The organism is Kineosphaera limosa NBRC 100340 (assembly GCF_000298215.1).
GTDB classification, from domain to species: domain Bacteria; phylum Actinomycetota; class Actinomycetes; order Actinomycetales; family Dermatophilaceae; genus Kineosphaera; species Kineosphaera limosa.
Genome location: NZ_BAHD01000005.1, coordinates 1 through 57,671 on the forward strand (window position 1 = coordinate 1; position 57,671 = coordinate 57,671).

42 protein-coding genes, 1 tRNA gene, 4 pseudogenes and 1 riboswitch (1 of these 48 running past the window's edge) are annotated in these 57,671 nt (G+C 69.6%); of the genes and pseudogenes, 35 read left to right on the forward strand and 12 right to left on the reverse strand.

The window, feature by feature from the left end; genetic code table 11:
• Together KILIM_RS01890 and KILIM_RS01895 are read left to right on the forward strand one after the other, a co-directional pair.
• The coding region (locus KILIM_RS01890) for a cobalamin biosynthesis protein (RefSeq protein ID WP_006590916.1) at window positions 1-222 on the forward strand (222 nt) is incomplete at its 5' end.
• Window positions 223-229: 7 nt separating this feature from the next.
• Window positions 230-1,765 carry a cobyric acid synthase gene (locus KILIM_RS01895; protein WP_040561919.1) on the forward strand — a complete coding sequence of 512 codons (1,536 nt, stop codon included), beginning with the start codon at window positions 230-232 and terminating at the stop codon, window positions 1,763-1,765.
• A 37-nt stretch (window positions 1,766-1,802) separates the two neighbouring features.
• Here KILIM_RS01895 and KILIM_RS01900 read toward each other — a convergent pair whose 3' ends face one another.
• A complete protein-coding gene (locus tag KILIM_RS01900) occupies window positions 1,803-2,450 on the reverse strand; it encodes a TIGR03085 family metal-binding protein (RefSeq protein ID WP_006590918.1) in 648 nt (215 codons plus the stop codon).
• 97 nt (window positions 2,451-2,547) lie between these two features.
• Here KILIM_RS01900 and hisI point away from each other — a divergent pair, with 97 nt between their 5' ends.
• The 4 genes from hisI (at window position 2,548) to KILIM_RS01920 (ending at window position 5,659) form a co-directional block, all read left to right on the forward strand.
• The gene (hisI, locus tag KILIM_RS01905) at window positions 2,548-2,949 is read left to right on the forward strand and encodes a phosphoribosyl-AMP cyclohydrolase (RefSeq protein ID WP_006590919.1); all 402 of its coding nucleotides are present in this window, start codon (window positions 2,548-2,550) and stop codon (window positions 2,947-2,949) included.
• Entirely contained in the window at window positions 2,946-4,478 is a 1,533-nt protein-coding gene (locus KILIM_RS01910; RefSeq protein WP_006590920.1) for an anthranilate synthase component I, read from the forward strand. Before hisI ends, KILIM_RS01910 begins: the two co-directional genes overlap by 4 nt.
• A 71-nt stretch (window positions 4,479-4,549) precedes the next feature.
• Window positions 4,550-5,221, forward strand: a complete 672-nt coding sequence (locus KILIM_RS21950; RefSeq protein WP_006590921.1) for a Trp biosynthesis-associated membrane protein — start codon at window positions 4,550-4,552, stop codon at window positions 5,219-5,221.
• A gap of 168 nt (window positions 5,222-5,389) precedes the next feature.
• The gene (locus tag KILIM_RS01920) at window positions 5,390-5,659 is read left to right on the forward strand and encodes an HGxxPAAW family protein (RefSeq protein WP_006590922.1); all 270 of its coding nucleotides are present in this window, start codon (window positions 5,390-5,392) and stop codon (window positions 5,657-5,659) included.
• A gap of 105 nt (window positions 5,660-5,764) precedes the next feature.
• On the opposite strand, the gene KILIM_RS21955 is transcribed toward KILIM_RS01920, so the two are convergent.
• Window positions 5,765-6,763 (reverse strand): DUF4190 domain-containing protein, encoded by a 999-nt coding sequence (locus tag KILIM_RS21955; protein ID WP_006590923.1) that lies wholly within the window; start codon window positions 6,761-6,763, stop codon window positions 5,765-5,767.
• Window positions 6,764-6,964: 201 nt separating this feature from the next.
• Between KILIM_RS21955 and trpC the strand changes: the two genes are divergently transcribed.
• The 11 genes from trpC to KILIM_RS01980 all read left to right on the forward strand — a co-directional run bounded on the left by trpC (window position 6,965) and on the right by KILIM_RS01980 (window position 21,975).
• Entirely contained in the window at window positions 6,965-7,789 is an 825-nt protein-coding gene (trpC, locus tag KILIM_RS01930) for an indole-3-glycerol phosphate synthase TrpC (protein WP_006590924.1), read from the forward strand.
• Window positions 7,790-7,842: 53 nt separating this feature from the next.
• Window positions 7,843-9,153, forward strand: a complete 1,311-nt coding sequence (trpB, locus tag KILIM_RS01935; RefSeq protein WP_006590925.1) for a tryptophan synthase subunit beta — start codon at window positions 7,843-7,845, stop codon at window positions 9,151-9,153.
• Window positions 9,150-10,022, forward strand: coding sequence for a tryptophan synthase subunit alpha (gene trpA, locus KILIM_RS01940; RefSeq protein WP_006590926.1), 873 nt, complete (start codon window positions 9,150-9,152; stop codon window positions 10,020-10,022). The genes trpB and trpA overlap by 4 nt, the downstream gene beginning before the upstream one ends.
• Before the next feature lie 52 nt (window positions 10,023-10,074).
• Entirely contained in the window at window positions 10,075-10,854 is a 780-nt protein-coding gene (locus KILIM_RS01945; protein WP_006590927.1) for a DsbA family protein, read from the forward strand.
• A 2-nt stretch (window positions 10,855-10,856) separates the two neighbouring features.
• Window positions 10,857-11,861: a prolipoprotein diacylglyceryl transferase gene (gene lgt / locus KILIM_RS01950; RefSeq protein WP_006590928.1), complete on the forward strand. Its 1,005-nt coding sequence runs from the start codon at window positions 10,857-10,859 to the stop codon at window positions 11,859-11,861.
• 290 nt (window positions 11,862-12,151) lie between these two features.
• Window positions 12,152-16,705 (forward strand): glutamate synthase large subunit, encoded by a 4,554-nt coding sequence (gltB, locus tag KILIM_RS01955; RefSeq protein ID WP_006590929.1) that lies wholly within the window; start codon window positions 12,152-12,154, stop codon window positions 16,703-16,705.
• The gene (locus tag KILIM_RS01960) at window positions 16,698-18,155 is read left to right on the forward strand and encodes a glutamate synthase subunit beta (protein ID WP_006590930.1); all 1,458 of its coding nucleotides are present in this window, start codon (window positions 16,698-16,700) and stop codon (window positions 18,153-18,155) included. The genes gltB and KILIM_RS01960 overlap by 8 nt, the downstream gene beginning before the upstream one ends.
• A 290-nt stretch (window positions 18,156-18,445) precedes the next feature.
• Complete coding sequence (gene pyk, locus KILIM_RS01965) at window positions 18,446-19,861, forward strand: pyruvate kinase (protein ID WP_040561932.1); 1,416 nt, start codon at window positions 18,446-18,448, stop codon at window positions 19,859-19,861.
• 93 nt (window positions 19,862-19,954) lie between these two features.
• Window positions 19,955-20,040: transfer RNA gene (locus KILIM_RS01970), tRNA-Leu, on the forward strand.
• Between the two features lie 451 nt (window positions 20,041-20,491).
• Window positions 20,492-21,064 carry an ANTAR domain-containing response regulator gene (locus KILIM_RS01975; RefSeq protein ID WP_040561933.1) on the forward strand — a complete coding sequence of 191 codons (573 nt, stop codon included), beginning with the start codon at window positions 20,492-20,494 and terminating at the stop codon, window positions 21,062-21,064.
• Window positions 21,065-21,390: 326 nt separating this feature from the next.
• Complete coding sequence (locus KILIM_RS01980) at window positions 21,391-21,975, forward strand: GNAT family N-acetyltransferase (protein ID WP_006590933.1); 585 nt, start codon at window positions 21,391-21,393, stop codon at window positions 21,973-21,975.
• Window positions 21,976-22,005: 30 nt separating this feature from the next.
• Here the strand turns inward: KILIM_RS01980 and KILIM_RS01985 are convergent, their stop codons facing one another.
• Window positions 22,006-22,413 carry a PaaI family thioesterase gene (locus tag KILIM_RS01985; RefSeq protein WP_006590934.1) on the reverse strand — a complete coding sequence of 136 codons (408 nt, stop codon included), beginning with the start codon at window positions 22,411-22,413 and terminating at the stop codon, window positions 22,006-22,008.
• A gap of 104 nt (window positions 22,414-22,517) precedes the next feature.
• Between KILIM_RS01985 and polA the strand changes: the two genes are divergently transcribed.
• On the forward strand, window positions 22,518-25,196 hold the full coding sequence (gene polA / locus KILIM_RS01990; RefSeq protein ID WP_040561890.1) for a DNA polymerase I: 2,679 nt from the start codon (window positions 22,518-22,520) through the stop codon (window positions 25,194-25,196).
• Window positions 25,197-25,241: 45 nt separating this feature from the next.
• Here the strand turns inward: polA and KILIM_RS01995 are convergent, their stop codons facing one another.
• A complete protein-coding gene (locus KILIM_RS01995; RefSeq protein WP_006590936.1) occupies window positions 25,242-26,120 on the reverse strand; it encodes a class I SAM-dependent methyltransferase in 879 nt (292 codons plus the stop codon).
• A 313-nt stretch (window positions 26,121-26,433) separates the two neighbouring features.
• Between KILIM_RS01995 and rpsA the strand changes: the two genes are divergently transcribed.
• The 10 genes and pseudogenes from rpsA to KILIM_RS02040 all read left to right on the forward strand — a co-directional run bounded on the left by rpsA (window position 26,434) and on the right by KILIM_RS02040 (window position 39,034).
• Window positions 26,434-27,903, forward strand: a complete 1,470-nt coding sequence (gene rpsA, locus KILIM_RS02000) for a 30S ribosomal protein S1 (protein WP_006590937.1) — start codon at window positions 26,434-26,436, stop codon at window positions 27,901-27,903.
• A gap of 117 nt (window positions 27,904-28,020) precedes the next feature.
• Complete coding sequence (locus tag KILIM_RS02005; RefSeq protein WP_040561892.1) at window positions 28,021-28,923, forward strand: glycerophosphodiester phosphodiesterase; 903 nt, start codon at window positions 28,021-28,023, stop codon at window positions 28,921-28,923.
• A gap of 60 nt (window positions 28,924-28,983) precedes the next feature.
• Window positions 28,984-30,177, forward strand: a complete 1,194-nt coding sequence (gene coaE / locus KILIM_RS02010) for a dephospho-CoA kinase (protein ID WP_006590939.1) — start codon at window positions 28,984-28,986, stop codon at window positions 30,175-30,177.
• Between the two features lie 15 nt (window positions 30,178-30,192).
• Window positions 30,193-32,697: a glycoside hydrolase family 31 protein gene (locus KILIM_RS02015; RefSeq protein WP_006590940.1), complete on the forward strand. Its 2,505-nt coding sequence runs from the start codon at window positions 30,193-30,195 to the stop codon at window positions 32,695-32,697.
• Between the two features lie 179 nt (window positions 32,698-32,876).
• Window positions 32,877-33,515: pseudogene (dctP, locus tag KILIM_RS24820) on the forward strand (TRAP transporter substrate-binding protein DctP); the annotation flags it as partial.
• 34 nt (window positions 33,516-33,549) lie between these two features.
• Window positions 33,550-33,789 carry a type 2 periplasmic-binding domain-containing protein gene (locus KILIM_RS24825; protein WP_255247596.1) on the forward strand — a complete coding sequence of 80 codons (240 nt, stop codon included), beginning with the start codon at window positions 33,550-33,552 and terminating at the stop codon, window positions 33,787-33,789.
• A 9-nt stretch (window positions 33,790-33,798) separates the two neighbouring features.
• On the forward strand, window positions 33,799-34,326 hold the full coding sequence (locus tag KILIM_RS02025; RefSeq protein ID WP_085955975.1) for a TRAP transporter small permease: 528 nt from the start codon (window positions 33,799-33,801) through the stop codon (window positions 34,324-34,326).
• The gene (locus tag KILIM_RS02030; protein ID WP_006590943.1) at window positions 34,323-35,624 is read left to right on the forward strand and encodes a TRAP transporter large permease; all 1,302 of its coding nucleotides are present in this window, start codon (window positions 34,323-34,325) and stop codon (window positions 35,622-35,624) included. The genes KILIM_RS02025 and KILIM_RS02030 overlap by 4 nt, the downstream gene beginning before the upstream one ends.
• Before the next feature lie 70 nt (window positions 35,625-35,694).
• Complete coding sequence (uvrB, locus tag KILIM_RS02035; RefSeq protein WP_040561894.1) at window positions 35,695-37,791, forward strand: excinuclease ABC subunit UvrB; 2,097 nt, start codon at window positions 35,695-35,697, stop codon at window positions 37,789-37,791.
• Between the two features lie 244 nt (window positions 37,792-38,035).
• The gene (locus KILIM_RS02040) at window positions 38,036-39,034 is read left to right on the forward strand and encodes a TerC family protein (protein ID WP_006590945.1); all 999 of its coding nucleotides are present in this window, start codon (window positions 38,036-38,038) and stop codon (window positions 39,032-39,034) included.
• An 81-nt stretch (window positions 39,035-39,115) separates the two neighbouring features.
• Here KILIM_RS02040 and KILIM_RS02045 read toward each other — a convergent pair whose 3' ends face one another.
• Both KILIM_RS02045 and KILIM_RS02050 read right to left on the reverse strand, forming a co-directional pair.
• Window positions 39,116-40,033, reverse strand: a complete 918-nt coding sequence (locus KILIM_RS02045) for an EamA family transporter (protein ID WP_051988594.1) — start codon at window positions 40,031-40,033, stop codon at window positions 39,116-39,118.
• Complete coding sequence (locus tag KILIM_RS02050; protein ID WP_006590947.1) at window positions 40,012-40,671, reverse strand: MBL fold metallo-hydrolase; 660 nt, start codon at window positions 40,669-40,671, stop codon at window positions 40,012-40,014. The genes KILIM_RS02045 and KILIM_RS02050 overlap by 22 nt, the downstream gene beginning before the upstream one ends.
• A gap of 164 nt (window positions 40,672-40,835) precedes the next feature.
• Between KILIM_RS02050 and uvrA the strand changes: the two genes are divergently transcribed.
• Both uvrA and KILIM_RS02060 read left to right on the forward strand, forming a co-directional pair.
• Complete coding sequence (gene uvrA / locus KILIM_RS02055) at window positions 40,836-43,910, forward strand: excinuclease ABC subunit UvrA (RefSeq protein ID WP_006590948.1); 3,075 nt, start codon at window positions 40,836-40,838, stop codon at window positions 43,908-43,910.
• Between the two features lie 448 nt (window positions 43,911-44,358).
• On the forward strand, window positions 44,359-45,600 hold the full coding sequence (locus KILIM_RS02060; RefSeq protein WP_006590949.1) for an IS256 family transposase: 1,242 nt from the start codon (window positions 44,359-44,361) through the stop codon (window positions 45,598-45,600).
• 160 nt (window positions 45,601-45,760) lie between these two features.
• Here the strand turns inward: KILIM_RS02060 and KILIM_RS02065 are convergent, their stop codons facing one another.
• From KILIM_RS02065 to KILIM_RS02080, 4 genes and pseudogenes are all read right to left on the reverse strand, one after another.
• On the reverse strand, window positions 45,761-46,330 hold the full coding sequence (locus KILIM_RS02065) for a recombinase family protein (RefSeq protein ID WP_006590950.1): 570 nt from the start codon (window positions 46,328-46,330) through the stop codon (window positions 45,761-45,763).
• A gap of 185 nt (window positions 46,331-46,515) precedes the next feature.
• Window positions 46,516-47,320 (reverse strand): annotated as a pseudogene (locus KILIM_RS02070) (AAA family ATPase).
• A 60-nt stretch (window positions 47,321-47,380) separates the two neighbouring features.
• The gene (locus KILIM_RS02075) at window positions 47,381-48,727 is read right to left on the reverse strand and encodes a TnsB C-terminal domain-containing protein (RefSeq protein WP_006590952.1); all 1,347 of its coding nucleotides are present in this window, start codon (window positions 48,725-48,727) and stop codon (window positions 47,381-47,383) included.
• Between the two features lie 58 nt (window positions 48,728-48,785).
• Window positions 48,786-49,382, reverse strand: coding sequence for a recombinase family protein (locus KILIM_RS02080; RefSeq protein ID WP_006590953.1), 597 nt, complete (start codon window positions 49,380-49,382; stop codon window positions 48,786-48,788).
• A gap of 315 nt (window positions 49,383-49,697) precedes the next feature.
• Window positions 49,698-49,794, forward strand: a riboswitch (TPP riboswitch).
• Between KILIM_RS02080 and thiM the strand changes: the two are divergent.
• The 4 genes and pseudogenes from thiM to KILIM_RS24830 all read left to right on the forward strand — a co-directional run.
• Window positions 49,786-50,633: pseudogene (gene thiM, locus KILIM_RS02085) on the forward strand (hydroxyethylthiazole kinase). Its footprint overlaps the riboswitch before it by 9 nt.
• The gene (gene thiE / locus KILIM_RS02090; RefSeq protein WP_006590956.1) at window positions 50,630-51,277 is read left to right on the forward strand and encodes a thiamine phosphate synthase; all 648 of its coding nucleotides are present in this window, start codon (window positions 50,630-50,632) and stop codon (window positions 51,275-51,277) included. Before thiM ends, thiE begins: the two are co-directional and overlap by 4 nt.
• On the forward strand, window positions 51,274-52,119 hold the full coding sequence (gene thiD, locus KILIM_RS02095) for a bifunctional hydroxymethylpyrimidine kinase/phosphomethylpyrimidine kinase (protein WP_006590957.1): 846 nt from the start codon (window positions 51,274-51,276) through the stop codon (window positions 52,117-52,119). The genes thiE and thiD overlap by 4 nt, the downstream gene beginning before the upstream one ends.
• A gap of 250 nt (window positions 52,120-52,369) precedes the next feature.
• A pseudogene (locus tag KILIM_RS24830) lies at window positions 52,370-52,657 on the forward strand (thiaminase II/PqqC family protein); the annotation flags it as partial.
• A 371-nt stretch (window positions 52,658-53,028) separates the two neighbouring features.
• Here KILIM_RS24830 and KILIM_RS02105 read toward each other — a convergent pair.
• Together KILIM_RS02105 and KILIM_RS02110 are read right to left on the reverse strand one after the other, a co-directional pair.
• A complete protein-coding gene (locus tag KILIM_RS02105) occupies window positions 53,029-54,303 on the reverse strand; it encodes an HAD-IIA family hydrolase (RefSeq protein ID WP_218880179.1) in 1,275 nt (424 codons plus the stop codon).
• Window positions 54,304-54,384: 81 nt separating this feature from the next.
• A complete protein-coding gene (locus KILIM_RS02110) occupies window positions 54,385-56,310 on the reverse strand; it encodes a TnsB C-terminal domain-containing protein (protein WP_006590960.1) in 1,926 nt (641 codons plus the stop codon).
• Between the two features lie 319 nt (window positions 56,311-56,629).
• On the opposite strand from KILIM_RS02110, the gene KILIM_RS02115 reads away from it, so the two are divergent.
• Window positions 56,630-57,671 carry the 5' portion of a hypothetical protein gene (locus KILIM_RS02115; RefSeq protein ID WP_051988601.1) on the forward strand. 311 nt of this gene lie beyond the right edge of the window, so 1,042 of the gene's 1,353 nt are visible here — the first part of the coding sequence; its start codon is at window positions 56,630-56,632; its stop codon lies off the right edge, out of view.

The window sequence follows — 57,671 nt, forward strand, 5'->3', positions numbered from 1 at the left end:
CCCAACGCCGGGCCGGTCGAGGCAAGCGCCGCCGGCGCCCTCGGCATCCGACTGGGCGGCGTCAACCGCTACGAGGGCCACGTCGAGGATCGTGGCGAACTCGGCGACGGACGCCCCGCCACCGTCTCCGACCTGCCCCGGGTCGCCCGGCTGTCCCGCATCGTCGGGGCCGCCGCGCTGGCCGCGAGCGTCGTGGTGGCCCTGGGCGGCCGGCGTGGCTGACCCCACCGTGCCTGTCAGGGAGGGGGCGCGCGGGCTGCTGATCGGCGGCACGACCTCCGACGCGGGCAAGTCGCTGCTGACCGCGGGCGTCTGCCGGTGGCTGCGGCGGATGGGCATCGACGTCGCGCCGTTCAAGGCGCAGAACATGTCGAACAACTCGATGGTGTGCCCCGACGGCACCGAGATCGGGCGGGCCCAGTGGGTGCAGGCCCTCGCCTGCGGGCTGGTCCCCAGCGCCGAACTCAATCCGGTGCTGCTCAAGCCGGGCACGGACCGGCGCAGCCACGTCATCCTCTCCGGGCGCCCCGCAGGGGAGCTGCGCGCCCGCGAATGGGCCACCGGCCGTAAAGAACTCGCCCGCGAGGCGTTCGCCGCGTTCGAGCGCCTGGCGGCCAAGCACGAGGTTGTCGTCGCCGAGGGAGCCGGCAGCATCGCCGAGGTCAACCTGCGCGAGGGCGACTACACGAACCTCGGGCTGGCGCGTGCCGTCGGCCTACCGGTCGTTGTCGTCGGTGACATCGACCGCGGGGGAGTGCTCGCCGCGATGTACGGCTCGTGGGCGCTCCTTGACGACGCCGACCGCGGGCACCTGAAGGGCTGGATCGTCAATAAGTTCCGCGGTGACGTCGATCTGCTGCGGCCTGGGCTGGAGGTCGTCGAATCCCGCACAGGTCTCCCGGTGTTCGGCGTCATGCCGTACCTGCGCGACGTGTGGCTCGACGGCGAGGACGCCCTGACCCTCGGCGCGTGGCAGGCCCGCGGAGCCGGCGCTGCGAGCGCGACCGAGGGAGAGGCGAGCGGTCCCGGAGAGGGAGCGAGCGCCCTCCGGGTCGCGGTCGTCGCGTTCCCCCGGCTCAGTAATGCGACGGACATCGACGCCCTGGCCGCCGAGCCGGGCGTACCCGTCGACCTCGTGGACCGACCCGAACACCTCGCCGGAGCCGACCTCATCGTGCTCCCCGGCAGCCGCGCCACCCTCTCCGACCTGGGCTGGCTGCGCGAGCGCGGACTGGCCGAGGCCGTGACCGCGGCCGCCGGGAGGGGAGTGCCGGTATTGGGGGTGTGCGGCGGATACCAGATGCTCGCCGAACGCATCGTCGACAAGGCCGCTGTCGAATCCCGAACCCCCACACAGGCACCCGGGCTCGGCCTTCTCCCGATCGAGGTTGTCTTCGAAGCCGACAAGCACACCCGAGTCGTCACCGGCGAGTGGCGCGGGCACCCGGTGGAGTCATACGAGATCCACCACGGCGTCGTCCATCGATCGCACACTGAAGTGGGCAATAGCGGGTCGGAGATCGTGCCGTTCCTCGACGGCTGGCAACGCGACACCGTCTTCGGCACCACCTGGCACGGCGCCTTCGAGAACGACGCCTTCCGCCGCGCCTACCTCACCGAGATCGCGAACCGCACCGGCCGTTCGTGGACCGCCACGAGCGCCCCCGGCTTCCGCGCCCAACGAGAGCAGATGCTCGAGCGTCTAGCCGACGCGGTCGCCGAACACCTCGACACCGACGCTCTGCTCCGCCTCCTGCGCCTCTGAGGTCCGGCCGACCCTGTGCCCTCGCCGACAGGCAGATTCAGACGCCGAAGGTGGCGTTGCGCAGGGCCTCGACCGCCTCGGCCTCGCCTTCAACGTCGACCTGGGCGACGGCTGCGCGGCCGAAGCCGTAGAGGATCAACTCGCTGGGCTCGCCGCGCAGGACGACGGTGCCGAGCTTCGTCGGGCCCTTGACTGCGCGCCGGCCGTGCTCGGGCGTGACCAGAACGATGCCGACGGGGGAGCGGCGGAAGAGCAGCTGACCCATCTGGCCCAACCGCGACCACAGGGCCTCCTGCTCGCTGTGGTCGAGGGCGCGGCGCTGCTCCGGCGTCCAGTCGGGGGCGGCGCGCAGCAGGTCCTCGTGGTGCACGTAGAACTCCAGCAGGTTCACCGCGTCGTCGACGCCCGGCAACCGGGAGGGGGACCAGCCGGGCGGGCCCTCGCGCACCATCTCCACGAGCCCCTCCCACGCGCCCTCGGCGTAGCCATCCTGCACGCGCTGAGTGTGCGCCGCCAGCGGCGGCACGAAGGCGCCGGCCACCGCATCGGGGCGGCGCTCGCGCAGCACGATGTGCGCTGCGAGGTCGCGGCTGCGCCAGCCCTCGCACAGCGTCGGCGCATCCGGCCCTAGGCGCGTCAGGGTCGAGCTGAGGGCTTGTCGTTCGAGCTGGGCAAGTCCGGTCATGGGGCCCATCCTGTCAGCCGCCGCTCGACCTCGCCCGCAGCGGCAACGCCACCCCGGCCTGCTGGGGCAGGCGGGTCGGTGTTGGCAGAATGGCCCGGTGACTACCTCATCCCCTCTGGAGCCGGACGTCGCGGCGCGCCTCAAGCGCGACGGCGACGGGCTGGTGGCCGCCGTCGTGCAAGACGAGGCGACGCGCGATGTGCTGATGGTCGGCTGGATGGATGACGAGGCCCTGCACCGCACGCTGACCAGCGGTCGGGTCACGTTCTGGTCGCGCAGCCGGGGGGAGTACTGGCGCAAGGGCGACACCAGCGGCCACGCGCAGTACGTGCGCTCCGTGCGCCTGGACTGCGACGGCGACGCCCTGCTCGTGCGCGTCGACCAGATCGGCGCCGCCTGCCACACCGGGGCCTGGTCCTGCTTCGCCACCGAGCTGCCGGCGGTGCAGCTACCCGCCGACCAGCGTTCCGCCCGCCAGGCCCCCGAGGCGAGGTCATGACCGGCCCCGACAGCCTGCGCTACGGCCAGACGTGGCCCGACCTCGACGGCTTCCGCGAGCTGGCGCAGGGGCGTCGCGTCATCCCGGTCATGCGCCGCCTGCTGGCCGACGCCGAGACCCCCGTCGGCGTCTACCGAAAGCTCGCCCGCAACCTGCCCGGCACCTTCCTGCTGGAGTCGGCCGAGCACGGCGGGGTGTGGTCGCGCTACTCGATCATCGGCGCCGCCAGCCGCGCCGTGCTCACCGAACGCGACGGTGAGGCGGTCTGGTTCGGCGACCCGCCGGCCGGCATCCCCACGCGGGGCAACCCGGTCGAGGTGCTGCGCGATGCCATCGCGACCCTGGCCACCGAGCCGATCCCCGGGCTGCCGCCGCTGACCGGCGGCATGGTCGGCTTCATCGGCTACGACGCCGTGCGGCGCTGGGAGAAGGTACCGACGACCGCCCCCGACGAGCTGCGGCTGCCGGAGCTGGCGATGATGCTGGCCACCGACGTCGCCGTGCTCGACCACGCCGACGGGTCGCTGCTGCTCGTGGCCAACGCCGTGAACTTCGACGACACGGACGAGCGCGTAGACGACGCCTGGGCCGACGCCGTGGCCCGCCTCGACCGCATGACCGCCCAGCTCGCCGAGCCCGCCGACAGCACCGTCGCCGTGCTCGATCCCGTCGACATCCAGCCGCGCAGCAACGAGACCCGCGAGCACTACGAGCAGCTGGTCGAAGAGGGTAAGGAGGCGATCCGCGCCGGCGAGGTCTTCCAGGTCGTGCTGTCGCAGCGCTTCTCGATGCCGTGCACCGCCGACGCGCTCGATGTCTACCGGGCGTTGCGGACCGCCAACCCCAGCCCCTACATGTACCTGGTGCGGTTGACGACCCCGGACGGGCGGCCGTTCGAGATCGTCGGCTCCAGCCCGGAGGCGCTCGTCAAGGTCGAGGGCAGCAAGGTCATCACCCACCCGATCGCCGGCTCGCGGCCGCGCGGGGCCACCCCCGAAGACGACGTGCTCTACGCCAAAGATCTCTTCGAGGACCCCAAGGAGCGCTCCGAGCACGTGATGCTCGTCGACCTGTCCCGCAACGACCTGCAGCGAGTCTGCGAGCCCGGGTCGGTGGAGGTCGTCGACCTCATGAGCGTGCACCGGTACAGCCATGTCATGCACCTGGAATCGACGGTCGTCGGGCGCCTCGCCCCCGGCCGCACCGCCTACGACGTGCTGGCCGCGACGTTCCCCGCCGGCACCCTCTCCGGGGCGCCCAAGCCGCGCGCCCTGCAGCTGATCGAGGAGATGGAGGCGAGTCGTCGCGGCGTCTACGGCGGAGTCATCGGCTATCTCGACGTGCACGGCGACCTCGACATGGCCATCGCGATCCGCACGGCCGTGCTGCTCGACGGTGTCGCGCACGTGCAGGCCGGAGCCGGAATCGTCGCCGACTCGGTGCCCGCCACTGAGTACGAGGAGACGGTGAACAAGGCCGCCGCGGTCGTCCGCGCCGTCGCCGCGGCCTCGGGTCTGCGGGCGCCGTGACGCAGCCCCAGCCCTCCTCGCAGCCTGCCGCGCGACGGCGGACCGCACCCGGAACCGCCCGGAGCCGGGGTGTGGCGCTGGCCGCCGGCTTCGGCGGCGGGGCGCTGCTGGCCGTCGCCGCGTTGCCGACGTGGGTCGCCGGTGCCGTCGACGATCCGGTGCTCGGTCACCACGTCGCCTCGGGGACCGGCAGCACCCTCGCGCCGGCGGCGGTCGGACTCGGGCTGGTGTGTCTGGCGGCAGTGGTTGTCGCGGCGATTTCCGGGAGGATCGTGCGGCTCGTCGCGGGAGCGCTGATCGTCGCCGGAGCCGGGGCCGCCGCGATCGCGACCGCGCGGGTCCTTGCCGATCCCGCTTCCGCCCTGGCCGGCACCGTCGGCGGCACGCTGGGACGGTCCGGCGCCGCGCCCGTCACCGACGCCGCCCTCACGCCCTGGCCGGTGCTCGCCTTCGGGGGGGCGTTCGTGGCCGTGCTGGGCGGCCTGCTCATCCTCGTGCGGGGCGGCTCCTGGAACAACGGGGCCGGCTCCCGGTACGAGAATCCCGCGAGCGCCACCGGCGCGAGCTCGGGTGCGGCCCCCACCGCGGCGTCGAACACCGCACCCGATGGCCAGGGCGACCCTGGTAGCCAAGGCGACTCCGACGGCCGAGACACGCCGGCCGCGCCTGAGCGCCCGGTGTGCCCGGTGCCGCAACCCCGCCGCGCGCCCGCAGCAAGGCCGTCGACGACTGGGACCGCTTGAGCCGCGGCGACGACCCCACCGCCTGAGCGGCTACCGAAACGGCTCGCCGCCCGCTCGGGTGCAGCGGAGCTGCGGGTCGGGACCCTAAGCGGACACCCAACCTGGCAGAATGGGCGGCGATCACCGCCGCATTTCGCGCTCCGCCGCGCCGACGAGGAGTCCTCAGACATGGCCGAATCCGCCGAGAACACCCGTACGCCCGCCCACGCCGCGCCGGTCGACCCACACGCCGACTCGCACGGGCACAGCACCGCCGCCTGGACCGGCGTGCTCATCATGATCGTCGCGTCCGCGCTGATCAGCCTGGGCATGGTCCTAGGCATCCACGTGCTGTGGATCGTCGGCACCCTGGCCTTCATCGGCGGCGTCGTGGCCTGGATCGTCATGAACAAGGCCGGCTACGGCGACGGCGGCCCCAAGAACACGATGGGTCACTGACCCGCAAAGGCAGAGGCCGCAAAGGCAGACAGGTAAGGCCGGGGCGTCAGCCGCCCCGGCCTTACCTGTGCCTGGGTGTCTCGAGGAGAGCGCACCCGGGGGCGCTCAGACGGTCCGCGGCAAGTCCGTAGGTGATGCGAGGCCGGCCGGCAGGCGGTGGCTGACGGTGCCGATGCCACTGCCGTCGCCGATCTGCACGGGCACGCCCTGCTCCTGCGCGATGCGGTCGAGAATCACGTTGATGCACGCGTTCGTCAAGCGCTGGTCGGGCAGGTTGTAGCAGCGGGCGAACTCGTCGAGGTGTGGGCGCACGGCCTGGAACGCGATGAGGTAGCCGATGCCCAGGATCGTGCCGAGCACGACAGCCAGCCCGCCGCAGACGAGCCCGCCGACCGCGATCCCGCGCCCCGCCCGCTTGCCCCGGTTGCGCGCCGAGGCCGACATCCGCTTCATCGCGATGATCGCCAACACGCAGGCGAACAGGCCGACGACCACGGGGATCAACGGCATCCAGAACGCGAACAGCGCGAGCATCCCGAAAACGAGCGCTGTGATCGCGGTGCCTTTACCCGGGGTGCGAGGCGGCTCGGCGTAGGGGTCGTGACCGTAGCCGTAACCCGCCGGCGCGGGCGGCGGATACCCCTGCCCGTACCCGCCCTGACCGTACCCGCCCTGGCCGTACCCGCCCTGGCCGTAGGCCTCCTGTTGGTAGCCGCCCTGCCCCGGCGGATAGCCGTGACCTTGCTGGCCCTGACTTTGTTGCCCGTAGCCCTGCTGCTCGTAGCCCTGTTGCCCGTAGCCGGCCTGGCCGTAGGACTGCTGCGGATAGGCCTGCGTCTGTTGCCCGCGGCCCGAGTCGGAGTCGGAGCCCGAACTCGGTGGCCGCTGCTGCAGCCGGCGCCCGCCGCCCGAGCCGGGGTCGTCATCGACCCGCATGGGCTGGGTGGCGTCCCAGGGCACCTGCTGCGCACGGGTGGGGTCGGAGTCGTAGTCGCGCCCGTCGTAGGAGGGGTGCGACGTCGAGGCCCCACCGATCGCCTCGGTGGCGGCGGGGTCCGACTCCGCGCCGCGGGGTTTGTGCGAATCCTGCGAGCGCTCGCTCATGGCGCTGCGTCCCTCCGATGGCTGGGCTGCCCGGCCATCGCCCTGCGGTCCGCGCGAAGGGCTGGCTGCTGCTCGTGTCGCCTGCCGCACGGGTCCGCCGGGCGTCGACCGCCGGTCACCGATCAGCCTAACCTCCGCGCGCGGGGTCGCTCGTGGACGAGCGGATTCGGCGCGGCGAGAGCAGCGGGCTAGCCTGAGGCGGTGGCAACCGTTCTCGACGACATCATCGCCGGGGTCCGAGAGGACCTGCAGGAGCGAGCGCGTCAGGTGAGCCTGGACGCCCTCAAGGAGCGCGCCGGCCGGCTGGACCCCGCCAAGGAGGTCCTTGCTGCCCTGCGCGGCCGGTCGGCCGGGGTGCGGGTCATCGCCGAGGTCAAGCGCTCGAGCCCCAGCAAGGGGGCGTTGGCGGCGATCGCCGATCCTGCGGCGCTGGCGGCCGACTACGAGGCCGGTGGTGCCACCGTCGTCTCGGTGCTCACCGAGCAGCGGCGCTTCGGCGGCAGCTTGCAGGATCTCGTCGCGGTGCGCGCCGCGGTCGACATCCCGATCCTGCGCAAGGACTTCGTCGTCACCCCCTATCAGATCTGGGAGGCCCGCGCCCACGGCGCCGACCTCGTGCTGCTCATCGTCGCGGCCCTCAACCAGGACGAGCTCGTCTCCTACATCGAGCGCACGCGTTCGTTGGGTATGACGCCGCTGGTCGAGGTGCACGACGAAGCGGAGGCGGAGCGCGCCCTGGCCGCCGGCGCCGACCTCATCGGGGTCAACAACCGCAACCTCAAGACCCTGGAGGTCGACCGGTCGACGTTCGCGCGGGTGGCCCAAGTGCTGCCCGAGCACGTCGTGCGGATCGCCGAGTCGGGGGTGCGGGGGCCGCACGACGTGTTGGAGTTCGCGCGCGCCCAGGCCGACGCCGTGCTGGTGGGCGAGTGTCTGGTGACCGGGGGAGACCCGCGCAGCGCCGTCGCCGACCTCATTGCGGCCGGGGCCCACCCGTCCTCCCGCGCGCAGAGTGCAAAATACTGACCCAACACCCGCAGTACCGCGGTTCGCACGATGCAGGAGGCGATGACGCCCGCATGACGTCACAAGCACACCCGCCCGAGACCGGCGTCGAACCCGCAGCGGACATCGGCGCAGACCACAGCGACCTGAGTCGCAGACTCGGCGAGGGGGCCAGCCCCGGCATCGGCCGGTTCGGCGCATATGGCGGCCGATACGTGCCGGAGGCGCTGGTCGCGGCCCTCGAGGAGCTCGACGAGGCCCGCCTCAAGGCGGAGGTCGACCCCGACTTCATCGCCGAGCTGACCCGCCTGCAACTGACCTACACCGGGCGCCCGAGCCTGCTGACCGAGGTGCCGCGGTTCGCCGAACACGCCGGCGGCGCCCGCATCTTCCTCAAACGCGAAGACCTCAACCACACCGGCTCGCACAAGATCAACAACGTGCTCGGCCAGGCGCTGCTCACCAAGCGGATGGGCAAGACTAGGGTCATCGCCGAGACCGGCGCCGGTCAGCACGGCGTCGCGACCGCCACCGCCGCGGCCCTCATGGGCCTGGAGTGCGTGGTCTACATGGGGGAGCGCGACACCCAGCGCCAGGCCCTCAACGTCGCGCGGATGCGGCTGTTGGGCGCGCAGGTCGTACCGGTCACGCACGGCTCGCGCACCCTCAAGGACGCGGTCAACGAGGCGATGCGCGACTGGGTCACCAACGTCTCCACCACGCACTACGTGCTGGGCACGGTGACCGGGCCGCATCCCTTCCCCGAGATGGTCCGCAACTTCCACAAGATCATCGGCGAGGAGGCCCGCGCGCAGCTGCTCGCCGAGGTCGGCCGGCTGCCCGACGCGGTGTGCGCGTGCGTCGGCGGCGGCTCCAACGCCATGGGCATCTTCCACGCGTTCGTGCCGGACGAGAGCGTGCGCCTGTTCGGTTTCGAGGCCGGCGGCGAGGGCATCGACTCGGGTAAGCACGCCGCGCGTTTCTCAACCGGCACCCCCGGCGTGCTGCACGGCGCGGCGACCTACCTGCTGCAGGACGACGACGGCCAGACGATCGAGTCGCACTCGATCTCCGCGGGGCTGGACTACCCCAGCGTGGGGCCCGAGCACGCCTACCTGCACGACACCGGCCGCGCGCAGTACCGGCCGATCGTCGATGACGAGGCGATGGAGGCCTTCGGGCTGCTGTGTCGCTCCGAGGGCATCATCCCGGCCATCGAGTCCAGCCACGCCCTAGCGGGCGCGCTGCAGGTCGGCCGCGAGCTGGGCGAGGGCGCAGTCGTTCTCGTCAGCCTCTCGGGGCGCGGCGACAAGGATGTCGACACGGCCGCCCGCTGGTTCGGGCTGCTGGACGAGGCGGACGCGCAGGCGGGGGACGGATCGTGAGTGACGTGACAGTGCAGGCGACGCAGCGGTCGGCGGACCGGTCGACGCGGCTGGAGGACGTGCTGGCGGCGACACGCGGGGCGGATCGGGCGGCGCTCATCGCCTACCTGCCAGTCGGTTTTCCGACCGTCGAGCAGTCGCTGGAGGCGATGGCCGCGGTGGTCGAGGCCGGTGCGGATGTCGTCGAGATCGGCTTTCCCTACAGCGACCCGGTGATGGACGGCCCGGTCATCCAGGCCGCGGCGCAGCGGGCGCTGACCGAGGGCGTGCGGATCACCGACATCTTCGCCGCGGTGCGCACCGTCACGCAGGCCGGCGGCGCCGCGGTCGTCATGAGCTACTGGAATCCGATCCTGCGCTACGGGGTCGACCGCTTCGCCGCCGACCTGGCGGCCGCGGGCGGCAGCGGGGTCATCACCCCCGACCTCATCCCCGACGAGGCCGGCGAATGGCTGGCGGCGGCCGACAAGCACGACCTGTGCCCGATCTTCCTCGTCGCCCCGAGCAGCACAACCGACCGCATCGCGATGACGACCGGCGCCTGCCGCGGGTTCGTCTACACGACGGCCCTCATGGGCGTCACGGGCGAGCGCACGAGCGTCGGTGACGAGGCCGCGACGCTCGTCGCGCGCGTCCGCGCGGCGACCACGGAGTCGGACCTGCCCGTGTGCGTCGGCCTCGGGGTCTCCACCCGAGCGCAGGCCGCGCAGGTCGCCGCCTTCGCCGACGGCGTCATCGTCGGATCGGCGCTGGTGCGCGAGTTGGATCCGTCCAGGCCCTTCCCAGAGGCGCTGGCTAGCCTGCGCACGGCGGCGCAGGAACTGCGCGCCGGGGTGGGGCAAGGACGAGGCGCGGCGTCGCGCAGCTAAGGTCGTCTGCGACCCCCAACGATCGAAATCCCTTGACAGTCAAGGAGTCCCCATGAGTACCGGCCCCCACGACCGGTCCGCACGCCAGGCCAAGATCGACGCGGCCGGCCCCAAGCCCAGCAAGGCCAAGCCGATCCTCGTGGCGGCCGTCGTGCTCGTCACCGTCGCGGCGCTGGCCGTGGCCGTGTGGCTCGGCAACCGCCCGGGCGACGAGCCCACTGCCCGACCGACCGGCACCGCCGCTGCGGGCGACTACCCCCAGGGGGCGACCGGCCCGTCCGGCGGCATCGTCGTCGAGGCTGCCAATGCCGGCGCGGACCTGCCGACGCTCGACATCTACGAGGATTTCCAGTGCCCCGGCTGCCAGAGCATGGAGCGCAGCCTGGGCCCGACGATCAAGGAGATGGCCGAGAGCGGGCAGATCCGGGTCGTTTACCACATGAAGACGTTCCTTGACCGAAACCTCAAGAACGACGCGTCGATGCGCGCGGGCAATGGTGCGGCCTGCGCGGCCGACGCCGGGCATTTCCAGGCCTTCCACGACCAGGTCTACGCCAACGCGCCGACCAGTGAGGGGCAGGGCTGGACCAACGAGCAACTCGCGCAGTTCGCGTCGTCCGCCGGTATGACCGGTGACACCTTGGCGACGTGGCAACAGTGCTTCGACAACGGCACCTACAACGGCTACCTGCAGCAGGTTGAAGAGACCACGGCTCAGGACGGTGTCGAGAGCACCCCCACGCTGCGCCTCAACGGTGAGAACCTCGACCTGCGGCAGATCGCCTCGATCGAGGACTTCCGCGCCAAGCTGCTGGCCGCCGGCGGCCAGTGAGCATGATCGTGTCTTTCGGTGCGGCGGCTGGGGCGACCCTGGCCGCCGCACCGCTGACTGCCGGGGCCGCCCTCTCCGCGGCGCTGCCGATGGAGATCCCTAGCCCAACTCAGGGTGTCTGGTTCATCGGGCCACTGCCGCTGCGCGCGTACGCGCTGTGCATCCTGGCCGGCATCGTCGTGGCCGTTTGGTGGACCCAGAAGCGGCTCGAGGCCCGCGGCGGGCAGCCCGGCCAGGTGCTCGACGTCGCGATGTGGGCGGTGCCCTTCGGCATCGTCGGCGCGCGGCTCTACCACGTGATCAGTTCGTACCAGCCGTACTTCGGCCCCGAAGGCCGCCCGCTGGACGCCCTGAAGATCTGGGAGGGGGGCCTGGGCATCTGGGGCGGAGTGGCCCTCGGCGCCGTCGGCATGTGGATCGGCTGCCGCCGCCACGCCGTGCGCTTCGCCGACCTGGCCGACGCCATCGCACCGCCCCTGCTCGTCGCCCAGGCCATCGGCCGGTTCGGCAACTACTTCAACAACGAGCTCTACGGCGCCCCCACCGACCTGCCGTGGGGCCTGCAGATCCACGCCTGGAACCACGCCCTCGGGCGGGCCGTCGTCGACGCCGACGGCAACCCGGTGGTGCTCGGCACGTTCCACCCGACGTTCCTCTACGAGGCACTGTGGTGCGTGCTCGCCGCCGCCTTCCTCGTGTGGCTGGAGCGGCGCGTAAAGCTGCCCCGCGGCGGGCTTGCGGCCTGCTACCTCATGGCCTACACCCTCGGCCGCGTCGTCATCGAGAACGTGCGCATCGACGAGGCCAACCACATCCTCGGCCTGCGGGTCAACGTGTGGACCTCGATAGCCGTCTTCGCCCTCGGGGCGCTGCTCCTGCTGCGGCTGCGGCGGACCCAGCGCAACGAGCAACGCAGTGAGGATCAGCGCGAGGATCAGCGCGGCGACCAGCGCAGTGACGACCAGCGCGACGACCAGCGCGACGACGAGCCGCATTCGTTGGGTTGACGCCTTCGCGGGGCTGACTCGAATCTTGTCGGTGGGCACTGGCAGTATGGCGCCCGCTGATCCTCCGCCTTCGCACCGACCGTCGCAAGGGCACGTAGGTCGGTGCCCGACGCTGGAGAGCGACCCTCTCCAGAAAACGGTCGTATCACGATATGAAATCGTCCGTGTCGGATGACGGGACGCCACGGGTATCCTGAGCGGGACCTCGTGCGCAGGCCACCGTCGCCCTTCGCGCATTCGCCGGTTCATCCGGCACCTGGCCAGTAACTATCCAAGGACGGTGGTCGCCGATGTCCGGTCCCCTCTTCTCGTCCCAGCCGCCGGCGCAGGGGCTCTACGACCCCGCGTTCGAGCACGACGCATGCGGTGTCGCCATGGTGGCGACCCTGCGTGGCACCGCCGGGCACGACATTGTCGAGCATGCCCTGACGGCACTGCGCAATCTCGACCACCGCGGCGCCACCGGGGCCGACCCGCGGGTCGGTGACGGCGCCGGCATCCTCATCCAGACTCCCGACGCGTTCTTCCGCGACGTCGTGGGCGATCTGGGCATCGAGTTGCCCGCCGCCGGGGGGTACGCCGCTGGCATGGCCTTCCTGCCGCGCGAAGACGACCATCGCGCACAGGTCGTGCAGGCCATCGAGCAGATCGCGCAGGAAGAGGGACTGCGGGTGCTCGGGTGGCGCGACGTGCCCGTCGATCGCGACCTCGTCGGCGACATGGCCCGCGACGTCATGCCCCACTTCGCGCAGCTCTTCGTCGCCCCGCAGGACGCCGCCGTGCGCGGCCTGCCGCTGGAGCGCCTCGCGTTCTGCGCCCGCAAGCGCGCGGAGAAGGAGGCCGACGTCTACTTCCCGTCGCTGTCCTCCCGCACCCACGTCTACAAGGGCATGCTCACCACGGGCCAGCTCTCGGAGTTCTTCCCCGACCTGCTGGACGAGCGGATGGCCACCGAGCTCGCGCTGGTCCACTCGCGGTTCTCGACCAACACGTTCCCGAGCTGGCCGCTGGCCCACCCCTACCGACTCATCGCCCACAACGGCGAGATCAACACGGTGCGCGGCAACCGCAACTGGATGCACGCCCGCGAGAGCCTGCTGGCCACCGACCTCATCCCCGGCGACCTGAGCCGACTGTTCCCCATCTGCACCCCCGGCGCCTCCGACTCCGCGACCTTCGACGAGGTGCTGGAGTTGCTGCACCTGGGTGGCCGGTCGCTGCCGCACGCGGTGCTCATGATGATCCCGGAGGCGTGGGAGAACCACACCGAGATGAGCCCGTCGCGGCGCGCCTTCTACGAGTTCCACGGGTCGTTCATGGAGCCTTGGGACGGCCCGGCCTGCGTCGCCTTCACCGACGGTTCCCTCGTCGGGGCGGTGCTCGACCGCAACGGCCTGCGCCCCGGGCGCTGGTGGGTCACCGACGACGGCCTCGTCGTGCTCGCCTCCGAGGCGGGCGTGCTCGAGATCGAGGACGAGCACATCGTGCGTCGCGGGCGCCTGAAGCCCGGCCGCATGTTCCTCGTCGACACGGCGGCCGGCCGGCTCATCGAAGACGACGAGATCAAGAGCCAGTTGGCCGCTGAGCACCCCTACGAAGAGTGGGTGCAGACCAAGGTGCAGCTCGAGCAGCTGCCCGAGCGCGAGCACATCTTGCACACCGCTTCGTCGGTGGCCCGGCGCCAACAGACCTTCGGGTACACCCAGGAGGAGCTGCGGATCATCCTGTCGCCGATGGCCCGCACGGGCGTCGAGGCGCTCGGCTCCATGGGCACCGACACCCCGATCGCCGTGCTCTCCTCGCGGCCGCGGCTGCTGTTCGACTACTTCAGCCAGCTGTTCGCGCAGGTCACCAACCCGCCGCTGGACGCCATCCGCGAGGAGCTCGTGACGAGCCTGGGCACCTCGCTGGGCCCGGAATACAACCTGCTCGACGCCACCCCCGAGCACTGCGGCCAGATCGTGCTGCCGTTCCCCGTCATCGACAACGACGAGCTCGCCAAGATCGTGCACCTCGACGAGGACGACTTCGCCGACATCGACGGCCCGAACCGCACGGCCGTCATCTCCGGGCTGTACGAGGTCGCCGGCGGCGCCACCGCGATGAAGTCGCGCCTGGAGATGATCTTCAAGGAGGTCAGTTCGGCCGTGGCCCGCGGCGCGGCCTACATCGTGTGCTCCGACCGTGACTCCACGGCCGAGCTCGCGCCGATCCCCTCGCTGCTGCTGACCGCCGCCGTGCAACACCACCTGATCCGCACCAAGGACCGCACCCGCGTCGGCCTGGTCGTCGAGGCCGGCGACGTGCGCGAGGTGCACCACGTCGCGCTGCTGATCGGCTACGGCGCAGGCGCCGTCAACCCCTACCTGGCGATGGAGACGGTCGAAGACCTCGTCCGTCGCCGCGGCATCACCGACGTCACCGCCGAGAAGGCCGTGGCCAACCTCATCAAGGCGCTCGGCAAGGGCGTGCTGAAGGTGATGTCGAAGATGGGCATCAGCACATCGGCCTCCTACCGCAGCGCGCAGGTCTTCGAGTGCGTCGGCCTGAGCCAGGACGTCGTCGACGCCTACTTCACGGGCACCACGAGCCGGCTCGGTGGGGTGGGTCTCGACGCGATCGCCGCCGACGTCGCCGCCCGGCACGCCCAGGCGTTTCCCAAGGACGGCATCAGCCCGAGCCACCGCGTGCTCAACATCGGCGGCGAGTACCAGTGGCGCCGCGAGGGCGAGCCGCACCTGTTCGACCCGGAGACGGTGTTCCGCCTGCAGCACAGCACGCGCAACCGCCGCTTCGACATCTTCCAGCAGTACACGCAACGGGTGAACGACCAGTCCAAGCGACTGATGACGTTGCGCGGCCTGTTCGAATTCGACTCCGACCGGCCCAGCATCCCGGTCGAGGAGGTCGAGCCGATCGCGCAGATCGTCAAGCGGTTCAACACCGGCGCGATGAGCTACGGGTCGATCTCGCGGGAGGCGCACGAGACGCTCGCGATCGCGATGAACCGCCTCGGCGGCCGTTCCAACACCGGCGAGGGCGGCGAGGACCCCGATCGGCTCGTCGATCCGGAGCGGCGCTCGGCGATCAAGCAGGTCGCCTCCGGCCGGTTCGGCGTCACCTCGCTGTACCTGACGCACAGCGACGACATCCAGATCAAGATGGCCCAGGGCGCCAAGCCCGGCGAGGGCGGCCAGTTGCCCGGCCCCAAGGTCTACCCGTGGGTCGCCAAGACGCGGCACTCCACTCCGGGCGTCGGGCTCATCAGCCCGCCGCCGCACCACGACATCTACTCGATCGAGGATCTGGCGCAACTCATCCACGACCTCAAGAACGCCAACCCCAGCGCCCGCATCCACGTCAAGCTCGTCTCCGAGGTCGGCGTCGGCACGGTCGCCGCCGGCGTGTCGAAGGCGCACTCGGATGTCGTGCTGATCTCCGGCCACGACGGCGGCACCGGCGCCTCGCCGCTGACCTCCCTCAAACACGCTGGCGGGCCCTGGGAGCTCGGCCTGGCCGAAACCCAACAGACGCTCATCCTCAACGGTCTGCGCGACCGGATCGTCGTGCAGACCGACGGGCAGCTCAAGACCGGCCGCGATGTCGTCATCGCCGCCCTCCTGGGCGCCGAGGAGTTCGGCTTCGCGACCGCACCGCTGGTGGTCTCCGGCTGCATCATGATGCGCGTCTGCCACCTCGACACCTGCCCGGTGGGCGTCGCGACGCAGAACCCCGAGCTGCGGGCCCGGTTCACCGGCAAACCCGAGTTCGTCGAGACGTTCTTCGAGTACATCGCCACCGAGGTCCGCGAGCTGCTCGCGCAGCTGGGCTTCCGGTCCATCGAGGAGGCCGTCGGGCAGTCCTCGGTCCTGGCCAAGTCCGCGGCGATCGACCACTGGAAGACCGCCGGGCTGAACCTCGAGCCGATCTTCGCCGAGGCCGTGCCCACCGACGCCCAGACCCGCTACTGCTCCCAGACGCAGGACCACTCGCTGGACAAGGCGCTGGACAACGAGCTCATCGCGGCGGCGGCCCCGGCCATCGAGCGCGGCGAGCGGGTGCAGATCGAGACGACGATCCGCAACGTCAACCGCACGGTCGGGACGATGCTGGGCCACCACGTGACCAAGGCGCACGCCGATGGGCTGCCCGACGACACCATCGAGGTGACGCTGACCGGCCGCGCCGGGCAGAGCTTCGGGGCGTTCGTGCCCCGCGGCATCACCCTGAAGCTGATCGGCGAGGCCAACGACTACGTCGGCAAGGGCCTGTCCGGCGGCCGGGTCATCGTGCGTCCGCCGGCCGCCTCACCGGCGCTCGCCGAGGCCAATGTCATTGCCGGTAACGTCGTGGCCTACGGCGCGACCAGCGGCGAGATCCATCTGCGCGGGCAGGCCGGTGAGCGGTTCTGCGTGCGCAACTCCGGGGCCACCGCCGTCGTCGAGGGCGTCGGCGACCACGGCTGCGAGTACATGACCGGCGGCACCGCCCTGATTCTCGGGCGCACCGGGCGCAACTTCGCGGCGGGCATGTCCGGCGGGGTCGCCTACGTGCTCGACCTCATCGCCGAGCGAGTCAACCCCGAACTGGTCGACGTGCTGCCACTGCGCCCGACCGATCTCGACGTCGTCGCCACGCTGCTGCGCCGGCACGTCGATGCGACCGACTCCAGCGTGGCGGCCGACCTGCTGGCCGACTGGCCGGCCCAATCCCAGCGCATTTCGCTGGTGCTGCCGCGCGACTACCAACGAGTCCTCGACGTGCGGGCGGCCGCGCAACAGGAGGGCCTGGACCTGGACGGCACCCAGGTGTGGAACCGGATCATGGAGGCATCCCGTGGCTGACCCCCGAGGCTTTCTGAAGCACCGCGAGCGGGAGCTGCCGGCGCGCCGGCCCGTACCCGTGCGCATCCAGGACTGGCGCGAGGTCTACCAGGCCCAGCCCGTCGACGAGCTGCGCCAGCAGGCGGGGCGCTGCATGGACTGCGGCATCCCCTTCTGTCACTCCGGCTGCCCGCTGGGCAATCTCATCCCGGAGTGGAACAACTTCGCGTGGCAGGGCCGCTGGCCCGAGGCCATCGAGCGGCTGCACGCGACGAACAACTTTCCCGAGTTCACCGGCCGGCTCTGTCCGGCGCCGTGCGAGACCGCCTGCGTGCTCGGCATCAACCAGCCGGCGGTGACGATCAAGCAGGTCGAGGTCACCACGATCGACCGGGCCTTCGACGACGGCCGGGTCGTGCCGGTGCCCCCGGAGCGGCTCTCGGGGCGCACCGTCGCGGTCATCGGCTCCGGCCCCGCCGGCCTGGCCGTCGCCCAGCAACTCACGCGGGTCGGGCACACCGTCGCGGTCTTCGAGCGGGCGGACAAGCCGGGCGGCCTGCTGCGCTACGGCATCCCCGAGTTCAAGATGGAAAAGCACGTGCTCGACCGGCGGCTCGCGCAGATGCGCGCCGAGGGCACTCGCTTCCGCAACGGCGTCGACGTGGGCGGCGACGTCACCGGCGCCCAGCTGCGCCGGCGCTACGACGCCGTGGTGCTCGCGGTCGGCTCGACCCTCCCGCGCGGGCTGCCGGTACCCGGGGCCGACCTCGAGGGCGTCGTGCAGGCCATGACCTACCTGCCGCAGGCCAATCGAGTGGCGCTCGGCCAGGAGGTTCCCGACCAGATTCTGGCCACCGGTAAAGACGTCGTGGTCATCGGCGGCGGCGACACCGGTGCCGACTGCATCGGCACGGCGCACCGCCAGGGCGCCCGATCGGTCACCTCGCTGGAGATCATGCCCCGGCCGGGGGAGGACCGGGCCGACGCGCACCCGTGGCCGACCTACCCCATGCTGTTCCGCGTGGCCAGCGCCCACGAGGAGGGCGGCGAGCGGGTGTACGCCGCGAGCACCAAGGAGATCATCGGCGACGACAAGGGCCGGGTCGGGGGCCTGCGGCTCGTCGAGGTGCGGATGGAGGACGGCCGTTTCGTCGAGGTCGAGGGCTCCGAGCGGGTCATCCCGGCCCAGTTGGTGCTGCTCGCGATGGGCTTCCTCGGGCCCGAGCGCGCGGGCATCGTCGAACAGCTGGCGGTCGAGTTGGACGACCGCGGCAACATCCGCCGCGACGACAGCTACATGACCAGCGTGCCCGGCGTGTTCGTCGCCGGCGACGCGGGCCGCGGTCAGTCGCTCATCGTGTGGGCGATCGCTGAGGGACGCAGCGCCGCCCACGGCGTCGACGCCTGGCTCACCGGCGGCTCCACGCTCCCGCGGCCGATCGCACCGACCGAGCGGCCGCTGACGGTCTAGCCCGACGCGGCACCCAGACGCGGCACCCAGGCGCACCACCTAGACGCACCACCTAGACGCACGAGACCCGGCGGCTCACCATCCGAGCCGCCGGGTCTCGCGTGTCGGTGATCGCGCCCCGCGTGTCGCTGGTCGAGTGTGGCGGCCGGGTTCGCGCAACCGCTAGTTCACTTAGGCGCCGCCCAGCGTCCATCTGGCAGGCCTGAATCGAGACAGCCAGAAGGTGAACGTCTTGCGCTAACCGCCTCTCCTGTGCGGTGCAGGTCGAAAAGGGCCATACGATGGAGGTCATGCGTCGCGCCAAGATCGTCAGCACCCTAGGTCCAGCAGTTTCCAGCCCCGACAAGATCCGTGCCCTCGTCGACGCCGGCATGGACGTCGCCCGAATCAACCGCTCGCACGGTAGTCACGAAGAGCACGCCCAGCAGATCCAGTGGGTCCGGGACGCCAGCGAGGCCTCCGGCCGCGCGGTAGCCGTTCTCGTCGACCTGCAGGGCCCCAAGATCCGCACCACTCGTTTCTCCGGCGGCCCCGTCAACCTGGCCGTCGGTGACCCCTTCACCATCACGACCGTCGAATGCGACGGCACCAAAGACCGCGTCGGCACCACCTTCAAGGGCCTGTGCGGCGACGTCCGCCCGGGCGACCTGCTGCTCATCGACGACGGCAAGATCACGCTCCGCGCGGTCGAGGTGACCGACACCGAAGTGCGCACCGAGGTCGTCGAGGGCGGCATCGTCTCCAACAACAAGGGCATCAACCTGCCCGGCGTCGCCGTCAGCGTGCCCGCCCTCTCCGAGAAGGACGAGGACGACCTGCGCTGGGGTCTGCAGCAGGGCGCCGACTTCATCGCCCTCTCGTTCGTGCGGGACGCCCGCGACATCGAGCGCTGCCACGAGATCATGGAGGAGGAGGGCATCCGCCGGCCGGTCATCGCCAAGATCGAGAAGCCGCAGGCGGTGGCCAACCTCGTCGAGATCGTGCGTGCCTTCGACGGCATCATGGTCGCCCGCGGTGACCTGGGCGTCGAGATGCCGCTGGAAGAGGTGCCGCTCGTGCAGAAGCGGGCTGTGGAGCTGGCTCGTCGACACGCCAAGCCCGTCATCGTCGCCACCCAGGTGCTGGAGTCGATGATCGAGAACTCCCGACCCACCCGCGCCGAGGCCTCCGACTGCGCCAATGCCGTGCTCGACGGTGCCGACGCCATCATGCTCTCGGGCGAGACCTCGGTCGGTGCCTGGCCGATCGTGGCCGTCAAGACGATGGCTCGCATCATCGAGAACACCGAGGACCACGGCCTCTCCCGCATCCCCCCGCTGGGCACCCTGCCCTCGACGACCGGTGGCGCGGTCACCCGGGCCGCGGCGGAGATCGGCGAGTTCTTGCACGCCAAGTACCTCGTGGTGTTCACCACCTCGGGCGACTCAGCCCGCCGCATGTCCCGGGTGCGCCCCGAGTTGCCGATGCTCGCTTTCTCGCAGGACCCCCAGACTCGGCGTCGCCTGGCGCTGACGTGGGGCATCACGACGTACGACGTGCCCGATGTCGACGAGATCCAAGAGCTCGTGCACGACGTGGACCGCATCCTCATCGATGAGGCCCGCTGCGAGGAGGGCGACGTGCTCGTCGTCGTCGGTGGCACCGCTGCGGGTGTCACCGGATCTACGAACATGCTGCAGGTGCACCGCGTCGGCGCCGGCCGCTGACCGCCGAACGCGCTAACGGCGACGCGCCGGTCTGAGCCGCCCCCGCTGTCGGGGTTGTTCAGACCGGCGCGTTATGCTCTGCGTGGTTCGCCCGCCGGGGTGGTGGAATGGCAGACACGGGGCACTCAAAATGCTCTGACCTCACGGTCGTGCGGGTTCAAGTCCCGCTCCCGGCACCACAACAACGTTGCTGTACGCAGTGAATAAGTTGTCTTGCGAAAACTTGGACGTCCTAGTTTCGCTGCCCCCGCGGGATTCGGGTCGTCGGCGCAGCTTAGGCTAGCTGTCGTGACTTCAGCGCAGACCCCCGCAGCGGGCGACTCCGACACGCCCAAGGCAGCACCGACGCCCGAGTTCTCCGGCGGGCGGGAGGCAGCCGATGCGGCGAAGCCCGGCAAGGGCGCGGCGGCCAAGAAGGCGAGCACCAAGAGCGCGGTGGCCAAGAAGACCACGAAGGCCACTAAGGCCACGAAGGCCAAGGCCGCCGACTCCGATGCCCCCGCCAGCACCGACGAGACGCGGGCCGCGCCGAACGTCGAGACCGCCGAGACCGCCGCGTCCAGCGACACCGGCAGCAACGAGCCGACGGACGCCGTAGACGCCCGAGCAGCAGGCCGCGACGGAGGCGGGCTGCGGGTCGTGGTGGCCGAGGACGAGGCGCTCATCCGGCTCGACCTGGCGGAGATGCTGGAGGAGGCCGGGTACGAGGTCGTCGGCCAGGCCCCGGATGGGCAGCAGGCCGTTGAACTGGTGCGCGAACACAAGCCCGATCTGGTCGTCATGGACGTCAAGATGCCCGTGTTGGACGGCATCAGCGCCGCCGAGATCGTCGGCAGCGAGCACCTGGCGCCGGTCGTCATGCTCACCGCCTTCAGCGACAAGACGCTCGTCGAGCGGGCCCGCGACGCCGGCGTGATGGCGTATGTCGTCAAGCCGTTCACCATCGACGATCTGCGCCCGGCGATCGACATCGCCCGCTCGCGCTGGGACGAGATCCGGGCCCTGGAGTCCGAGATCGCCGACCTCGGGGAGCGTCTGGAGACTCGCAAGGCCGTCGACCGCGCCAAGGGCGTGCTCATGACTCAGCTCAAGCTCAGCGAACCCGACGCTTTCCGGTGGATCCAGAAGACGGCCATGGACCGGCGCCTGGGTATGCGTGAGGTCGCCGAAGCGGTCATCAACGGTCTGCCGGGCAAGCGCTGACCTGGCCCGACACTCACATCGCCGACGACCGGCCCGCGCACCCAGCCGCGCGGGCCGGTCGTCGACATTGCGGGCCGGGTTTGCGCAGGCGATCGTATGCGGTTACCTCACGACCTTCCACGGGGCGCTCGCCGGGCCCTATGCTCGGGTCCGTCGACCCCGGCCCAGCACCTGCCGACGGTCCGATCGGAGGGGTCCTCGTCCCCAGTTACGGCCCCCGACTCGGTATCCCGACCGCCGGCGCAGAGCCCCGCTCCACAGACCCGATGTGGTGTCGTACAGTCGGCGTCGCGGTGAACCCCTGCACCGTCGGATCGGAGCTAGTGATGAACGCCCCTGCAGCGCAGGTCACGGTCGCGCCCCTGTCGGACGATCTCTTCGAGGTCTTCGGCCAGTTGTGGGTCGAGCGTCGGCACGACGCGGGACTGTCGCGAGAAGCGGCGCAGCGCGCCGTCGGCGAGGGTCGGCTGGCGCGGGCCGCCCAGCGCGAGGGCGTCGTGGTCTTCGTGGCGTTGTCGCAGGGCGAGGCCGTCGGCTACGCCTGGGTCTATGACCACCCCACGTCGATCCTGCTCGACACGCCGTCGCTGGCGATCGAGGAGTTGTACGTGCTGCCGAGTCACCGCCGTCGTGGCGTGGCGCGCAGTCTGCTGCTGGCGGTGGGCGCCAAGGCGCAGAAGACCGGCGCCGAGCACATCATGACGTCGGTGCCCACGCACGCCAAAGACGCGAATCGCACGTTCGCGCGCCTCGGCTTCGCCCCCGCGGTGACCCGCCGCATCGCCCCGACCAGCCTGGTCATGCGGCGGCTGCGCGGCGGTGAGGTGTCACCGATGGAGAACCTCATGCTCAACCGGCGCCGTTCCCTGCGCGCGCGAGTCCGACGCAGCGACCAGGCCTACACGGCCTGAAAGACTGGTCGCCGCCCGGCCCGAGCTCCATCAGGAGGCCGGTGGACGCTCCCGCAGCAGGCAGGTGAGTCGGCAGGTGCACACGAGTGCGCCGGAGTCGTCGGTGATGGTGATGGCGTAGGTGGCCAACGTGCCGCCCAGGTGCACCGGCGTGGCGACGGCGTGCACGAGTCCCTCGCGCGCCGCGCGGTGATGCGTGCAGTTCAACTCGATGCCGACGGCGATGCGGTCCTTGCCGGCGTGCAGGGCGGAGGCGACCGAACCGACGGTCTCGGCCAGCACGGCAGACGCGCCGCCGTGCAAGAGGCCGTAGGGCTGGGTGTTGCCCGCGACGGGCATGTGCGCGGTGACGCGCCCCGGCGACATCTCCTCCAACACGATGCCCATGCGTTCGAGCAGCGTGCCCGTGGTGTCCAGGATCGGGTTGGCGTCGGTCATGGGGGCTCCCCTCGTCGGGCGATGGCTGCGGGCGGTCCGCTGCGTCTGGATCGTCCGTTCGGCCGTCGCGGCGCTTGTCGGTGCTGCCCCCTAGGCTGCCACCTGTGAGTCGACTGCTGCTGTTGGACGGACATTCGATGGCCTACCGGGCCTTCTTCGCCTTGCCCGCGGAGAACTTCTCGACGAGTTCGGGGCAGACCACGAACGCCGTCTACGGGTTCACCTCGATGCTCATCAACATGCTGCGCGACGAGGAGCCGACCCACGTCGGAGTCGCGTTCGACCTGTCCCGCAAGACGTTCCGCACCGAGGCCTATGCCGACTACAAGGCGACCCGATCGGCCACGCCCGACGCCTTCTCCGGGCAGGTGCCCCTCGTGCAGGAGGTGCTCGACGCGCTGCGCATCCCCCACGTGGCCGTCCCTGGCTTCGAGGCCGACGACATCATCGCGACGCTGACCACGCAGGCCGTCGAGGCGGGCATGGAGGTGCTCATCGTCTCGGGTGACCGCGACGCCTTCCAACTCGTCAGCCCGCAGACCACGCTGCTGTACCCGGTCCGGGGTGTCTCGGAGGTGGCGCGGATGACGCCGGAGGCGGTCGAGGCCAAATACGGGGTGCCGCCGCAGCGGTACAGCGACCTCGCGGCGCTCGTGGGGGAGACCTCGGACAACCTGCCCGGGGTCCCCGGTGTCGGCCCTAAGACGGCCGCCAAGTGGATCACCCAGTTCGGCGATCTCACCGGCATCATCGCCGGCGCCGACACGATCAAGGGCAAGGCGGGGGAGTCGCTGCGTACCCACCTCGGGCAGGTGATGACCAACCGGCAGCTCAACGAGTTGGTCCGCGACGTGCAGGTGCCCCTGAGCGTCGACGATCTCGCCCGCCGCACGTGGGACCGCGACGAGGTGCACACGGTTTTCGACGGCCTGCAGTTCGGCGTGCAGATGCGGGATCGGCTGTTCGCGCTGCAGACCGCGGAGCCAGAGGCTCAAGAGGGCTTCGACGTCGACTCCCAGGTGCTGGCCCCCGGCGAGCTGGGCGGGTGGCTGGCCGATCAGGCCGGGCCGGGCCGGCGGGCCGGGCTGGAGGTCACCGGGCAGTGGGCGCGGGGCACCGGTGACGCGCAGGCCATCGCGTTCGCCGGGGCCGGAGGTCCGGCGGCCTATGCGACCCTCGCCGACCTTACGCCGGCCGACGAGGCGGCCTTGGCGGCCTGGCTGGCCGATCCGTCGCGCCCGAAGGTGCTGCACGAGGCCAAGCCACAGGTGCACATGTTGGGAGAGCGCGGACTGCCGATCGCCGGAGTGGTCGCCGACACCGCACTTGCGGCCTACATCGTGCGACCCGACCAGCGCAGCTACGACCTGGCCGACCTGAGCTTGCGGCACCTGCACCGAGAGCTGCGCACCGAGTCCGGTGCCGACACAGGTGCCCAGCCGACCTTGGGCTTCGACCTCGAAGACGACGAGACAGCGACCACGTCGATGGTGCGGGCTCGGGCGGTGCTCGAGCTGTCCGAGGCCCTCGACGAGGTGCTGGCACAGACGGGCCAGTCCGAGCTGCTCGCCGACGTCGAGTTGCCGTTGGTCGGGGTGCTGGCGCAGATGGAGCGCCTGGGCATCGCCGTCGACGCCGATCATCTGCGCGGGCTCGAGGCAGACTTCGCGATGAAGGTGGCGACCGCGCAGAGCGACGCGTGGGAGGCGATCGGTGGCGAGCAGGTCAATCTCGGGTCGCCCAAGCAGCTGCAGACCGTGCTGTTCGACACCCTCCAGCTGCCCAAGACCCGCCGCACCAAGACTGGCTACACGACCGACGCCGAGGCGCTGGCCGACCTGTACGCCAAGACCGAGCACCCCTTCCTCGAGGCGCTGCTGCGGCACCGCGACTCCACCCGGCTGCGGGTCACCGTCGAGGGCCTGTTGAAGTCCATCGCCGACGACGGCCGCATCCACACCACCTACGGGCAGACGGTGGCGGCCACCGGCCGGCTCTCATCGGTCGACCCCAACCTGCAGAACATCCCGATCCGCACGGAGGAGGGGCGCCGCATCCGTGACGTCTTCGTCGTCGGAGAGGGCTACGAGAGCCTCATGTCGGCGGACTACAGCCAGATCGAGATGCGGATCATGGCTCACCTGTCCGGCGACCCGGGACTCATCGAGGCGTTCCGCTCCGGCGAGGACCTGCACCGCTTCGTCGGCTCCCGCGTGTTCGGCGTCGAGCCGGCGGAGGTCGACAACGAGCAGCGGGCCAAGATCAAGGCCATGTCTTACGGCCTGGCCTACGGGCTGTCGGCCTTCGGGCTCTCCCGGCAGCTCGGCATCCCCACCGGCGAGGCCTCGGCGCTCATGGAGGGCTATTTCGAACGCTTCGGCGGGGTGCGCGATTACCTGCGCGAGATCGTGGCGATCGCCCGTCAGACCGGCTACACCGAGACGATGCTCGGCCGGCGGCGCTACCTGCCCGACCTGACGGCCGACAACCGGCAACGCCGCGAGATGGCCGAGCGGATGGCGCTCAACGCACCGATCCAGGGCTCGGCCGCCGACATCATGAAGGTCGCCATGCTGCGGGTCGACGCCGCCCTGCTGGAGGCGCAGGCCTCGTCGCGGGTGCTGCTGCAGGTGCACGACGAGTTGGTGCTCGAAGTGGCCCCGGGCGAGGCCGACGACGTCGAGGCCCTCGTGCGCGAGCAGATGGGCGACGCCGTGACGATGGACGTGCCGCTGGAGGTGCACGTCGGGCGCGGCCGCAGCTGGCACGACGCCGAGCACTAGGGTCGTCGAGCACTAGGGGCCGTCGAACACCAGGCGCCTCGACCCCTAGGCCGAGCGGGCCACCCAGATGACGGTGCCGGGCAGGTACTCGCCGCGCAGGGGGCTCCAGCCGCCCCACGTGTGCGGATTGTGCTCGGGCCACTGCGGCTCGTGCGCGGCCTCCAGGCTCAGCCCGGCCGCGACGATCTCGGCGATCCGCGAAGCCATCGTGGGGTGCGTCTCGGCGTACTCCAGCCGGCCGGAGGCCGCCCGCTCGGTGTAGGCCCGCCGGTCCCAGTAGGGGGTGCTCACCGTGAGCCCCGTGTGCCCGGGGACGTCGGGAAAGCACCAGCGGATGGGGTGCGGCTCGGCGGCCACCAGCAGCCCGCCCGGCCGTAGCACCCGCGCCGCCTCGGCGAACACCGCCGATCCGTCGGCCACGAAGGGCAGCACCCCGTAGGCGGTGAACACGATGTCGAAGCTCGCGTCGGCGAACGGCAGCCGGCGTCCGTCGCACTGGACGAGCGGGACCGCCCCGAACTCGGGCGCACCGCCCTGCGGCCGGGAGCCCAGCTGCTGGTCGATGGTGGCGGCGGTGGCGAGCATCCCGCCCGACAGGTCGGAGGCGACCGCGCGCGCCCCGCGGCGCCGCAGCGAGCGCGCGCCCTGGGCGGCCCCCGCGCCGATCTCCAACACGTCGCGCCCGGCGACCTCGCCCAACAGGCCCAGCTCCTCCTCGCTCCACCCCTCTGGCCCCCAGATGAGCCGCGCGTCGCCGAGAAAGTCACCGTGCTCGGCGTAGTAGCCGGCCGCGTTCGCGTCCCACCAACCGCGATTGGCGGCCACCGCCTCCGCGGGGTCGACGGTCGCCCGCGCCACCTGCGGCTCGGGTGTGTCGGATAGATCAGGCACGTCGGGCAGGTCCGGCAGCTCCGGGGTCTCCATGCCCCCAGTGTGGCCTCGCGCGCGCTGCGACCGGCCCGCATGCCGGGCACCCCTTTGTACCTGCGGCCACCGGAGCGGTAGTGTTAGCAAGAGCACTCGTCTGTCCGCCGCCGACGGCGTCACCCGCACCGAAACAGTCCGGTGATCGAGCGTCCGGCGGTTTCGTGTGTCCACCGTCGGTTCCGGATCGGTTGTGTCGGCCCAGCCAGCTCCGCCGAACCAGGCCCGACGACATCCTGTCCACCAGGGTGCCGTACGCCCGGCCGGGCCGCGGCGCCCCTCGAACACAACCGTCCATCGGAGCCCCCACTACATGACTGCCACCACGGCTACAGCTCAGATCGCGATCAACGACATCGGGTCGGAAGAAGACCTGCTTGCGGCGATCGACTCGACGATCAAGCACTTCAACGACGGCGACATCGTCGAAGGTGTCATCGTCAAGGTCGACCGGGACGAGGTTCTCCTCGACATCGGTTACAAGACCGAGGGTGTCATTCCCTCTCGCGAACTCTCCATCAAGCACGACGTCGACCCCGGTGAGGTTGTCACCGTCGGCGACGAGGTCGAGGCCCTGGTTCTCCAGAAGGAGGACAAGGAGGGTCGGCTGATCCTGTCCAAGAAGCGCGCCCAGTACGAGCGCGCCTGGGGCACGATCGAGAAGGTCAAGGAGGAGGACGGCGTCGTCACCGGCACCGTCATCGAGGTCGTCAAGGGTGGCCTCATCCTCGACATCGGCCTGCGTGGCTTCCTGCCCGCCTCCCTCGTCGAGATGCGTCGCGTCCGCGACCTCCAGCCGTATGTCGGCAAGGAGATCGAGGCCAAGATCATCGAGCTCGACAAGAACCGCAACAACGTGGTGCTCTCGCGTCGCGCGTGGCTCGAGCAGACCCAGTCCGAGGTGCGCACCACCTTCCTGCGGGAACTGCAGAAGGGTCAGGTCCGCTCCGGCGTCGTCTCCTCGATCGTCAACTTCGGCGCGTTCGTCGACCTCGGTGGGGTCGACGGCCTGGTGCACGTCTCCGAGCTCTCTTGGAAGCACATCGACCACCCCTCCGAGGTCGTCGAGGTCGGCCAGGAGGTCACGGTCGAGGTGCTCGACGTCGACATGGACCGCGAGCGCGTCTCCCTGTCGCTCAAGGCGACGCAGGAAGACCCGTGGCAGCACTTCGCCCGCACCCACGCGATCGGCCAGGTCGTGCCGGGCAAGGTCACCAAGCTCGTTCCGTTCGGTGCGTTCGTGCGCGTCGACGACGGCATCGAGGGCCTGGTCCACATCTCCGAGCTGGCCGAGCGCCACGTGGAGCTGCCGGAGCAGGTCGTCACCGTCGGCGGCGAGATCTTCGTCAAGGTCATCGACATCGACCTGGAGCGTCGTCGCATCAGCCTGAGCCTCAAGCAGGCGAACGACGCCGCGCTGGGCAACGCCGAGTTCGACCCGACGCTGTACGGCATGGCCGCCGAGTACGACGAGCAGGGCAACTACAAGTACCCCGAGGGCTTCGACCCGGAGGCGAACGAGTGGCTGCCCGGTCACGACGAGGCCCGCGAGCGCTGGGAGAAGCAGTACGCTGACGCGCACGCCCGTTGGGAGGCGCACCGCGCCCAGGTCGAAGAGGCCCAGAAGGCCGACGCCGAGGCTGCCGCCTCCGGCGAGACCGCCCCGACGTCGTACTCCTCGGGTTCGCAGCAGGACACCGGCAGTCAGGTCTCGGCTGCGGAGGGCACGCTGGCCTCCGACGCCGCCCTCGCCGCCCTGCGCGAGAAGCTCACCGGTCACTGATCGGTCGTTGAGCCGCGCGGCCTAGCGCCGCTGCCGACGGGCCCCGACTCATCTGGAGTCGGGGCCCGTCGTCGCGTCCGGCTGCCCGCGTGTCGCCCCGGTTGCTACAACGGTGGGGTGACGACGTACTCAGCTCGCCGCGCACGACCGGGGCCATGGCGCTCCGGCTTCGACATCCAGGGTCATCGGGGCGCCAAGGGGCACGTCGCCGAGAGCACGTGGCCCTCGTTCGCACGGGCCGTCGCGCTGGGTGCCACGACCGTGGAGTTCGACGTGCGCCTCACCGCCGACGCGCAGGTGGTGGTCTGGCACGACGCCACGCTGGCTCGGGCCCAGCCATCGGTCGCCGCGGAGGTGCGTGGCGCCTGGATCGCGCAGCTACCTGCGGAGGTCGTCGTCGCCACGCCGATCAGCCCCACCGGTGATCGCGTGCTGCGGCTGGTCGACCTGCTCACCCGGATGCGCGCCCAGCTGCCGGGCACGTGGGCGAACATCGAGATCAAGGTCGATCACAACGTGCCGGGCGCCCCGATCCTGCGCGAGCCGCTCGTGACGGCCGTGCTGGAAGCGATCGCGTCGACCGGGATGGCCGACCGCGCGATCGTGCACTCCTTCGACTGGGCCGTGCTCGTGCAGGCCGCGCACGAGGCACCGCACCTGCCGCGGTCGGCGCTGCTGGAGTCCCTGACACTGGCGCCGGGTAGTCCCTGGCTCGCCGGCCTCGATCCGACCTCGTGGTCGACCCCGCAGGAGGTCGTCGCCGCGGCGACCCAGATCGGCGCCGACGCGATCTGCCCCAACTGGGAGTGGCCGTGCGACGGCAACCCTGTCGCGCCGCGGGGCCGACTCGAGGAGCCCTTCGTGGCGGCCGCCCACACCGCCGGCCTGCCGGTCGTCGCCTGGACGGTCAACGAGACTGCCCAGCTCGAGCGGCTCGTGGGATTGGGGGTCGACGGGCTGGTCAGCGACTATCCCGACCGGGTGGTCGCCGCGCTGGCGGGCCGCGCGAAACCGCCGTGATCTGCCTCGCCAGCGGCACGAAACCGCCCGTGACCAGCGTGTTGGGGATAGGGTCAGGTCATGTTGCGCATCGGTCTGACGGGTGGCATCGGTTCCGGCAAGTCAACGGCAACAGGCGCCTTGGCCGAGTTGGGCGCGCTGGTGGTCGACGCAGACGCCCTCTCGCGTGAGGTCGTGGCGCCCGGCACCGACGGTTTGTCGGCGGTCGTGGAGCGCTTCGGCGAGGGCGTGCTGGACAGCGACGGGGCGTTGAATCGCTCGGCGCTGGCCACCGCAGTCTTCGACGACGAGGATGCGCGCCGCGAGCTGGAGGCGATCATCCACCCGCGGATCGCGACCCGCACGAGCGAACTCATGGCGTCGGCCGCCCCCGACCAGATCGTCGTGCACGACGTGCCGCTGCTCGTCGAGAAGCGGATGGGCCCGAACTACCACCTCGTAGTGGTCATCGACGCGCACCAGGGCACCCGACTCGAGCGTCTCGTGCAGCAACGCGGCATGTCGGAGGCGCAGGCCCGCGCCCGCATGGATCACCAGGCCAGCGACGATCAGCGGCTCGCGGCCGCCGACGTCGTGCTCTCCAACGACGGGCCGGTGCACGAACTGCAGCAGGCGACGCGGGCGTTGTGGGAGCAGCGGCTCGTGCCCTTCGACGAGAATCTGCGCGCCGACCGGGTGGCGCGCCCCGCGCAGCAGGCGGTGCTCGCGGACTACGACCCGTCGTGGGCGTCCACCGCGCAACGGCTCACCGAGCGGATCAGCGCGGCGCTGGGGGAGCGCGCCCCCGAGATCGAACACGTGGGCTCCACGGCCGTGGCCGGCATGCCCGGCAAAGACGCGATCGACCTGCAGATCGGGGTGCGTTCGCTCTCCGACGCCGACGACCCGCAGTTCGTGCAGGCGTTGAGCCGCCTGGGCTTTCCCCGGATCGACGACTACCGGATGGACCACCCGACCGATGCGCTGCCCGACCCCTCGTTGTGGGTCAAGCGGTTCCACGGCTCGGCCGACCCGGGCCGGGTGGTGCATCTGCACGTGCGTGAGCTGGGCAGCGCTGGCTGGCAGTACGCGCTGCTCTTTCGCGACTGGCTGCGGGCCGAGCCCGACGCCGCCGTCGAGTACGTCGACGTCAAGGCCCGTCTCTCCCAGGAGCACGGCCTGAACAACGGCTACGCCGAGGCCAAGGCGCCCTGGTTCAGCTCGATCTGGCCCCGCATGCAGGCCTTCGCCCAGCGCACCGGCTGGACCGACTGAGCGTAGGCCCTCCAAATGCGCATCGCCCGCCGGCTGAAGGACGTGGCGGTGCGCGACGGCTACGCGACCCTGCGGACCGACGCCGTCGACATCCGGCTGTGGTTCCTCACCGACGACATCCTGCGCGTCCGGGCGGGGTTTGGCGGCACCTTCGCAGAAGCCTCGTACAGCCTCGTCACGACCGCCTGGCCCGACCGGCTCGACGACGTGCACGGCGCGGCGCGCATGCGCCTGACCCCCGCTCGTTTCGACCTCCAGGAGGAGGAGACGCGGGTCGTCGTGGCCGGTGCGCGCCTGCGGGTGGAAGTGGAGCGCGACCCGCTGCGCCTGATCGTGCGCGATGCCGATGGCACCGTGCTGCACGAGGACATCGCAGGTCTGGCCTACCGGCAGGACCCCAACGGCCGACGGCTGCACACCAGCCGCATCGAACCCGACGACCGCTTCTACGGTTTCGGGGAGAAGACCGGTCGGCTCGACAAGGCCCGGCAGCGGCTTGTCATGAGCCCGCGGGACTGCATGGGCTACGACCCCAAGGAGACGGATTCGCTGTACAAGCACATCCCGTTCTATGTGCGGCTCGGGCGGCGCTCCCGGGTGGCGGTCGGGTACTTCTACCACAACACGTACGAGTGCGAATTCGACCTCGGGCGGTCCCGCAGCAACTATTGGCCGCCGTCGTCGACCTATCGCACCGACGGCGGCGACATCGACCTCTTCCTCATCGCCGGCCCGGCCATTCGCGACGTCGTGCGGCGGTACACGCAGTTGACCGGCACGTCGGCGATGCTGCCCAAGAGCGCGCTGGGCTATCTCGGCTCATCCATGTACTACCCGGAACTGCCGCGGGGCTGTGACCAGGCGATTCTCAACTTCGTCGAGACGAGTCGTGCGTACGAGATGCCGATCGACGGCTTTCAACTCTCCTCCGGATACACCCAGCAGGAGACGGCCGACGGACTGAAACGCTGCGTCTTCACGTGGAACGACGATCGCTTCGGCGACCCCGCGGCGTTCTTCGCGGCCATGGCCGCACGCGGGCTGACCACCTCGCCGAACGTCAAACCGGGCGTGCTGCTCGTGCACCCCGAACGCGACGCGATGGCCGCGGCGGATCTGTTCGTGCGGGACAGCGCGGGCGACGAGCCCGCCGTCGGCATGTGGTGGGGCGGCCCGGGGAACTTTGTCGACTTCACCAAACCGGCGGCGCGCGCACAGTGGGCGCGGCTGCTCACGGAGCACGTGTTGGCGAAGGGCACCGCGTCGGTGTGGAACGACAACTGCGAGTACGACAGCCTGGTCGACCTCGACGCGCGGTGCGACTTCGACGGTGCGGGCGGCACGATCGGTCAGCTCAAGGCGGTCATGGCCAACCTCATGTGCCAGGTGACCGTCGAGGCGATCGAGCGGCACGACCCCGACGCCCGCCCGTTCGTCGTCTGCCGCTCGGGCCACGCCGGCATCCAACGCTTCGCGCAGACCTGGTCGGGCGACAACGAGACGTCGTGGGATTCGCTGGAATACAACATCGCCACCGTTCTGGGCATGAGCCTGTCCGGCGTCGCCAATCAGGGGAGCGACATCGGTGGCTTCTACGGTCCCGCCCCGGATGCCGAACTGTTCGTCCGCTGGATCCAGCACGGCATCTTCCAGCCGCGCTTCTCGATCCACTCCGTGAACACCGACAACACGGTGACCGAGCCGTGGATGTACTCCGCGCACACCGACACGATCCGGGAGGCCTTCGACCTGCGGTACCGACTGTTCCCGTACCTGTATTCGCTGATGGCGCGCGCGCACGAGACCGGCCTGCCCATCGTGGAGCCGCTGTGCAGCGCCTTCCAGCACGACCCGGCGTGCGACCAGGAGTCCGTCGACTTCATGCTCGGCGACGCCCTGCTGGTCGCGAATGTCGTGCGACCCGGCGCCACCGTTCGCAGCGTCTACCTACCGGCGGACCACGAGTTCTTCGACGTCTGGACGCGGCAGTGCTATGCGGGCGGGCAACGGATCGACGTGCCGGTCGACCTGCGCAGCATCCCGCTGTTCCTGCGCGCCGGGGGCATCATGGCCCTCGCCGAGAACCCGCTGCAGAATCTGGCGACCGAGCAGGTCACCCGCCTGCGGTTGCTCTGCGCGCCGCAACGCGACGGGCGATTCACGCTGTACGAGGACGACGGCGTCAGCACGGCCTACCGGCGCGGCGAGTCCCTGACGACGCAGGTGGCCATGACGACGAGCGGACCGCGCACCGTGCTGGCGTTCGAGCACCGCGGCGCCTACCGCAGCGCCGTGCGCACCGTGCACCTCGACCTCGTCCATCCGGACAAGGCGCCGTTCTGGGTGCGCCTCGACGATGCCGAGCTGCCGCACCTGCTGGACCGTCGCGCCTTCGAGCAAGCGGAGGCGGGCTGGTACTACTCCCAGACCCTGCGATCAGTGCAGATCACCTACCCCAACCCGCACCGCGACCACACGGTCACGGTCTCCTTCGAACATTTCGACATGATCGGCATCTGAACGACCGGACGACCACAGGCACGACCACGAGCACGACCTCAGCGCACGACCGGAGGAAAGGCAATGACGCCATGAGAACCGGACGCACCCTCGTCGGCGCCGCCCTGGCGGCGCTCCTGCTGGCAGCCTGCGCCCCAGCACCCATCGAGGACAGCACCGCCGCCACCGCCGAACACCCGATGGTCCTGTCCCTGGCGCACAGCCTGGGGGATACCCACCCGACCTCCAAGGCGATCAAGGAGTTCGCCGAACAGGTGCAGGAGGACAGCGGCGGCCGCCTGACCGTCGAGATCTTCGGCAGCGGCGTGCTCGGTTCGGAGACGGAGGTCATCGAACAGGTGATGGCCGGGGTGCTCGACATGACGCGGGTCGCCTCGCCGGGACTGGGTTCCTACGAAGAGGGCTTCCTCACGTTCGGCCTGCCGTACGTCTTCGAGGACGAGGAGCACTTCTACGCGGCGATGGACTCGCCGCAGATGCGCGAGTTCTTCGGCTCCACGCAGAAGGCGGGCTTTGTGGGTCTGACGTACTACACCTCCGGTGCCCGCTCGTTCTACACGCGCGGCACTCCCGTAAGGCAGCCGCAGGACCTGAACGGCCTGAAGATCCGGGTGCAGGACTTCCGCAGTCAGATCGAACTCATGGAGGCCCTCGGCGGAACGCCGGTCGTCATGGCCTTCGGCGACGTGTACACGGCGTTGCAGACCGGCATCATCGACGGCGCCGAATCGAACGAGACCGCGCTGACGAATTCGAACCACGGCGAGGTGGCCAAGGAGTTCTCCTACACCCGGCACACGATGATCCCGGACATGCTCGTGATCAGCACCGATACGTGGCAGCGGCTGACTGATGCAGATCGAGAAGTTGCTGACGAAGGCGGCGCTCGCCTCGACGCAGGCCCACAAGGAGGCCTGGCGCACCGCCATCGAGGAGTCGATAGCCGATGGCAAGGAGATGGGCGTCACCTATGTCGAGGATGTCGACCGCGACGCCTTCCGCAGCGCAACCCAGCCGCTGGTGGACCAGTACTCGCACGAGCATCCGCGGGTGGCGCAGATCCTGCGCACCATCGATTCGGCCCGGGGATAGGGGGTTGTCGTGGAGACGGTATTGACCCGCGTCAAGACGGTGATGACGACGGTGCTCGGCTGGTTGGCGGCCTTCCTGCTGATCGTCATGGCGTTTCTCGTGCTGTTTCAGGTGTTCACGCGGTACGTGCTCGATGATCCCGCGTCGTTCACCGAGGAATTGGTGCGCTACTTCCTCATCTGGACGGGGTTCATCGGCGGCGCGTACGCCTTCGTCACTCGGCAGCACATGGCGCTGGTCTTCGTGCGCGACCGCTTCGGCGAGGGTCCGCGGCGCTGGTTGATGGCGTTCGCTGACGGCCTGGTGCTGGTCTTCGCGCTCGTCGTCATCGTGATCGGTGGGACGCAGCTCGCTATCGGGGCGTGGGGTCACCCGTCGCCGCTGCTCGGGGTGCCCCGCGGCCTGGTCTACGCGGTGGCGCCCGTCGCGGGCCTGTTCATCGTTCTGGCCCAGGTCATCAACGTCTGGGAGGACGTGACCGGCAAACGGATCCCGAATCCCCACGATGAGACCGCCGACGAGGGGGCCCCGCTATGAGCGTCCTCGTCGCGACCCTTGTGCTGTTCGGCGCGTTCCTGCTGCTGCTCTTCCTCGGGGTGCCGATCGCGATCTCCATCGCCGTCTCCGCGCTGGCCACGATGCTGCTGGTGCTTCCCTACGACCAGGCGTCCTTCGTCGTCATGCAGAAGATGAACAGCGGCATCGAGAGCTTCACGCTGCTGGCCGTCCCCCTGTTCATCCTCGCCGGCAACATCATGAACAACGGCGGCATCGCCGGGCGGCTCATTCGGTTCGCCCAGCTGCTGACCGGCCGGCTGCCCGGCTCACTGGCGCAGACCAACGTCATGGGCAACATGCTGTTCGGCGCGCTGTCGGGCTCGGCCGTGGCCGCGGCGGCCGCGATCGGCGGCACGATGAACAAGGCCCAGGAGGAGCAGAAATACCCCAAGGGTTTCGCCGCGGCCGTCAACATCGCCTCCGCCCCGACCGGGCTGCTCATCCCGCCGACCGCGGCGTTCATCGTCTACTCGATGATCGCCGGGGGAGTGTCGATCTCGGCGCTGTTCATGGCCGGCGTTGTGCCCGGGATTCTCATGGGCCTGGTCGTCATGGTTGTCGCGTTCGTGCATGCGCGCCGCTACGACCTGCCGCGTTCCTCCAGCCCATCGCGCGGCGAGGTCGCCAGGATCACGCTGGACGCTCTGCCGAGCCTGCTGCTCATCCTCCTCGTCGTCGGCGGCATCGTCGTCGGCGTCTTCACCGCGACGGAGGGCGCGGGTATCGCGGTGCTCTACTGCCTCGTGCTCTCGCTGCTCTACCGGGGACTGACCTGGGCGAGCCTGCAGCGGGTGCTCATCTCGTCGGTCGCCACGAGCGGGATCATCCTGTTCCTCATCGCGGCGTCCTCGGCGATGTCCTGGGTGATGGCGTACACCGGCATCCCGCAGGCGATCAGCGAGGCGCTGCTGAGCGTCTCGGGCAGCGTCATCGTCGTCTTCCTGCTGATGAACCTCATCCTGCTGGTCATCGGCACGTTCATGGACATCACTCCGGCGATCCTCATCTTCACGCCGATCTTTCTGCCGATCGTCACCGACCTGGGGATGGACCCGGTGCACTTCGGCGTCGTGCTCATCTTCAACATGTGCATCGGCACGATGACCCCGCCCGTTGGCTCGGTGCTCTTCGTCGGTGTCTCGGTGGCGCGGACCACGATCGAGAAGGTCGCCCCGGCCCTCGTGCCGTACCTGCTGGCGCTCGTCGTGCTGCTGCTCATCGTGACGTTCGTGCCCGTGTTGTCGTTGGGACTACCGGGCCTGCTGGGGCTGCTCTAGGAGGTCGGGCACCGGGCCGCCGGGCGGTCGTGGAACAAGGTTGTCGGTGCTCGGCGTTAGCGTCGTCGTTATGCGTCCCACGACCGATCTTCAGCGCACCGTCGCACCGTTCCGGGTGGAGTCGGACTTCTCGCCGTCGGGCGATCAGCCGAGCGCCATCGCGGACCTCGCCAAGCGCATCAACGCCGGCGAGGAGGATGTCGTGCTGCTCGGCGCCACCGGCACCGGCAAGTCGGCGACCACCGCCTGGCTCATCGAGCAGGTGCAGCGGCCCACGCTCGTCCTCGCGCCCAACAAGACGCTGGCCGCGCAGCTGGCCAACGAGTTTCGCGAGCTGCTGCCGAACAACGCCGTCGAGTACTTCGTCAGTTACTACGACTACTACCAGCCCGAGGCGTACGTCCCGCAGACGGACACCTACATCGAGAAGGACTCCTCGATCAACGACGAGGTCGAGCGGCTGCGGCACTCGGCCACCAACTCGCTGCTGACCCGTCGCGACGCGATCGTCGTCGCCTCCGTCTCCTGCATCTACGGTCTGGGTACGCCGCAGGAGTACGTCGATCGGATGGTGCGACTCAAGGTCGGCCAACAGATCGAACGCGACGACCTGCTGCGGCAATTCGTCACCATGCAGTACACCCGCAACGACCTCGCCTTCACCCGCGGCACGTTCCGGGTGCGCGGCGACACCGTCGAGATCATCCCCGTCTACGAGGAGCTCGCGCTGCGCGTCGAGTTCTTCGGCGACGAGATCGAGCGCATCTACACGCTGCATCCGCTGACCGGTGAGGTCGTGCGGGAAGAGACCGAGATGTACGTCTTCCCCGCCACCCATTACGTCGCCGGCCCCGAGCGAATGGAGCGGGCGATCGGCGGCATCGAGCTCGAGCTGGCCGACCAGCTGGCGACCTTCGAGAAGCAGGGCAAGCTGCTCGAGGCGCAGCGACTGCGCATGCGCACCACCTACGACATCGAGATGATGCGCCAGGTCGGCGCCTGCAACGGCATCGAGAACTACTCGATGCACATCGACGGCCGGTCCCGCGGGTCGGCACCCAACTGCCTCCTCGACTACTTTCCGGAGGACTTCCTGCTCGTCATCGACGAGTCGCACGTCACGGTTCCCCAGATCGGGGCCATGTACGAGGGCGACATGTCGCGCAAGCGCGTGCTCGTCGAGCACGGTTTCCGTCTGCCTTCGGCCATGGACAACCGGCCGCTGAAGTGGGAGGAGTTTCTCGAGCGCATCGGGCAGACCGTCTACCTGTCCGCCACCCCGGGCGACTACGAACTGGCCAAGTCCGACGGCGTCGTCGAGCAGATCATCCGCCCGACCGGTCTCATCGACCCCGAGATCGTGCTGCGCGGCACCAAGGGGCAGATCGACGATCTGCTCGAGCAGATCCAGCAGCGCACCGAACGCAACGAGCGGGTGCTCGTCACCACGCTGACGAAGAAGATGGCCGAAGACCTCACCGACTACCTCCTGGAGAAGGGGGTACGGGTGCGTTATCTGCACTCCGAGGTCGACACCCTGCGCCGCGTCGAGCTGCTGCGCGAGCTGCGGTTGGGCGAGTTCGACGTGCTCGTCGGTATCAACCTGCTCCGCGAAGGCCTGGACCTGCCCGAGGTGTCGCTCGTGTCGATCCTCGACGCCGACAAGGAGGGCTTCCTGCGTTCGACTCGCAGCCTCATCCAGACGATCGGCCGCGCGGCCCGCAACGTCTCCGGGCAGGTACACATGTACGCCGACAAGATCACCCCGTCGATGGCCGATGCCATCGAGGAGACCAAGCGGCGCCGCGAGAAGCAGATCGCGTACAACCTCGAACACGGCATCGACCCGCAACCCTTGCGCAAGAAGATCGCGGACATCACCGACATGCTCGCGCGGGAGGACGCAGACACTGAAGCGCTGCTCGGCAGCGGCCGTAGCCAGTCGCGCGGACGCAAGGGCGGGGGCGGCAAGCCGGCGCAACCCGCGGCCAGCAAGGTCGACGCCTCCTCGATGGCCGCCGCGGAGTTGTCCCAGCTGATTCAGGACCTCACCGCGCAGATGCACGGGGCCGCCGGCGAGCTGCAATTCGAGTTGGCGGCCCGGCTCCGCGACGAAATCGGCGATCTGAAGAAGGAACTGCGGGCCATGCGCGCCGCGACCGCCTGACCGGTTCTCGGGCCTTGGTAACGATCCCGGGCCAACCGCAAAACCCTCCGTGGACATTCGTGGACGCGAGGTCGTCCATCTGCCAAGATGTGGCAGTCCACGGAGGGGAGTATCCCGACACGGCTGCCTCGTCATCACGGACCGAGTCACTGTTCAACGAGCAGCGTCCCGGCCCCGGGGAGCCGACCCGCACGCGGGTGGGAGAGACCTCTGGCCACATCGTGTCCGGAAGGCCCACACCCGCATGAACGTTCCCCTTTGGGTATGGATCGTCACTTTGACGGTGACCATGTCCGTCCTCGCGTTCGACGTCTACATGGTCGCCCGGCGACCGCACGTGCCGTCGATGCGGGAGTGCGCGCAGTACCTAGCGTTCATCGTGGGTGGCGCGATCCTCTTCGGTATCGGTATCGGGGTCCTCTCCGGCTGGACCTACGGCGGGCAGTTCTTCGCCGGCTGGCTCACCGAGTACTCGTTGTCGATCGACAATCTCTTCGTCTTCATCATCATCATGGCGAAGTTCGGGGTGCCCGAGAAGTACCAGCAGACGGCGCTGCTCATCGGCATCATCATCGCGCTGGTCTTGCGCGCGATCTTCATCGCCGTCGGCGCCGTGCTCATCAACCAGTTCGCCTGGGTGTTCTACCTGTTCGGCGCGTTCCTCATCTACACCGCCGTCAAGCTCGCCAAGGAAGGCATGGGCGATGATCATGACGACGAGTTCGAGGAGAACCGCCTGCTGAAGTTCGTCGAGTCACGCTTCCCCGCCACCCAGTCGTGGGAGTACGGCACCAAACTGTTCGCCAAGGTCGACGGCAAGAAGCTCATCACGCCGATGTTCGTCGTCATCCTGGCGCTGGGCTCGACCGACCTCATGTTCGCCCTCGACTCGATCCCGGCCATCTACGGCCTGACCCGCGAACCGTTCATTGTGCTGACCGCCAACATCTTCGCGCTCATGGGCCTGCGTCAGCTTTACTTCCTCATCGGTGGACTGCTCAAGAAGCTCGTGTACCTGAGCCTCGGCCTCTCCGTGCTGCTGGCGTTCATCGGCGTCAAGCTGATCCTGCACGCCCTGCACGAAAACAACCTGCCGTTCATCAACGGTGGTCAGCCGATCCACGGCATCCCCGAGATCCCGATCTGGATGTCGCTGACCGCGATCATCCTCATCCTGGGCGTCACGACCGTCGCCAGCCTGCTCAAGAGCCGCCACGACCAGCAGAAGGCGCACCACTCCTGATCCCACCGCAGTACGGCCCGGCCGCTCTCGGATAAACCCGGCGTCAACAGCGCCAGCCCGGGAGCGGCCGAGGTGCGTTGGTCAGCCGACTTCGGCTGCGCCCTCGTGGCGGCTGGGCGGTGGGCCGGTGCGGGTCACCGCCACCGAGGCGAGGACCACACAGGCGATCCCGACGAGCTGAACGGGGGAGAGCAGCTGCCCCAGCACGACGAACCCGGCGAGCGCGGCGACGGCCGGTTCGAGGCTGAGCAGGATGCCGAAGATGCGGGCGGCGAGCCGGCGCAGGGCCAGCAACTCGAGCGAGTAGGGCAGCACCGACGACAGCAGCGCGATCCCCAGTCCCTTGAGTAGCGCCTCGGGGGAGACGAGGGCGGCGCCGGCGGTCGCGACCCCGAACGGCGCCACGAGCACGGCGGCGACGATCATGGCCAGGGTCAGCCCGTCGAGCCGGGGAAAGCGTTGCCCGGCGCGCGCCGACAGCAGGATGTACGCGGCCCAGGCGGCTCCCGCGGTCAGCGCCAGCAGCACACCGATGGGGTCGACCGTGTCGGCCGAGGAATTGAGCACCTCGCTGATGAGGAGCACCCCCACGGCGGCAACGAGGACGGCGAGAAAGTCGCGCAGGCGGCGCGACAGGGTGGCGGCCAGCAGCAGCGGCCCGACGAACTCGATGGTCACCGCCACCCCGATCGGCAGGCGGGTCAGGGAGGCGTAGAACGCCGTGTTCATCGCGGCCAGGGAGACGCCGAACGAGATGACCGTGATCCAGTCGGAGCGGGTGTAGCCGCGCACCCGAGGGCGCGCGAACAGCAGCAGCAGCGCGACCGCCAACACCAATCGCAGCGTGACCGACCCGGTGACCCCGATGAGGGGGAGCAGGGTGGCCGCCATGGCCCCGCCGAACTGCACCGACAGGATCGCCAGGAGGACCAGCAGCACCGGCGAGGGTGCCGCGCCCTTGGCGCGGGAGGGGAGCGTTACCAACCCCGTTCGCGCCATTCCGTGAGCTGGGGACGCTCGGCGCCGAGCGTGGTGTCGTTGCCGTGCCCCGGGTACACCCAGGTGTCGTCGCCGTAGACCTCGAAGACGCGGTCGGTCAGGTCGCCCAGCAGGCGCTCGAAGTCCTCCGGCGAATTCGTCTTGCCCGGGCCACCGGGAAACAGGCTGTCGCCGGTGAACAGATGCACGCGCCCGCCGGGCTCGGTGTAGGCCAGCGCGATCGAGCCGGGGGTGTGACCGGTGAGCCGGACGATGTCCAGGTCGACGGCGCCGAAGGAGATGACGTCGCCCTGCTCCACCGTCTCATCGACCGCCACCGGCAGCTCGGGCGCGTCCGGCGCACCCGCGTACGTCGTGGCGTGCGTCGCCTCCACCACCGCGCGCAGCGCCCGATGGTGGTCCCAGTGCTGGTGGGTGGTGGCCACGGCGTGCAACCGCCCCGACCCCTCCGCGATCAGCTCGCGCAGCCGCTCGGCGTCGTCGGCGGCGTCGATCAGCAGTTGCTCGTCGGTGGCCGTGCAGGTCAGCAAGTAGGCGTTGTTGTCCATCTCGCCGACGCTGCACTTGCGGATCGTCAACCCGTCGAGCTCCCGCACGTCGCTGCGTCCACCCACGGACACCTCGCCGGTGTAACCCATGTCGATGCTCCTACCTCGATACCGATGTCGTTCTGCTCGCGCGCCCACCAGTCTTTCGCATCCCCTCGAGGGTCCGCGCGGTGGGATGCGGTACGACCCAGCGTCGCGTGCGATCGGCGCAGGCCGCGCCCGAGTGGCGAACCTTGTCGGTGCTGCGACATAGCATGGCCGACGTGCCAGAACAGACGACCGACTCGCCGATCTCGACCGCCGACGTAGCCCGCCGCGACGCCGGGCGCCCGGCGCACGACCGGTTGCTCGTGCGGGGTGCGCGCGAACACAACCTCAAGGATGTCTCGATCGACATTCCCCGCGACGCGCTCGTCGTGTTCACGGGCCTGTCGGGGTCGGGCAAGTCGTCGCTGGCGTTCGACACGATCTTCGCCGAGGGGCAGCGGCGGTACGTCGAGTCGCTGTCCGCCTACGCACGGCAGTTCCTCGGGCAGATGGACAAGCCCGACGTCGACTTCATCGAGGGCCTGTCGCCCGCCGTCTCCATCGACCAGAAGTCGACCAACCGCAATCCGCGCTCGACGGTCGGCACCATCACCGAGGTCTACGACTACCTGCGGTTGCTCTACGCCCGCGCGGGCCGCCCGCACTGCCCGGTGTGCGGCGAGCCGATCACCCGCCAATCCCCGCAGCAGATCGTCGATCGGCTCATGGAGCTCCCCGAACGCACCCGCTTCCAGGTGCTCGCGCCCGTGGTGCGGGGCCGCAAGGGCGAGTACGTCGACCTGTTCGCCGAGCTGCAGACCAAGGGCTTCTCGCGGGCCCGCGTCGACGGCGCGGTCGTGTCGCTGACCGAGCCGCCCACGCTGGAGAAGCAACGCAAGCACACCATCGAGGTCGTCGTCGACCGGCTGGTCGCCAAGGGCGACGATCCCGGCGTCAAGCGGCGCCTCACCGACTCCGTCGAGACCGCCCTGGGGCTGGCCGGCGGGGTGCTGCTCATCGACCTCGTCGACGTCGAGCCAGGGCAGACGAGCCCCGAGGGGCTACCCAAGGAGCGGCGGTTCTCTGAGCGCATGGCCTGCCCCAACGACCATCCGTTGTCCATCGACGAGATCGAGCCGCGCACCTTTTCGTTCAACTCCCCGTTCGGTGCCTGCCCGGCGTGCACCGGCATCGGCACCGAGTTGGAGGTCGATCCCGAGCTCGTCGTCCCCGATCCCGATCGCACCCTGCGGGAGGGCGCGATCGCCCCCTGGGTGCAGAACGGTGCCCTCTCGGACTACTTCGTGCGGGTCATCGGGGCGCTGGGGGAAGACCAGAAGTTCTCCCTCGATCAGTCGTGGGACTCGCTCCCGGCGCGTGCCAAAGAGGCGCTGCTGCACGGGCGCAACCACAAGGTGCAGGTGCGCTACCGCAACCGGTTCGGGCGGGAACGCTCCTACTCCACCGGCTTCGAGGGCGCCGTATCGTTCGTGCGGCGCCGCCACAACGAGACGGAGTCGGAGTGGTCGCGCGAGCGCTACGAGGGGTACATGCGGCAGGTGCCGTGCCCCGTCTGCCACGGCGATCGGCTCAAGCCGGAGGCCTTGTCGGTCCTCATCGGCGGTCGCAGCATCGCCGCCGTGTCCCGCATGTCGATCACCGACTGCGCGGCCTTCCTGGACTCGGTGGAGCTGAGCACCCGGGAGGCGCAGATCGCGGCGCGCGTGCTCAAAGAGATCCAGTCGCGACTGGGGTTCCTGCTCGACGTGGGTCTGGACTACCTCTCCCTCGACCGCCCGGCCGCCACCCTCTCCGGGGGAGAGGCGCAACGCATCCGGTTGGCCACGCAGATCGGCTCCGGGCTCGTCGGAGTGCTGTACGTGCTCGACGAGCCGTCCATCGGTTTGCACCAGCGCGACAACCGGCGGCTCATCACGACCCTGACGAGGCTGCGCGACCTGGGCAACACCCTCATCGTCGTCGAGCACGACGAAGACACCATCGCGGAGGCCGACTGGGCCGTCGACATCGGCCCCGGCGCGGGAGAGCACGGCGGCCAGGTCGTCTACTCCGGGCCCGTCGCGGGGCTGGCCGAGCACGAGGCGTCGGTCACCGGGGCCTACCTCTCCGGTCGGCGCCAGATCGAACTGCCGGCCAAGCGCCGTGGTACCAGCCGGGAGCGGCAGGTACGCGTCACCGGCGCCCGCCAGAACAACCTGCAGAACGTCACCGTCGACTTTCCCCTCGGCGCGTTCGTGGCGGTCACGGGAGTCTCCGGCTCCGGCAAGTCGACGCTCGTCAACGACATCCTCTACAACGTGCTCGCCAACAAACTCAACGGTGCCCGGCACGTGCCCGGCCGGCACAAGAACGTCACCGGGCTCGAGCATCTCGACAAGGTGGTGCACGTCGACCAGAGTCCGATCGGGCGCACCCCCCGCTCCAACCCGGCGACGTACACCGGCGTCTTCGACAACATCCGCAAGCTGTTCGCCGAGACCACCGAGGCCAAGATCCGCGGGTACATGCCCGGGCGATTCTCGTTCAACGTCAAGGGCGGTCGCTGTGACAACTGCTCCGGTGACGGCACGATCAAGATCGAGATGAACTTCCTGCCCGATGTCTACGTGCCCTGCGAGGTGTGCCACGGCGCCCGGTACAACCGCGAGACGCTCGAGGTGCACTTCAAGGGCAAGACGATCGCCGAGGTACTCGACATGCCGATCGAGGAGGCCACGGAGTTCTTCGCCGCGGTGCCCGCCATCGCCCGGCACCTGAGCACCCTCAACGACGTCGGCCTGGGCTACGTGCGGCTCGGTCAGCCGGCCCCCACGCTGTCGGGCGGCGAGGCGCAACGCGTGAAGCTGGCCGCCGAACTGCAAAAGCGCAGCACCGGTCGCACGATCTACGTGCTCGACGAGCCGACCACCGGCCTGCACTTCGAAGACATCCGCAAGTTGCTCGGGGTGTTGCAAGGGCTGGTCGACAAGGGCAACACGGTCATCGTCATCGAGCACAACCTCGATGTCATCAAGAGCGCCGACTGGGTCATCGACCTCGGGCCCGACGGCGGCAACAAGGGTGGCGAGGTCGTCGCCACAGGCACTCCGGAGCAGGTGGCCGCCAACCCGGCGAGCCACACCGGGCGGTTTCTCGCCAACGCACTGGCCCGCAGCGAGCACGTGCCGACGGTCGCCCGGGCCAAGACCGTTCCGGCCCCCGCCGCCCCGGCCGCGGGACGGCGCCGCGCGGCGAGCAAGCGCACCGCGAGCAAACGGGCCGCCACCGCGTCCAGCCGCTGATCGCGACGCGCCGGGGCCGACTCCGGGGTCGAGGAGGATCGGAACAGGATTGAACGCTAGGCGGGTGCTGGGCCGACCGCCTCGAGCAGCGGCTCGTGGTGTGGACGACCGCGATGCGCAGCGCCGCCTCCGGCTCGCCCGGGACGATCTGTCCGGCCGGCGTGACCTCGAGTTGGCCGGTGTCGAGGCGGACCCGCACGTGTGAGGTTCGGCACCACGCCGTTCAACAGCCAGGGCGCGCTCATCAGCAGGGCGACAGGAGTAGTCGGTCCGGTGCTTCCGAGGGGGCAAGGTGGGGTATGCGCGAGGCGATTACGTCTGCCCTGCGAGTGGAGTCCCGCAGAGTGGTGTACGACGGACCTGAGTGAGCGCGCCTACGACGTGGGCGCGGTCACCGGGTGGATCCTTCGAGTGATCTCTCACAACCGACTCGAAGAAGGACACACCGATGACCGCTGTACCCAGTATCGACCCCGAGCACTTCCTGCGCGAGCAGCTGGACCAGGCCAGTCCCGACCTGATGCGGGATTTGCTGAACACGTTCGTCAACGCCCTGTTGGGCGCTCAGGCCGACGCGGTGTGCGGCGCCGGCTACGGCGAACGCAGTCCCGAGCGGGTCAACTCCCTCAACGGCTACCGCCACCGGGACCTGGACACCCGCATGGGCACCCTGGACGTGGCCGTACCCAAGCTGCGCACCGGTTCGCTGTACCCGGACTGGCTGCTGGAACGCCGAAAGCGAACCGAGCGGGCGCTGACCAGCGTGGTAGCGACCTGCTACCTGCTCGGGGTCTCCACCCGCAGGATGGACAAACTGGTGCAAGCCCTGGGGATCACCGGATTGTCGAAGTCCCAGGTCTCGGTGATGGCCAAGGACCTCGACGAGCACGTGCAGCAGTTCCGCACCCGGCGCCTGGCCGCGGCCGGGCCGTTCACCTTCGTGGCCGCTGACGCCCTGGTGCTCAAGGTCCGCGAAGGCGGCCGAGTCGTTCCGGTGCACGTGCTGGTCGCCACCGGCGTCAACGCCGACGGACACCGCGAGATCCTCGGTGTGCAGGTCACCTCAAGTGAGGACGGCGCCGGCTGGCTCGCGTTCTTCCGCGACCTGAGCGCCCGCGGGTTGAGCGGGGTCAAGCTCGTCACCTCCGATGCCCACGCCGGCCTGGTCACCGCGATCGGGGCCACGTTGCCCGGGGCGGCCTGGCAGCGCTGTCGCACCCACTACGCCGCCAACCTCATGGCGGCCACCCCGAAGTCCTCCTGGGGGTGGGTCAAGGCGCTGCTGCACTCGATCTACGACCAACCCGACGCCCAGGCGGTACACGCCCAGTTCGACCGCGTCATCGAGGCCCTGGCCACCAAGCTGCCCACCGTGGCCGATCACCTCCAGGACGCCCGCGCAGACATCCTGGCCTTCACCGCCTTCCCTAAGGAGATCTGGCGCCAGATCTGGTCGAACAACCCCAACGAGCGTCTCAACCGCGAGATCCGCCGCCGCACCGACGTGGTCGGCATCTTCCCCGACCGCGCCAGCATCATCCGCCTCGTCGGCGCCGTCCTTGCCGAACAGCACGACGAATGGGCCGAAGGCCGCCGCTACCTCGGCCTGGATATCCTCACCCGAGCCCAGGCCCTGGACACCGTCATGGAGGAGGTGAACGAACCCGAAATCCAGGCCCTCACAGCCTGACCAACACCCCAACCGAGGGATCAACCTCGTACACCACCCAAGCGGACTTGACCGCCCTGCGTCACGGCTCGGTACTCCTGACGCTGTCCCGAGCCGGAACGTGTGCCACCACCGGCAAGCGGGCTACTGTGGACGATGCGGCCGAATTCGGGCTGTCCGCTCAGCGGGTGCTCGGCCCCGTTGCTGGGGGCCTCAAGTAGGTGTAGACGGTCTCGCGGCTGATGCCGAACTCCTTGGCCAGCGCCGACTTCTGCTCACCCGCGGCGGCGCGTTCACGCAGGTCCGCGGCCTGTTCGGCGTTCAGGGCGGGCTTTCGGCCGGTGTAGACGCCGCGCTGCTTGGCTGCGGCGATGCCCTCGCGCTGGCGCTCCAGGATCAGCGCGCGTTCGAACTCGGCGAACGCGCCCATCACTGACAGCAACAGCGTGGCCATCGGCGAGTCCTCACCGGTGAAGGTGAGGCTCTCCTTGACGAACTCGACGCGCACGCCCCGGGCGGTCAGGGCTCGCACGATCCGGCGAAGGTCGTCGAGGTTGCGCGCGAGCCGGTCCATCGAGTGCACGACCACGGTGTCGCCGTCGCGGACGAAGGCCAGCATCTCGGCCAGCTTCGGACGGTCGGCGTCCTTGCCCGAGACCTTGTCCTCGAAGATGCGCTCGACCTCGATGCCGTCGAGCTGGCGAACGGTGTTCTGATCGGTGCTGCTGGCCCTGAGGTACCCAACTCGCATCGCCGCCCGCCCTTCCCGACCCTATGTGTCAGGTTGGACTCTATGAACCCACCCGACTAGCGTCAAGGAACCGGCGAACGGACTCTATCTTGACGCTGCTTGGTGGCCGGCTGCTCTGTGGCGTTGGGGTGTACTGTGACTTCGTCTGCTGAATGGCGGGGTTCTTCGGTCGCTTCGTGGCGGGGTCAGGTGACACCGATGACCAGGGTGCTCTGTGCGGCTTCGATGACGTCGTTGGTGATGGTGTCGAGTTCGTTGATCTTCAGGACCCGCTGGATCTGGGGGAAGAGGCGTTCGAGGAGCCGGAAGTTGCCGCGGGTGATCCGTGCGATGGCTGCGATGGCTTGGGCGTCGGTGAAGTCGTCGGGGTCGAGGGTCTTGCCGAGGGATCGCCAGTGTCGCTCGAGGACGAACAGCAGTTCGTCTTGTCCCAGGGGCCGGTACTGGTGGGCGAAGCCGACTCGGCTGTAGAACTGGGGGTAGTGGCTGAACTGCTTCTCCAGGCCGGGCATGCCGATCAGGATCAGGGCGATGCCGTCGCGGTCGTAGCGATCGCGCAGCAGTTCCAGCGCGGCGGGACGCAGTCGTTCGGCCTCGTCGACGATGATCAGCTCCACGTAGTTCCTGCCGTGTCGCCATCCCCAGGCCTCGGGAGTGGCCGTGCCGGGAGGTACGAGGTGCTGCTCGATGCACATGTTTGGTGCGGGTGATGGCTTGGGTCAGCTCGTCCTTCAGGGTCCGCGGGGTGGTCAGCACGCTGGGGGTGTAGAGCACGGTGCGGCTCCGGTTCAAGGCGGCGTAGATCTTGGCGTCGTTGTCGGAGCGCGGCCCCCAGTAGGTCAGCAGGTCATGAGCCTTCTCGTAGTGTGCGTAGCGGCGTGCGGAGAGTGTCTTTCCTACGCCGGCTGATCCGAAGCACAAACCGATGGTGTGCCCGCGGCGCACGGCGTCGGCGAACTCGGTGAAGCGGCGGTGCTCCTTGGTGACGATGAAGCGCTGGGGCGAACTCGGTGAAGCGGCGGTGCTCCTTGGTGACGATGAAGCGCTGGCTCACCTGAGGTCCTCCTTGTAGATCTTCAACGCCGACCTCGGCGCCGGAGCCGGTGCTTCGGTGATCCGTGGCGTCTCGGTAGGTGCGGCCACGAGGGCGATGCGTTCGTTGATGCCGGCTCGCAGCGCCCGGCGGCGGGCGTTGCGCGCGGCCTGGATCTCCTTGAGGCTGACCTTCTGGTCGTGGTGCTCTTGGTTGACGGCCTTGCAGACGAATTCGTCGTGATCGAAGACGCGGATCTCGGTGATGTCGCGGGGGTCGTAGCGGATCACGACCGAGCGTCCGACGTAGCCGGCCAGAGTTGGCGAGACGTAGCGCAGGCCCTGGAAGCGGATGCCATCGCGGCGCACGACGCGGGTCTTGGCGACGGTTAACAGCAGTCTGTCGAGGTCTTCCAGGCTCTCGGGCATTCGGGGCAGCCAGCCATCGGCGATCCACGCGCTGCGCGGGGAGGTTCCGAGCTCGCTGTGCGTGCGGTCGTTGTAGGTGGCCACGAACGCCTCCAGGGCGCTATCGAGGGCGGCCAGGGACAGTTTCGGTGTCGGCCAGGGGTGCCCTTCGGTGATGAGTCCGGGCAGGGTGGCGAGTAGCTCGGTGTTGATGGTGCCGAAGAACCGCTCGATCTTGCCCCGTCCCTGGGGTCGGGCGACGGTGGAGTGGATCAGTCGGATGTGGAGGTCGACGGCGGTGTGGGCGAGCTGGTCACTGGTGAAGTCGCTGCCGTGGTCGACGTAGAGCACGTCGGGCAGGCCGCACATCGGCCAGGCCGGGTCGGTCTTGTGCCAGATCGCTTGGCGCAGCGCCAGGGCGGTGTTCATCGCCGACGGTGCGCCCAGGAAGACTGTGTAGCCGCAGACCGCCCGGGAGCAGTCGTCGAGGATCGTTGTTAGCCATGGCCGTGCGGGCTTGCCGTCGGTGCCCACCACCAGGATGTCGAGCATGGTGTGATCGGATTGCCACATCGCGTTGGGCAGCTCTGCTTGCCGGCGTAGCACCAGCTCGTGCTTGTCGCGGTAGGACGCTGCGCCCTCCAGGGCGAGGGTGACCATGCCGGGATCCAGGGTCCGCACGATGTCCCACACCACCGAGTAGGAGGGGACCGGCCACCTCCGGGCGGCGCAGATGCCCGTGACTTTGCGATGGATCGTGGCGATGGCCGGCCGCGGCTTGCTCAGTGCCAGGCCCTCGATCAGGTCGACGAGGTCGGGCGGAAGGCGGCGGGAGCCGGCGTCCGCCCGTGAGGCTGTCTCCAGTCCGGCGTAGCCGTCGGCGCGGTAGCGGGCGTGCCAGCGCTCCAGGGTCCACAGCCCTACATCGGTCTCGCGAGCTAAGCGCGCGAGGGGCACCTGGTCCTCGACGTGGAGCCTGAGGATTCGCCACCGCGCTCGAGCGTCCACGACGCACCTACTGCACGACGTTCTCGCGCCCGCGCTCGGCGCGCTGAAGGGCGCGGTAGACCGTGGAGCGGCCCACGCTGAACAGCTCGGCCAGCTCGCCCACGGTGTGCTCGTCGGCAGCATGTAGCTGGACGAGGTGAGCTTCTTGCCGGGGGGTGAGTTTCGGTGACTTCCCGCGCAGCCGGCCCTTGGCCTTGGCGACCTTCATCCCCTCGCGGGTGCGGGCACGGATGAGGTCGGCTTCGAACTCGGCGACCATCGCCAGCACGTTGAACAACAGTTTCCCCATCGGGTCGGTCGGGTCGTACACCGATCCGGCGATGCTCAGCTTCACTTCCCGCGCCGCGAGGTCGTCGGCGATCTGGTGGGCATCACGGACTGAACGCGCCAGCCGATCGAGCTTGGTGACCACGAACGTATCGCCGTCCCGACAGGCAGCCAGCGCCTGCCGCAGGCCCTCACGGTCGGCGTTGCGGCCCGTGAGCCCGTGATCGACGTAGATGCGCTTGGGATCGACGCCGAACGCCGCGAGTCCGTCACGCTGCGCGGTCAGGTCCTGCTCGTCGGTGGAGACTCGGGCATAGCCGACCTTCAAGGGGGACATGCTCCCCAGTGTGTCATATAGCCTCCCTTCACCGGACAGTTCACCGGACGGGTCTTACGGGACAGCCCGCCAGGCGTGCCGCCGTTCCTCTGTCAGTTTTCGAAGTCCACTGCACGAGTGTCCGAAGTCGACTGCACATTTTAAGGTTGCGCAGCCGTTGTCTGGTGAGGCGCCATGGTGAGGGCTGCGGCGGCCAAGGAACGCCGTAGCGCAGCCGGGCACTGGTGACAGCACGCCCGGACGGTCCGAGGCGCGACCCTTTTGCGATCGCTGAAGCGAGGGCACGGTGCTGGGAACGGTGCGGATGTTAAGCTGGTGAATGACGCGGGGTGCCGTGCTGGTACGGCTGAGATCACACCCGTTGAACCTGATCTAGTTCGTACTAGCGAAGGGAACGTCGCCGATGTCGGCACCTTCTTCCGTCCCTACTGTCCCACTCGATGCTGCCGCTGTGGGCGAGGCCTTGGCTGCGATGCGCGGGCATGCCCCGCTGGTGCAGTGCCTGACCAACGTCGTCGTCGCTCAGTGGACAGCGAACGTCCTGCTCGCGGTCGGCGCCAGTCCGTCGATGGTGGACAACCCGGAGGAAGCCGGGCCGTTCGCCGCCGTCGCCGACGGGGTCCTGGTCAACCTCGGCACGCCCCAAGAGGCGACGGTGGCTGCGATGCACGGCGCGGTCAGTGCCGCCGCGGCGGCCGGCACCCCGTGGGTGCTCGACCCGGTCGGGGTGGGTGGGCTCGCCTGGCGCAGCCGGGTTGTCGTCGACCTGCTCGCCCACGCCTCCCCGGCACTCGCCCACGCCTCCCCGGCACTCGTCCGTGGCAACCCCTCAGAGATTCTCGCTTCGCCGGTGGGGGCAGCGGTGGGCGGGGTCCGGAGAGCGTCGACGCCGCCGAGGATGCCCTCGACGCCGGCCGGGCGCTGGCCCGGGAGCACGGCACCATCGTCGCGGTCTCCGGGGAGGTCGACCACCTCACCGACGGCACCCGGCTGGTGCGGGTGGCCAACGGCCATCGATGGTTGACCCAGGTCACTGGCGGTGGGTGCGCGCTGGGCGCGCTCATGGCTGCCTTCGCCGCCACCACCGACGACCCGCTCCTGGCCGCCACGGCCGCGACCGCGACGTACACCGTGGCCGCCGAGGTCGCGGCCGAGCGTGCCGCCGGGCCGGGGAGCTTCGCCGTTGCGCTGCTGGACTCTCTCGCCACCCTCAACCCGCAGGAGCTGACCGAGAAGGTGGTGCTCCGGTGACCCGCCGACCGGTGAACCTCAGCCTCTACCTGGTCACCGACACCGGTTTGTGCGGCCCACGGGGGGTGCCCGCGACCGTGCAGGCTGCGGTCGCGGGCGGAGTCACCGTGGTGCAGTTGCGTGACCCGGGCGCCACCGACGCCCACTTCGTCGCCCTCGGCGTGGCGGTCCGCGAGGTGCTGGCGGGGACCGGGGTGCCGCTGATTATCGATGACCGGGTCCACCTCGTTCAGGACATCGGCGCCGACGGCGTCCACGTCGGTCAGCGCGACATGCCGCCTGCTCAGGCCCGGCAGTTGCTCGGGCCGGACGCCATGGTCGGGCTGTCGGTCAGCACGATCGAGCAGGTTCGCACAGCACGCGGGCTCGGTGACGGCGTCTTGGACTACCTCGGCGTTGGACCGGTGTGGCCGACGGCGACCAAGCCTGACCACGGCACTCCGATCGGCCCGGGCGGGGTGGCTGCGGTGGCCGCCGCGAGCCCGTGGCCGGTCGTCGCCATCGGCGGCATCACCACGAAACGCACCGGCATGCTGCGCCACAGCGGCGCCGCCGGCGTGGCGGTCGTCTCGACGGTGTGCGCCGCGGAGGAACCAGCCGTGGCGGCCGCGAGCCTGCGGGCCGCGTGGGACGGGCAACCGTGAACCCCCGCCCACCGATCGCGCTGACGATCGCCGGCTCCGATCCCTCCGGCGGGGCCGGTATTCAAGGCGACCTCAAGACCTTCTCCGCACTGGGTGCCTACGGCACCGCGGTGCTCACCTCACTGACCGCCCAGTCCACCCAGGGAGTCACCGGTGTCCACGTCGTCCCCGCGGACTTCGTCCGCGCCCAGTTGGACACCCTCGTAGACGACGTGGCGGTTGACGCCGCCAAGATCGGGATGCTCGCCTCCGCGGCCACCATCGAGACCGTCCTCGCCTTCCTCGACAAGCGCTCCGACGCGGTGCCGGTTGTGGTCCTCGACCCCGTCATGGTGTCCACCGCCGGTTCCCGGCTGCTGGCCGAGGACGCCGTCGAGCCGATGCGCCAACTCCTGCCGTACGTCTCCCTCATCACGCCGAACGTCCCCGAGGCCGCCGTGCTGCTCGACGCCGACCCCGCCGAAGACCTCGACACCATGCGCGCCCAGGCCATCGCGCTCCGGGAGCTGGGCGCCGCGCGGGTGCTGGTCAAGGGGGGCCACCTCGGCGGCGACGCACACGCCACCGACCTGTGGCTCGACGACGCGGGCGAGCAGCTGCTGACCGGCCCGCGGGTAGCCACGGTCAACACCCACGGCACCGGGTGCGCCCTGTCCTCCGCGATCGCCGCACTCGCCCCGCGCACCGGGTCCCTGCTAGAGGCCACCCGCCAGGCCAAGACTTGGCTCACCGGCACCCTGCGGGCCGCCGACGCGCTCCACATCGGCCACGGACCCGGCCCCGTGCACCACTGCCACGACATCTGGAAAGACGAGAACGACTGGAAGGACAGCGACCGATGACCAGCCCACACACCTCCATGCCCGAGACGATTCGCGACCACGACGACACTGGCGTGTTCAGCACCGTGGCGTGGCATCGCACGGCCAGGGTCCGCGAGGCGATCGACGCGCTGCCCTTGTTGCACCAGCTGAGCGACGCGACCCTGGCGGAAGAGACGTTCCGGCACTACCTCGCCCAGGACGCGCTCTACCTGGCCGATACGGCCGGGTCCTGGCCGCGGCCGCCGCTCAGGCCCAGGCGTCGGAGGAAATGGCATTCTGGGCGCAGGCCGCGCGGGAGGTGGTCGAGGTCGAGCGGCAGCTGCACGCCACCCACGTCACCGACCTCACCGCCGCCGAGCCCTCACCGACCACGGTTGCCTACACCTCCTACCTGCTGAGCCTCGCGACAGCGGGAAACTACCCGGTCCTCGCGGCCGGCATCCTGCCGTGCTTCTGGGTCTACGACGACGTCGGCACCCGTTTGAAGGCCGCCGTCGGTGACCTGAGCACGCACCCGTACGGGGACTGGATCGCCACCTACGGCGATCCAGACTTCACCGCCGCCACCGACACCGCCCGGGACATCGTGGACCACCTCGCCGACCAGGCCAGCCCGGCACACTGGCGCGCATGCACACCGCGTTCCACCGCGCCACCCAGTACGAGTGGATGTTCTGGGACGCCGCCCACCGGCAGGAGACCTGGCCCATCTGAGGTCATTGGTCGGTGCGCCCTTGGGCGCGCGCTCATCATGATCTTTCGAGAGCTGGTCGCCGCCCTGGAGACTCCTACCGTCCGGTGGTGTTGCTCGGACGGTGGGAGACCGGACCCGGGGTTGATCAAGGTAAACGGCGCGCTCAGGCCGGTGCTCCGCACGAGAAGCGCCAGCGCTTTTGACACCATGCGCCCCGAAGGGGATGCGTCCTATCAGTCGATGAGTCCTGTGTCGCCTGAGAGGGCGTCGGTGAGCCACCGCGGGTGCATGGGGAGCAACGGTGCCGGAAGCTCATCCGGGGAGAAGAAACCCGCCTGTGAGGTCTCCACACCATCAGGGTGCATCTGACCGCCGCGCGGGAGGCAGGCGAAGGTGGTGGTGACGAACTGGGTCACTCTCCCGTCGGGATAGGCGAAAACCTGCGAGGCGGGGTCCGAGTACACCCCCACCAGCCGCTGCACTTGCACCTGCAAGCCGGTCTCTTCGGCGACCTCCCGCACCGCCGCCTGGGCGGCAGTCTCGCCCACCTCGACGTGTCCCGAAGGCAGTCCCCACAGCCCGTTGTCCAGCCTGCGCCCCAGTAGCACGCGCCCGGCCTCGTCGAAGACCACCGCGGCCACACCCGCCCGCACCTCGTCCGGCCACGGGTACGGCGACGGGCGCATCGGGCCGATGTCAAGGGCCGGATCAAACAGCCCGGCCAGGCCCGTGACCGTGGCCTCCGCAACGGTGGGATCACACTGCCGACGGCCGCTGCTCGGCGTCGCGGGAGCGACGAGGATCGCCGGCAGGCCCGCGCAGTGCGCCCCGACGACGTCCGTAGCCGGGGTGTCCCCCACGACCACCACTCTCGTCGTAGCAGGGAGCCCGCGCTGGGCCAGGCGGAACATCTCCGGTCCCGGCTTGCCCACCACGACCGGTCGGCGCCCACTGGCGGTCTGGATCGCTGCGACGACCGCGCCGGTGGCCGGCCACGGGCCGCTCGCTGTGGGGAACGTGGCGTCCACGTTCGTGGCCACGAACGGCACGCCGGTACGCAGGAGGGCGGTGGCCTGGGCGAGGTCCCGGTAGGTCACCGTCTCGTCGCAACCGACCACCACCGCCTCGGCCCCAGACCCCTCCACGGATTCCACGCCTTGGGCCGCGAGTTCGCCGCGGAGGCCATCACTGCCCACCACATAGGCGCGGGTAATGCCCTGCTGGCGCAGCCAGCACGCCGTAGCCCACCCGGAAGATACGATCTCCTCGACGGTGGCCCTCACGCCCAGGCGGCCCAGACGGTGGACGACGTCTTTGCGGGACGGGCGGGGATCGTTGGTCACGAACCGGACCACCCGGCCCCGACTCCGCAGGCTGGCCAAGGCTTCGGTCACGCCGGAAAGCAAGGTGTCTCCGACGTAAACCACGCCGTCAAGATCAAGCAGAAAAACATCGAACTGGTCAACGAGCACAACAACCTCCGAGGTCAAGGGACAGTCAGCGCGCATGCTGGCGCTGAGCCATCCCCCTCGGGCATTTTGTGCCAATAGGTGCCCTCCCGCCTGTTCGGCGGAAGCTGCAGCGCTCGGTCACAGACCCCCAGCCGGCTGGGGCGGAACCCTAGCTGCCTTCTCCCGGCTCGCCCACAATCCTAACCGACCCGACACGAAGTAGCTGAGCGGTGGAAGTCCCCCCGCGGGCGTGCGAGAGTCGCGGGAACGTACCCCGCTCATTGACGTTCGTAGGTTCCGGACAACAGAGGTTACCTGGCTACCTTGCTGCGGTCCTTGGCCAGGAGCTTGCGTCCGTCCTCGCGGAGTTCGCCGGTGGGTGAGACGTGGCGGTAGAGGGTCTGGCGGGTGATGCCGAGTTCCTTGCAGAGGGCACCGACGTTGGTACCGGGCTTTCGCGGCGGCGGGTTTCGCCCGTGAGGCCGCAGCGCCCGCGTTGCTGCGACGTTCGGCATCGCGGCGGGCCTTGCGCGTGATGGACCCCGCGGTGTCGGTGATGGTACGCATCTGCTCAACCATCCGAAACAGCGCCTCCTCGTCGACCTGCGCCCGCCCCTCGGCCCGGAGCCGCTCCACTGCGGCGCGATGCTCCCACACGCTCACCGCCGGATGCGACAGCGTCCGGTACGGCACCGACAGATAGGACGCACCCTCGGGATCCAGGACCCAGATGCGGCTGAAGTCGCGGGGGTCGCGCCGGATGACGAACCGGTCCAGTCGGTTGCGGCGGGCAATCCACGGCTTGAGCGCGTCGCTGAAGTAGTGCACGTGGTCGATGACGAACCCGGTGCGGGTCAGCGTCCTGCGGAACACCGGAAGGAAATCCACCAGGAACGCCGTCTCATTGGCCACCGTCACCACCGGCGTCTTGGCAGTACCGGCGGCCCAGCGAGCCTGCGGGGTCTGCCCGATGGTGCTGTGGACCTGCCCGTGATAGCTCGCCACCGCCAGCGCCAGCCACTTCTCCAGCTCCGCGACCGTCAGGACGGCCTTGGCCTCGGAGTCGTAGTCGCCGCGCTGTGCCGGGTTGGAGAACGTCGTACCGGGCAGCTCATGGATCATCTCCATCAGTGTGCCGATCACCCGCTCGACGATGCCGCCGTAGTGCGGGCGACCCGGGGGCCGGTAGCGCAACGTGATCCCGTGCTCCTGGCAGCCTCGCCGCAGGGCCTCGCTCTTGAACTCCGCGGCGTTGTCCATAAACAGCTCGCCCGGCTTGCCGGCCATCGGCCAGTCCACCTCGATGCCGAGGCGCTCGACCCAGGCCCGCTTGTCGGTGACCATGTGCGCCAGACACAGCCCGACCGACAATGCCGAGGGCGCCTCCAGAGTGATCACCAGACCCACGATGGACCGGGAGAAGACGTCGATCGCGACCGTCACGTACGGCCGCCCGATCGGCAGACGGTGCCGCTCATCGACCACGATCAGGTCCACCACGGTGTGATCGATCTGGACCTGCTCCAGCACGCCGGACACCGGTGGCACCCGCCCACCTGCTGACTCCAGTGGCCGAGCCGCGTCTCGCCCCTCGCGGGCCACTGTCCCGGCGCGTGGGTCCAGGGCGGCGATGCGACGCATGATCACTCCGCGTGAGGGAACGGGCAGGCCCCGAGTCCGGCACGTCCGCATGATCTCCCGGTGGACTGCCGCGGTCTTTTTCCGCTGCCGGGTCAGGTAATGCTTGCCCAGCACCTCCCGGATCACCGCCTCAACCGCGGCCGACAGCCGCTGGCCGCCGCGGCCGCCGCTGGAACGACCCGGGATCAGGTCCGAGACCACGCCCTGGCCCTCGCGCCACCGATGCAGCAAGACATAGACCTGCCGCCGGGAGATGCCCAGCTGGTTGGCTGCGGCCTCCACCGCATCTCCGCCCACCGTTCCGGCGTCGGCCAGCGGGCCGATCACCTCGGCCCGATGGACCGCCAGCGCCCACACCTCATCGGAGACGGTCAACAGACCACGCTCAGGAACCACGTCATCATCGACTGCGTCGTCGTGCATAGGACTATGGAACAACGAGCCGACCGTGCACACGGGTACGGACACGCCGAACGGCCACACCCCTGTTCACCCGACCCCAAACACGCAGGTCACTTGTGCAGACGACTTCGGACATTGACAGACCCCCTCGGCTAGCCGCGCGACCTTGGTACGAAAGCGATCGTTCTGCGGCGAGTCGAACAAGATCCCCGCCCGTTTCGGCACTTCGCCTCGCCGTCGCGCCTGAATAGGCCACACTCGAACAGTGAGCGAACTCGTTCCCAGCGGCCCTCATGGAGAGGTCGTCGGCGTACACGACGACCTGCTCCGCTTCGAGAGGATGCTCCTCGACCAGTTGGCGGGCGCTGGCCTTCCCACCGCCAACGTGCTTGTCCCCGTCGACGAGCGCGAGCAGGCACTACGAACCATCGGCATGGCGTTGTCCAGCCTTCCGGTGACCGAGCGGGGCCGGTCCGCGTACATCAGCAAGATGATTGCGGCCGCTAGCGCTGGCCTGTTCGACGCCGCCCTCAACTACCTGTGGAACGAGACGGTCGGAGAACTCCGGCGTCGCGTCATCAGTTACGACCTTGCCTACTTCTACGACGTCGCCGTGCCGTCGCCGGATCGCCGCAAGCACCTGTCGACTGAAGAAGACCTTACGAAGGTCGACGACTTCGACCTGCTCAAAGGGGCACTGCAGATCGGCCTCCTGTCAGCGACCGGGTACGCGCGTCTCGACCACATCCGGTACATGCGGAACTTCGCGTCGGCAGCGCACCCTAACCAGGTCGAGCTCACTGGGCTTGACCTTGCCAACTGGCTTGAGGTCTGTGTCCGGCAGGTCATCCTGCTCCCCTATGACAACATCACCGCAGAGACGAAGCGCCTGCTGGCGAACGTCCGAGCGCAGCCGATCACAGGTGAGGATGCCGCGAAGGCCGCCGCGTTCTTTGACAACATGCCAGCCGAGCGGGCTGACCTGCTCGCCACCGGATTGTTCGGCCTGTACGTCGATCAGTCACAGGCGCCGCTCGTGGCGGACAACGTCCGACGCCTCTGGCCGCTGTTGTGGACGTTCGTGTCCGCGCAGGCGCGCGGCAACTTCGGGATCAAGATTGGTCGCTTTACCGCGAGTCTGGACACGGCGAAGGCCGCCGCTGGTCGCGAACTTCTCGCTTTGGTCGGCGGCACGGCCTACCTCCCCGAGTCAGAGCGTGCGGTCGAGATCGATGCCGCCATCGACGCACTCACGGCGGCACATCGAGGGTGGAGCAACTTCAACACCGAGCCGGCTCCTGCCAAGGCCCTTTCGGATCTCATCGGTCCACGCGGGGACGTACCGACCGCCCTCGAGAACAAGTATCTCGAGGCGGTCGTGG

Excerpts from the sequence above, each read along its gene's own strand:
- KILIM_RS01900 (WP_006590918.1), bottom strand. The coding sequence starts at position 2,450 with ATGACCGGACTTGCCCAGCTCGAACGACAAGCCCTCAGCTCGACCCTG.
- KILIM_RS01910 (WP_006590920.1), top strand. The coding sequence starts at position 2,946 with ATGACCGGCCCCGACAGCCTGCGCTACGGCCAGACGTGGCCCGACCTC.
- KILIM_RS01920 (WP_006590922.1), top strand. The coding sequence starts at position 5,390 with ATGGCCGAATCCGCCGAGAACACCCGTACGCCCGCCCACGCCGCGCCG.
- KILIM_RS21955 (WP_006590923.1), bottom strand. The coding sequence starts at position 6,763 with ATGAGCGAGCGCTCGCAGGATTCGCACAAACCCCGCGGCGCGGAGTCG.
- trpB (WP_006590925.1), top strand. The coding sequence starts at position 7,843 with ATGACGTCACAAGCACACCCGCCCGAGACCGGCGTCGAACCCGCAGCG.
- KILIM_RS01945 (WP_006590927.1), top strand. The coding sequence starts at position 10,075 with ATGAGTACCGGCCCCCACGACCGGTCCGCACGCCAGGCCAAGATCGAC.
- lgt (WP_006590928.1), top strand. The coding sequence starts at position 10,857 with ATGATCGTGTCTTTCGGTGCGGCGGCTGGGGCGACCCTGGCCGCCGCA.
- gltB (WP_006590929.1), top strand. The coding sequence starts at position 12,152 with ATGTCCGGTCCCCTCTTCTCGTCCCAGCCGCCGGCGCAGGGGCTCTAC.
- pyk (WP_040561932.1), top strand. The coding sequence starts at position 18,446 with ATGCGTCGCGCCAAGATCGTCAGCACCCTAGGTCCAGCAGTTTCCAGC.
- KILIM_RS01980 (WP_006590933.1), top strand. The coding sequence starts at position 21,391 with ATGAACGCCCCTGCAGCGCAGGTCACGGTCGCGCCCCTGTCGGACGAT.
- KILIM_RS01985 (WP_006590934.1), bottom strand. The coding sequence starts at position 22,413 with ATGACCGACGCCAACCCGATCCTGGACACCACGGGCACGCTGCTCGAA.
- KILIM_RS01995 (WP_006590936.1), bottom strand. The coding sequence starts at position 26,120 with ATGGAGACCCCGGAGCTGCCGGACCTGCCCGACGTGCCTGATCTATCC.
- rpsA (WP_006590937.1), top strand. The coding sequence starts at position 26,434 with ATGACTGCCACCACGGCTACAGCTCAGATCGCGATCAACGACATCGGG.
- coaE (WP_006590939.1), top strand. The coding sequence starts at position 28,984 with ATGTTGCGCATCGGTCTGACGGGTGGCATCGGTTCCGGCAAGTCAACG.
- KILIM_RS02015 (WP_006590940.1), top strand. The coding sequence starts at position 30,193 with ATGCGCATCGCCCGCCGGCTGAAGGACGTGGCGGTGCGCGACGGCTAC.
- KILIM_RS24825 (WP_255247596.1), top strand. The coding sequence starts at position 33,550 with ATGCAGATCGAGAAGTTGCTGACGAAGGCGGCGCTCGCCTCGACGCAG.
- KILIM_RS02030 (WP_006590943.1), top strand. The coding sequence starts at position 34,323 with ATGAGCGTCCTCGTCGCGACCCTTGTGCTGTTCGGCGCGTTCCTGCTG.
- uvrB (WP_040561894.1), top strand. The coding sequence starts at position 35,695 with ATGCGTCCCACGACCGATCTTCAGCGCACCGTCGCACCGTTCCGGGTG.
- KILIM_RS02040 (WP_006590945.1), top strand. The coding sequence starts at position 38,036 with ATGAACGTTCCCCTTTGGGTATGGATCGTCACTTTGACGGTGACCATG.
- KILIM_RS02045 (WP_051988594.1), bottom strand. The coding sequence starts at position 40,033 with ATGGCGCGAACGGGGTTGGTAACGCTCCCCTCCCGCGCCAAGGGCGCG.
- KILIM_RS02050 (WP_006590947.1), bottom strand. The coding sequence starts at position 40,671 with ATGGGTTACACCGGCGAGGTGTCCGTGGGTGGACGCAGCGACGTGCGG.
- uvrA (WP_006590948.1), top strand. The coding sequence starts at position 40,836 with ATGGCCGACGTGCCAGAACAGACGACCGACTCGCCGATCTCGACCGCC.
- KILIM_RS02060 (WP_006590949.1), top strand. The coding sequence starts at position 44,359 with ATGACCGCTGTACCCAGTATCGACCCCGAGCACTTCCTGCGCGAGCAG.
- KILIM_RS02065 (WP_006590950.1), bottom strand. The coding sequence starts at position 46,330 with ATGCGAGTTGGGTACCTCAGGGCCAGCAGCACCGATCAGAACACCGTT.
- KILIM_RS02080 (WP_006590953.1), bottom strand. The coding sequence starts at position 49,382 with ATGTCCCCCTTGAAGGTCGGCTATGCCCGAGTCTCCACCGACGAGCAG.
- KILIM_RS02105 (WP_218880179.1), bottom strand. The coding sequence starts at position 54,303 with ATGCGCGCTGACTGTCCCTTGACCTCGGAGGTTGTTGTGCTCGTTGAC.
- KILIM_RS02110 (WP_006590960.1), bottom strand. The coding sequence starts at position 56,310 with ATGCACGACGACGCAGTCGATGATGACGTGGTTCCTGAGCGTGGTCTG.